Annotated in this window: 46 protein-coding genes (2 of these 46 running past the window's edge); 13 read left to right on the top strand and 33 right to left on the bottom strand. The window is 57.9% G+C overall.

Going from position 1 to position 57,671, the window contains the following annotated elements; genetic code table 11:
* Both EU556_RS26865 and EU556_RS21290 read right to left on the bottom strand, forming a co-directional pair.
* A protein-coding gene (locus tag EU556_RS26865; RefSeq protein WP_394346128.1) for an ArnT family glycosyltransferase crosses the window boundary here: on the bottom strand, positions 1–318 show its start. It extends 1,248 nt beyond the left edge of the window; the window shows 318 of its 1,566 coding nt (coding positions 1–318); the start codon lies at positions 316–318; the stop codon falls past the left edge of the window.
* Between the two features lie 200 nt (positions 319–518).
* Positions 519–1,403 carry a glycerophosphodiester phosphodiesterase gene (locus EU556_RS21290; protein ID WP_210116344.1) on the bottom strand — a complete coding sequence of 295 codons (885 nt, stop codon included), beginning with the start codon at positions 1,401–1,403 and terminating at the stop codon, positions 519–521.
* A gap of 236 nt (positions 1,404–1,639) precedes the next feature.
* Between EU556_RS21290 and EU556_RS21285 the strand changes: the two genes are divergently transcribed.
* Positions 1,640–2,617 carry a GDP-mannose 4,6-dehydratase gene (locus EU556_RS21285; protein WP_135436168.1) on the top strand — a complete coding sequence of 326 codons (978 nt, stop codon included), beginning with the start codon at positions 1,640–1,642 and terminating at the stop codon, positions 2,615–2,617.
* 19 nt (positions 2,618–2,636) lie between these two features.
* Here the strand turns inward: EU556_RS21285 and EU556_RS21280 are convergent, their stop codons facing one another.
* From EU556_RS21280 to EU556_RS21270, 3 genes are all read right to left on the bottom strand, one after another.
* The gene (locus tag EU556_RS21280; protein WP_210116343.1) at positions 2,637–4,670 is read right to left on the bottom strand and encodes a PAS domain S-box protein; all 2,034 of its coding nucleotides are present in this window, start codon (positions 4,668–4,670) and stop codon (positions 2,637–2,639) included.
* Positions 4,671–4,883: 213 nt separating this feature from the next.
* A complete protein-coding gene (locus EU556_RS21275; RefSeq protein ID WP_135436166.1) occupies positions 4,884–5,534 on the bottom strand; it encodes a lipid-A-disaccharide synthase N-terminal domain-containing protein in 651 nt (216 codons plus the stop codon).
* A gap of 17 nt (positions 5,535–5,551) precedes the next feature.
* Positions 5,552–6,310, bottom strand: coding sequence for a glycosyltransferase (locus EU556_RS21270; RefSeq protein WP_135436165.1), 759 nt, complete (start codon positions 6,308–6,310; stop codon positions 5,552–5,554).
* Between the two features lie 112 nt (positions 6,311–6,422).
* Between EU556_RS21270 and EU556_RS21265 the strand changes: the two genes are divergently transcribed.
* Entirely contained in the window at positions 6,423–7,055 is a 633-nt protein-coding gene (locus EU556_RS21265; RefSeq protein ID WP_135436164.1) for a hypothetical protein, read from the top strand.
* Between the two features lie 97 nt (positions 7,056–7,152).
* On the opposite strand, the gene hisIE is transcribed toward EU556_RS21265, so the two are convergent.
* From hisIE to hisG, 8 genes are all read right to left on the bottom strand, one after another.
* Complete coding sequence (gene hisIE, locus EU556_RS21260; RefSeq protein WP_135436163.1) at positions 7,153–7,791, bottom strand: bifunctional phosphoribosyl-AMP cyclohydrolase/phosphoribosyl-ATP diphosphatase HisIE; 639 nt, start codon at positions 7,789–7,791, stop codon at positions 7,153–7,155.
* A 116-nt stretch (positions 7,792–7,907) separates the two neighbouring features.
* Complete coding sequence (hisF, locus tag EU556_RS21255; RefSeq protein ID WP_135436162.1) at positions 7,908–8,666, bottom strand: imidazole glycerol phosphate synthase subunit HisF; 759 nt, start codon at positions 8,664–8,666, stop codon at positions 7,908–7,910.
* An 18-nt stretch (positions 8,667–8,684) separates the two neighbouring features.
* Positions 8,685–9,401: a 1-(5-phosphoribosyl)-5-[(5-phosphoribosylamino)methylideneamino]imidazole-4-carboxamide isomerase gene (hisA, locus tag EU556_RS21250; protein WP_135436161.1), complete on the bottom strand. Its 717-nt coding sequence runs from the start codon at positions 9,399–9,401 to the stop codon at positions 8,685–8,687.
* Positions 9,402–9,504: 103 nt separating this feature from the next.
* Positions 9,505–10,095: an imidazole glycerol phosphate synthase subunit HisH gene (gene hisH / locus EU556_RS21245; RefSeq protein ID WP_135436160.1), complete on the bottom strand. Its 591-nt coding sequence runs from the start codon at positions 10,093–10,095 to the stop codon at positions 9,505–9,507.
* A gap of 192 nt (positions 10,096–10,287) precedes the next feature.
* Entirely contained in the window at positions 10,288–11,400 is a 1,113-nt protein-coding gene (gene hisB, locus EU556_RS21240) for a bifunctional histidinol-phosphatase/imidazoleglycerol-phosphate dehydratase HisB (protein ID WP_135436159.1), read from the bottom strand.
* 114 nt (positions 11,401–11,514) lie between these two features.
* Positions 11,515–12,570 (bottom strand): histidinol-phosphate transaminase, encoded by a 1,056-nt coding sequence (gene hisC, locus EU556_RS21235; RefSeq protein WP_135436158.1) that lies wholly within the window; start codon positions 12,568–12,570, stop codon positions 11,515–11,517.
* 125 nt (positions 12,571–12,695) lie between these two features.
* A complete protein-coding gene (gene hisD / locus EU556_RS21230; RefSeq protein WP_135436157.1) occupies positions 12,696–13,994 on the bottom strand; it encodes a histidinol dehydrogenase in 1,299 nt (432 codons plus the stop codon).
* A gap of 155 nt (positions 13,995–14,149) precedes the next feature.
* Positions 14,150–15,001, bottom strand: coding sequence for an ATP phosphoribosyltransferase (gene hisG / locus EU556_RS21225; protein WP_135436156.1), 852 nt, complete (start codon positions 14,999–15,001; stop codon positions 14,150–14,152).
* Between the two features lie 526 nt (positions 15,002–15,527).
* Here hisG and EU556_RS21220 point away from each other — a divergent pair.
* The 4 genes from EU556_RS21220 (at position 15,528) to EU556_RS21205 (ending at position 18,496) form a co-directional block, all read left to right on the top strand.
* Entirely contained in the window at positions 15,528–16,472 is a 945-nt protein-coding gene (locus tag EU556_RS21220) for a DUF2911 domain-containing protein (protein WP_167855667.1), read from the top strand.
* A gap of 146 nt (positions 16,473–16,618) precedes the next feature.
* The gene (locus tag EU556_RS21215) at positions 16,619–17,185 is read left to right on the top strand and encodes a Crp/Fnr family transcriptional regulator (RefSeq protein ID WP_135436154.1); all 567 of its coding nucleotides are present in this window, start codon (positions 16,619–16,621) and stop codon (positions 17,183–17,185) included.
* Positions 17,186–17,253: 68 nt separating this feature from the next.
* On the top strand, positions 17,254–18,042 hold the full coding sequence (locus EU556_RS21210; RefSeq protein ID WP_135436153.1) for a sterol desaturase family protein: 789 nt from the start codon (positions 17,254–17,256) through the stop codon (positions 18,040–18,042).
* On the top strand, positions 18,035–18,496 hold the full coding sequence (locus EU556_RS21205; protein ID WP_135436152.1) for a hypothetical protein: 462 nt from the start codon (positions 18,035–18,037) through the stop codon (positions 18,494–18,496). Before EU556_RS21210 ends, EU556_RS21205 begins: the two co-directional genes overlap by 8 nt.
* A 13-nt stretch (positions 18,497–18,509) precedes the next feature.
* Here the strand turns inward: EU556_RS21205 and EU556_RS21200 are convergent, their stop codons facing one another.
* The 6 genes from EU556_RS21200 to mnmA form a co-directional block, all read right to left on the bottom strand.
* Positions 18,510–21,056, bottom strand: a complete 2,547-nt coding sequence (locus tag EU556_RS21200; RefSeq protein ID WP_245327822.1) for a TonB-dependent receptor — start codon at positions 21,054–21,056, stop codon at positions 18,510–18,512.
* Positions 21,057–21,061: 5 nt separating this feature from the next.
* On the bottom strand, positions 21,062–21,763 hold the full coding sequence (gene rpe / locus EU556_RS21195) for a ribulose-phosphate 3-epimerase (protein WP_394346126.1): 702 nt from the start codon (positions 21,761–21,763) through the stop codon (positions 21,062–21,064).
* Positions 21,764–22,003: 240 nt separating this feature from the next.
* A complete protein-coding gene (locus EU556_RS21190) occupies positions 22,004–22,327 on the bottom strand; it encodes a hypothetical protein (RefSeq protein WP_210116342.1) in 324 nt (107 codons plus the stop codon).
* A gap of 177 nt (positions 22,328–22,504) precedes the next feature.
* On the bottom strand, positions 22,505–24,145 hold the full coding sequence (locus tag EU556_RS21185) for a S8 family serine peptidase (RefSeq protein ID WP_210116341.1): 1,641 nt from the start codon (positions 24,143–24,145) through the stop codon (positions 22,505–22,507).
* A 290-nt stretch (positions 24,146–24,435) separates the two neighbouring features.
* Positions 24,436–25,209, bottom strand: a complete 774-nt coding sequence (locus EU556_RS21180; RefSeq protein WP_135436149.1) for a hypothetical protein — start codon at positions 25,207–25,209, stop codon at positions 24,436–24,438.
* A 154-nt stretch (positions 25,210–25,363) separates the two neighbouring features.
* Positions 25,364–26,509: a tRNA 2-thiouridine(34) synthase MnmA gene (mnmA, locus tag EU556_RS21175; protein ID WP_135436148.1), complete on the bottom strand. Its 1,146-nt coding sequence runs from the start codon at positions 26,507–26,509 to the stop codon at positions 25,364–25,366.
* Positions 26,510–26,742: 233 nt separating this feature from the next.
* Between mnmA and trpF the strand changes: the two genes are divergently transcribed.
* A complete protein-coding gene (gene trpF / locus EU556_RS21170) occupies positions 26,743–27,366 on the top strand; it encodes a phosphoribosylanthranilate isomerase (protein ID WP_135436147.1) in 624 nt (207 codons plus the stop codon).
* A 4-nt stretch (positions 27,367–27,370) separates the two neighbouring features.
* Here trpF and EU556_RS21165 read toward each other — a convergent pair whose 3' ends face one another.
* A complete protein-coding gene (locus EU556_RS21165; protein WP_135436146.1) occupies positions 27,371–28,210 on the bottom strand; it encodes a maleylpyruvate isomerase N-terminal domain-containing protein in 840 nt (279 codons plus the stop codon).
* Positions 28,211–28,412: 202 nt separating this feature from the next.
* Between EU556_RS21165 and EU556_RS21160 the strand changes: the two genes are divergently transcribed.
* The gene (locus EU556_RS21160; RefSeq protein WP_135436145.1) at positions 28,413–28,706 is read left to right on the top strand and encodes a hypothetical protein; all 294 of its coding nucleotides are present in this window, start codon (positions 28,413–28,415) and stop codon (positions 28,704–28,706) included.
* 90 nt (positions 28,707–28,796) lie between these two features.
* Here EU556_RS21160 and trmB read toward each other — a convergent pair whose 3' ends face one another.
* The 8 genes from trmB to EU556_RS21120 all read right to left on the bottom strand — a co-directional run bounded on the left by trmB (position 28,797) and on the right by EU556_RS21120 (position 39,775).
* Complete coding sequence (gene trmB, locus EU556_RS21155) at positions 28,797–29,459, bottom strand: tRNA (guanosine(46)-N7)-methyltransferase TrmB (protein WP_135436144.1); 663 nt, start codon at positions 29,457–29,459, stop codon at positions 28,797–28,799.
* A 126-nt stretch (positions 29,460–29,585) separates the two neighbouring features.
* On the bottom strand, positions 29,586–30,887 hold the full coding sequence (locus tag EU556_RS21150) for a bifunctional folylpolyglutamate synthase/dihydrofolate synthase (protein ID WP_135436143.1): 1,302 nt from the start codon (positions 30,885–30,887) through the stop codon (positions 29,586–29,588).
* 166 nt (positions 30,888–31,053) lie between these two features.
* Positions 31,054–31,941, bottom strand: coding sequence for a TonB family protein (locus EU556_RS21145; protein ID WP_135436142.1), 888 nt, complete (start codon positions 31,939–31,941; stop codon positions 31,054–31,056).
* A 196-nt stretch (positions 31,942–32,137) separates the two neighbouring features.
* Entirely contained in the window at positions 32,138–32,605 is a 468-nt protein-coding gene (locus tag EU556_RS21140) for an ExbD/TolR family protein (protein WP_245327821.1), read from the bottom strand.
* A gap of 28 nt (positions 32,606–32,633) precedes the next feature.
* Entirely contained in the window at positions 32,634–33,365 is a 732-nt protein-coding gene (locus EU556_RS21135; protein WP_135436141.1) for a MotA/TolQ/ExbB proton channel family protein, read from the bottom strand.
* A gap of 1 nt (position 33,366) precedes the next feature.
* Entirely contained in the window at positions 33,367–34,551 is a 1,185-nt protein-coding gene (locus EU556_RS21130) for an HU domain-containing protein (protein ID WP_135436140.1), read from the bottom strand.
* A 181-nt stretch (positions 34,552–34,732) separates the two neighbouring features.
* A complete protein-coding gene (locus EU556_RS21125) occupies positions 34,733–36,445 on the bottom strand; it encodes a TonB-dependent receptor (protein ID WP_135436139.1) in 1,713 nt (570 codons plus the stop codon).
* A 99-nt stretch (positions 36,446–36,544) separates the two neighbouring features.
* Entirely contained in the window at positions 36,545–39,775 is a 3,231-nt protein-coding gene (locus tag EU556_RS21120) for a tetratricopeptide repeat protein (RefSeq protein WP_245327820.1), read from the bottom strand.
* Positions 39,776–39,931: 156 nt separating this feature from the next.
* On the opposite strand from EU556_RS21120, the gene EU556_RS21115 reads away from it, so the two are divergent.
* The 4 genes from EU556_RS21115 to EU556_RS21100 all read left to right on the top strand — a co-directional run bounded on the left by EU556_RS21115 (position 39,932) and on the right by EU556_RS21100 (position 46,968).
* Positions 39,932–40,813, top strand: a complete 882-nt coding sequence (locus tag EU556_RS21115; protein WP_210116340.1) for a hypothetical protein — start codon at positions 39,932–39,934, stop codon at positions 40,811–40,813.
* 738 nt (positions 40,814–41,551) lie between these two features.
* A complete protein-coding gene (locus tag EU556_RS21110) occupies positions 41,552–44,593 on the top strand; it encodes a SusC/RagA family TonB-linked outer membrane protein (RefSeq protein WP_135436137.1) in 3,042 nt (1,013 codons plus the stop codon).
* Positions 44,594–44,620: 27 nt separating this feature from the next.
* On the top strand, positions 44,621–46,198 hold the full coding sequence (locus EU556_RS21105) for a RagB/SusD family nutrient uptake outer membrane protein (protein WP_135436136.1): 1,578 nt from the start codon (positions 44,621–44,623) through the stop codon (positions 46,196–46,198).
* Between the two features lie 218 nt (positions 46,199–46,416).
* Positions 46,417–46,968 (top strand): 2OG-Fe(II) oxygenase, encoded by a 552-nt coding sequence (locus EU556_RS21100; RefSeq protein WP_135436135.1) that lies wholly within the window; start codon positions 46,417–46,419, stop codon positions 46,966–46,968.
* A gap of 76 nt (positions 46,969–47,044) precedes the next feature.
* On the opposite strand, the gene EU556_RS26780 is transcribed toward EU556_RS21100, so the two are convergent.
* Both EU556_RS26780 and EU556_RS21090 read right to left on the bottom strand, forming a co-directional pair.
* Positions 47,045–49,171 (bottom strand): BNR-4 repeat-containing protein, encoded by a 2,127-nt coding sequence (locus tag EU556_RS26780; RefSeq protein WP_210116339.1) that lies wholly within the window; start codon positions 49,169–49,171, stop codon positions 47,045–47,047.
* Positions 49,172–49,267: 96 nt separating this feature from the next.
* Positions 49,268–52,420: a glycoside hydrolase family 2 TIM barrel-domain containing protein gene (locus EU556_RS21090; protein ID WP_135436134.1), complete on the bottom strand. Its 3,153-nt coding sequence runs from the start codon at positions 52,418–52,420 to the stop codon at positions 49,268–49,270.
* A gap of 263 nt (positions 52,421–52,683) precedes the next feature.
* Here EU556_RS21090 and EU556_RS21085 point away from each other — a divergent pair, with 263 nt between their 5' ends.
* Positions 52,684–52,977: an L-rhamnose mutarotase gene (locus EU556_RS21085; protein ID WP_317128726.1), complete on the top strand. Its 294-nt coding sequence runs from the start codon at positions 52,684–52,686 to the stop codon at positions 52,975–52,977.
* A gap of 4 nt (positions 52,978–52,981) precedes the next feature.
* Here the strand turns inward: EU556_RS21085 and EU556_RS21080 are convergent, their stop codons facing one another.
* The 3 genes from EU556_RS21080 to EU556_RS21070 form a co-directional block, all read right to left on the bottom strand.
* A complete protein-coding gene (locus EU556_RS21080; protein WP_135436132.1) occupies positions 52,982–54,133 on the bottom strand; it encodes a glycoside hydrolase family 88/105 protein in 1,152 nt (383 codons plus the stop codon).
* Between the two features lie 25 nt (positions 54,134–54,158).
* Positions 54,159–56,336 (bottom strand): family 43 glycosylhydrolase, encoded by a 2,178-nt coding sequence (locus tag EU556_RS21075; RefSeq protein ID WP_135436131.1) that lies wholly within the window; start codon positions 56,334–56,336, stop codon positions 54,159–54,161.
* Between the two features lie 225 nt (positions 56,337–56,561).
* Positions 56,562–57,671, bottom strand: partial view of a DUF2264 domain-containing protein gene (locus tag EU556_RS21070; protein ID WP_135436130.1) — the 3' portion only. It continues 1,020 nt past the right edge of the window; 1,110 of the gene's 2,130 nt are visible here — the last part of the coding sequence; its start codon lies off the right edge, out of view — the gene reads right to left on this strand; its stop codon occupies positions 56,562–56,564.

Here is a 57,671-nt window from a genome sequence, read left to right as displayed (position 1 = left end):
GAAGATGTCCCACTGCCCTTCTCGGCCGGTAGTAATCACAAGCAAGCTGCTGGCCAATACCAACGCCCCCAACCACGCCGTACGTCCTGAGTCTTCGGCGTCCCCGGGCAAGTGACGGGTAAGCTCCCGGGCCAGACCCCAGAAGAAGAGTACAAGCAGCGTAGCAGCAAACGCCGCCGGTAAACGCAGTAAGGCCAGGTTCTCCGTTGGCCCCACAAGTTTTTGCAGGGCCGCTACCGCCCAGGTAGGAAAGGGTGGCTTGGCCAGCCGCAGCTCTCCATTCATGGTCGGAATAAGCCAGGAGCCCCCAGCAACCATTTCACGGGCGGCCACAAAATTCCGCGCTTCCATCAGACTGACCTCTGGAGCCCCACCGTGCACGAAAAAACTAGTGATACAAACCGCTACGACGGATGCCCACCTCCCCCAAGCCCGTAGCCGGAGAGGTGGGGTATTATCTTGATGCATATACAGAAGGAAAGAGTGTGTGCCTGCTAGTTAAACCCCAAAACGCAGACTTAATGTTGGGCAGGCCGAACCAACGACACTGATGGCGCACCCGAGGTACCCCCGTGGCGGAGCTGGTGACGCAGCCGCCGAACGTTGTCTACCTCATACGCGTCGGGGTGGGCGGCTACCACGCGCTTCAGGGCAGCACCTGAGCGGCCCCCAAAGACCACTACCTCGCGGCCCATCGCATGAAGGCGGGCCACCCGCTCGGGACTTATATCATCTTTGTGCAGGACTACTGCCTGCACATCGGTGGTAGCCAGGCTAGCCATCCCCTGCTCAAACTCATCGGTGAACTCCAACCCTAATGGGACAGAGGGCTGGAGTTGGCGTAGGTAAGCCAGGGTAGCCGGACGATTTGTAAGAATAAGTACCCGCTCCAGGGGCACCTGGTACTGGCCTAGCAAGGCCACTAATTGGCGAGCTAATGTGCGGCTGCGGGCGGTATCATTGGCCGAACATGCATCGTCCTCGTGCAAATCAAGGTGCAGCAAGGGAAAAGTGGGGCGCTTGGCAAGCTGAGCCAGCAAGGTTTCAAAGGTGCTGATTTGTTCATGTTGAAACCAATCGTAGGGCCAGCCGCCACGATAGCGCAACCGCTGCAACTCTGCCGCCGACGTTTGACTGACACACCCCTGCCCGTTAGTCATAGAGGTCAAGGTATGGTCGTGATACAACACGGGGACCCCATCCTGAGAAAGCCGAATATCCACTTCCACGCCCGCGGCCTGGTGGCGCAGAGCCCGATTGATGCTGCGCAGACTACTCGGCGGCAACGGGTTAAACGGCATAAAGGGTGTAAAGAACCCCGAACCCGCGTGGCCTAGCACCAGTGGCTGAGGCCACGGTCGAACCGGCTCAGGCGCAGGAGGCCCTTCAGTACCAACAGGCATACCTAGGGCGGTTGTACAAACGAGGCCTAGGCCACTCAAAAACCCAGGCAGCAGCCCGCGGCTGCCCATTCGGAATAAAATAGAATGCATAGGCAAGTGACCGAACACCATGAAAGGAAAAAAGACTGAAGTGTTCGGCAGGAATTATATACGCGAAAAACTGCTGGCTGGGCAATTCCGTTACCTTTGCGCCCCGCGGTTTTACCGCGGAGTTAACTTTCTTCCCGCTTCTGCGCATGGCATCCATTCTGGTTACCGGCTGCGCGGGCTTTATTGGCTCGCACCTCGCCGAGCGGCTGCTCCAGGATGGGCACCGCGTTGTAGGCCTCGATAACTTTGATCCGTTCTACGACCGGACTCTCAAGCAAACCAACCTAGGCCAGTGCCTGATGCATCCGCGCTTCAGCTTTCACGAGGCAGACCTTCGCCACGGCCTCGATGCGCTGGTAGATGCCCTGCCCGCCGACCCTATTGACGTAGTAGTACACCTGGCAGCCAAGGCAGGCGTGGGCCCCTCCGTGCGGGAGCCTGTAGCCTATCTGGAAAACAACGTCATCGGGACCACCCATTTGCTGGAGTGGATGCGCCTGCGCGATATCAAGAAATTGTTCTTTGCTTCTTCCTCCTCCGTGTACGGCAATACCAAGGAGCAGCCTTTTCGGGAGGAACAGAACCTGCTCGCGGCCTGCATCTCGCCCTACGCCGCATCTAAGCTGGCTGGGGAGCAGCTCACCTACACGTACCACCATCTCTACGGGATGGATGTGCTGAATGCCCGCTTTTTCACCGTGTATGGCCCCCGCCAGCGCCCCGACTTGGCCATTCATAAGTTTGTGCGCCTGTTGCGGGCAGAAAAGCCTATTCCAGTATTTGGCGATGGTACTACGGCCCGTGACTACACTTTCGTGCTAGATACCGTAGATGGCATTGCTCGCGGGGTAGACTATCTGCTAGGCCACAACGGGGTGTATGAAACCATCAACCTAGGGAATAACCGTCCCGTTGCGTTGCTCGAGCTGATTACAGCCGTGGGTGAAGCCGTAGGCCACGCTGCGCAGCTGGAGTTCCAGCCCATGCAGGCCGGCGATGTCGATATTACTTACGCCGATATCAGCAAGGCCCAGCACTTGCTGGGCTACGCTCCGAAGACCCCACTAGCCGATGGCTTACGACAGTTTGTGGAGTGGATAGATGCCCAGGACCCACTGGCGTAACTCCTCTCTTAAAGCTTCCCTAAGACTTACCCCCTACCGATAAAGCAGATGCCCCGAGCCAGACCCGAAAGGTAGCCCCCGCGCCTTCCTGGCTATCGACCTCGATGTGCCCGCCGTTAGCCTGCACGATGCGGTTGACGAGGTATAACCCTACCCCAGAGCCCGACGTGTGCTGGTGCAGACGACGGAAAAGCTGAAACAGCTGTTCACCGTACTTCTGCGCGTCGAAGCCCAGGCCATTGTCCTCCACTACGAGCACAGGCTGACCGGAGTCAACCCACATGGAGAGATGAATACGGGATGGGCGCCGGGGGTCGGCATATTTGAGGGAGTTGCCTAACAAGTTGAGCAGAACGGTGCGCAAGTTGGCACGAGGAAACAAAATGGTGGACTGAGCCGCAAAGTCAGTTGTGATGCGGGCCCGGGCTGCCCGGGTCTGCGGCTCCAGGAGGCTGAGCACTTCTTCGGTTACCTCCGCCAGCGAGACGGTTTCGGACAGGGCCTCGCCGGCGCGCTGCGCTTGCCCCAGCGCTGCCAGTTCATCAATGGTAGTGCCAAGCTGTTGCAACGATTGCTGAATTAACGGCACCAACAGCCGTTCTTCCTCCGGATCGGTGAACTGAATACTGCGGTAAAGCTCGTCGAACAAGCCGCGCAGATTGTTAATGGGCTGCTTCAGATCGTGGGAAGCCGCGTACACGAAGTTGTCCAGGTCTTGGTTGGTGCGCGTGAGTCGCGCATTTGCGCGCTGGTGCTGTTGTTCCGACTGCCGAAGGGCCTCTTCCGCCCGCTTCGCCTCCGTTATATCGAGCACAAACTTTACACATTCTGTATCGCTCAGGCGTTTGCCCGCCGATAAACCCCACCAGCGTGAGCCATCTGGGCGCTGGTACTGCTTTTCCAAGGGCGTACTTGTCCCGACGGTGCGCAGTTGCTGCAGCGCCTGGTGGGAGGCGGGAATAAATTCCGGTGCCGTCAGGGTGTCGAGGTGCACGTGGCCACTGGCCAGGTCAGCGTGCGCAAAGCCGCTCATGCGCTCAAAAGCCGCATTGCTGTCATGAACGCGGCCCTCCGGGTCAAAGAAAAGAATGCCTACCGTATCAATGGATAGGGCTTTGCGCAGCCGTTCTTCACTCCGGCTCAAGGCTTCTTCAACCTGCTTGCGGTCATGAATATCCATGGAAGAGCCGAACCAACGGGTAATCTGCCCGCTTACAGGGTCGTGAAAGGGCTCAGCGCGCACCAGAAACCAGCGGTAAGTACCATCGGCCGCACGAATGCGGTGCTCAACCTCAAACACGTTACCGGTTTGCCGGGCCTGCTCAAACGCCTGCATGGTGCGGTGGCCATCAGCCGGATGAACGAACCCGCTGGCCACCGCGGCAGCCGTGCTGGCCTCATAGGCCACGCCGGTGTAGCGGCTCCACTGCCGGTTGAAAAACTCGGTCCGGCCCTCCCCGTCCGTAATCCAAACGATTTGGGGCACGGCATCGGCCATTACCCGGAACCGCTCCTCACTCTCGCGCAGGGCCGATTCCGTGCGGGCACGCACTACCGCGTCCCAGGTTCGATCGGCCGTTTTCTCCAACAGCGTCAACTCCTGGTCGGTCCACGCATGCGCTTCGGGGTAGTGCATAAACAGCACCGCAATCAGCTGCCCGTTCTTGCGCAGCGGCACGTTGACGGTGGCCCCGAGTTGCAGCACCGCATGGGCGTGTTTCTCCTCGGCGGTAAGGGTCGGATCGTTGGCGATATCGGGGCGAACCACCGTTCGACCTTCCTTAAACGCTCGCAGTAGCTCCGGCCCGTAGTCATTGTAGTGGTAGCGGCCCTCAATGCTCGGCACGCCCTCCTGGGTATAATTCCGAGTGACAACGATGTGCGCATCATCGCCCTCGTCTACAGCGTAACCTACGCGGCTGGCGCCCAAGTACTGGCCTAGCGCACACGCGGCTCGGTACTGAATATCTAACGGGTCAGACAGTGAACGAAGTAGGTCGCTGAGTCGGAGCAGAAACCCCTGTTGCTGCTCACTTTGGCGAAGGGTTTCCACAGTGTGCCGATGTTGTGAGGAAGCCGCGGACATGGGAAGGGATTGTGCACCGTAAATATACGCTCGGCGCAGATGAGGAGTGGTGGGCTACTGCGCATACGGAAGGATCACAGCTACAGCCTATCCACGGACGAGTTTCCACCAATGTCCGCCTGCTTCCCTGGTGCCAAGCCTGCATGTTACGGGTAGCAAACAGGTGGTTGCGCGCAAACCCTAGGCCAGGGGAACTTGTGCTTGTTGGGCTTGCTCACGGCGCAAGAGCACAATGTTGCGGGTATACACCACAATACCGGGCACGTTACCCAGAATCAGTACCTCGTCGTGGCGCAGCAAGGCGTAGATCAGCACCAGGAAGGAGCCTACCAGGCTCACCACCCAAAAGCCCAGCGGCAGCACCGATTCGCCCTTGCGCTCGGAATACAACCACTGGTACACGAACCGGAGCAGGAATACCGTCTGGCCAACCGCACCCAACGCCAGCCAGCCCCCTGGAATGGGCGTGTGCAGCATGCGCTGAAAGCTGAAGTTGGGCGTGCCCACGAAGAACAATACCAGCGTGGCCAGCGGAAAAACGTAGGCCCCGGCCCTGAACACCCCGTTGAGTTTACGCCACTCGCCCAGCAACTGCAGGTTACGGATGTAGATGCCGTAGCTGATGAGTTGGGCGCCCAGAATAACCGGGTCGTGGCGCAGAATGCCGTAGATAATCATCAGGAAGGATGATATCAGACTGATCTGCCAGAACAAGGCCGGCACCAACACCTGCTTGGCCCGCTCGCTCTTAATCCATTGCAGAATAATGCGGCTGCTGAACAGCCCCTGCGACAACAACCCAATGATGCGGGCAACGAGTTCGGTACTCATAGTACAGGTGGCCTAGGCTAGGCTGAGGCAGCCGCTGAGCGCTGCTCCTCCCCGATTTCGTAGTTCTTCCAGCGGCTCCGGATCCAGCGGAACCCGAAGGTATCCACCAGAGGCTTCCAGGCGCGGTTCCAGAGGTTGTACTTGGCCGTACCGGCGAAGCGCGGGAAATGCTGCACGGGCATCTGGTGCACCTTGCCGCCTTGAAGCTGCACCAGCGCCCCCAGGAAGCGGTGCATGCCGTGGAAAAGCGGAATCCGGCGGGCGTACTCAATCTTCATAATCTTGAGCGGGCAGCCCGTGTCCTGAATGCCGTCGTTGATGAGGGTGCGCCGCACGCCGTTGGCAATCTTGGAGGAGAGCTTCTTCACAAACGTATCCTGGCGCTTGGCCCGGATGCCGTTCACCATATCAAACTGCGGGAAGAACTCAAAGAACTTCAGGAAGTCCAGCGGCGAGGTCTGAATGTCGGAGTCGATGTAGCCCAGCAGCGTGGTGCGGCAGTGGTCAATGCCGGCTTTGATTGCCGTGCTCAGGCCCCGGTTTTGGCTCAGGCTAATGAATTCGTAACGCGAATCCTGGCGGCAGATGTCGCGCAGAATAGGCAAAGAGCCGTCAGTGGAGCCATCGTTCACGAACAGAACAGTGGTTTTAACCGGCGTCTGATCCAGAAACTTATTCATCTCCACTGCAAACTGCTGCAGGCTTTCTTCTTCATTATACACTGGCACCAGCACCGTAAGGCTTTGCTGGGCTAGATAGGAGGCGTTGAGGGGCATAAAGGCGAGGCAAGCGTTTAGCTGCGCAAGGTAGGCTAAGATTAGAAAACGATTAGAGAATGATCCGCGCGACCTATCTTACTGCCAATTATCAGAATGAGTTTGTGTCCCTATGAAATTATCTTATTTCGTGGCTGTCGGCTTGTGTTTACCAGCCTTTAGCCTTGCTCAAACCCAAACAACACCTAACCTAACACCGCCCCCTGCCCAAGTAGTAAAAGCCGGTGTGCGCGTGTTCAATCAACCCGATGTGGTGGCTGGGTATGAAAGGCAGATAACGCCCCGTTTCAGCCTGCTGGGTGGCCTAGGCTACTTCCGCCAACGGTACTCCACGTCCGGCCTCTGGTTTACAAATGCTGCTGGCCAGAGCCAGCCGGAAATGCTGCAGGGCCTTTCTCATTCCTACCACGCCGACCTCCAACTCCGCTATTATTTCCGGGCCCGGGTGCCCCGGCCCGCTCTCACGGGCTGGTACACTATGTTCGCGCTCCAAGGCACCTACCGGCGTACCGAGGAACGATACGTGGCTTCCCCAACCGTGCCCGTTGGTACCCGTCGCCGCTATCAAACTACCGGTCTGCAGCCTCAACTGTATCTGGGCCGACAATGGGGCATAGGCCGCCGTATAGTGCTCGACACATTCGTAGGCGCCTGCGTCTACCGGCGTGAATCCGTGAACCAGCCGAATGCCAAAGCAGCGTATCTGGACGCCGGAGGTGGCCTAGCACTTGGCTGGCGATTGTAAGCGAAACTGCCTGAACACAGCGACGGCGTTCAAGATGTCCTGAACGCCGTCGCTGTGTTGTAACGTCGGCTGAGCCGACTCGCTTGGCAAGACGCGTTTAATCCCGCCGCACTCCCGCCGAAATGGTGGTGTGACGCTGACGCAGCACCTCCACTATGTCTTCCAGCGTCAGGCCCGACGCCGTGAGCAGTACCAACAAATGGTAAAGCAAATCGGCAGCTTCTCCTTTTAGCCCGTCAAGGTTGCCCCCTACGGCATCAATGACGGTTTCTACAGCCTCCTCTCCCACTTTCTGGGCGATTTTGGGCATGCCTTTCTTGAACAGCGAAACCGTGTACGACTTCGGGTCCTCGTCGGGGAATTGCTGGCGGCGCTGCACCAGGCGCTCCAGCTCCGCAATAAAGCCCACCGGCGCTGTTGGGTAGGCCACCTGCTCGGCCTGCTCAAAGCAGCTGGTGGTACCGCGGTGGCAGGTAGGCCCGTCCGGAATAGCCCGAATCAGCAGGGCATCCTGGTCGCAGTCGGGGTGCTGGCTGACCACGGTGAGGTAGTTGCCGCTGGTTTCACCCTTGGTCCAGAGGCGCTGCTTGGAGCGGGAAAAGAACGTAACGCGACCCGTTTCAGTGGTTACGCGCTGGGCTTCCTCGTTCTGGTAGCCCAGCATCAGCACCTGCCCGGTCTGGGCATCCTGCACGATGACGGGAATGAGCCCGTCGGGCATTTTGGCGAAATCCATTTGTTTTAAGTGATGAAGTGACTAAGGAATGAGGTGAAGGGGTGAGGAAGTAAGGAGATGATGAGGTCGTTCTTTACTTCCTCACCTTATTACCTCATCACCTCATCACTCAAAAATTACAGCCGGACCGGGATGCCGTCCTGGCGCAGATGTTCTTTCAGCTCCCGGATGCCGATTTCGCCGAAGTGGAAAATACTAGCGGCCAGACCGGCGTCGGCGTGGGCTTGCTGGAAAACGTTGGTGAAATCTTGCTTGGAGCCGGCTCCACCCGAGGCCACTACCGGAATAGTAATGGCTCGGCTCACGGCGCCGGTGATATCCAGGGCAAAGCCATCCTTGGTGCCGTCGTTGCTCATAGAGGTCAGCAGGATTTCGCCGGCGCCGCGGTCGGCGGCCTCCCGGCACCACTCCACGGCGTCGCGGCCAGTGTTATTGGTGCCGGCGCGGGTGTAGATCTGCCAGCCGTCGGCGTCGTTGTAGCGCGCATCGGCGGCCACCACAATGCACTGACTCCCGAACCGGGCCGCCAGCTCATCAATCAGCTCCGGCCGCGCCAGCGCGGCCGAGTTAATGCTCACTTTGTCGGCCCCGTTGAGCAGCAGTGCCTCCACATCGGTAACAGTACCAATACCGCCGCCCACGGTAAACGGAATATCCAGCTCCCGGGCCACATCGCGCACCAGCGCTACCAGCGTAGCCCGTTTCTGGTTGGTAGCCGTGATATCCAGGAACACCAGTTCGTCAGCACCTTCCCGGGCGTAGCGTGATGCCAGCGCCACCGGGTCGCCGGCGTCGCGCAGCCCCTCAAACCGGACGCCCTTCACGGTGCGGCCATCCTTTACGTCGAGGCAGGGGATAATTCTTTTGGTTAGCATGGGGTGTGAGGTCTGCGGTTACAACCAGCCTTTCAGCTCGTCGAGGGTGATGGTGCCTTCATAAATGGCCTTGCCGATGATGGCACCGTGCATGCCAATTTCGGCCAACGCTTCCACGTCGGCTATCGTTGTGACGCCGCCGCTGGCAATGAGGCGGGCCGCCGGCAAGGCCTGCCGCAGCTCCCGATACGTGTCCAGGGCCGGGCCCTGCAGCTTACCATCCTTGCTTACATCGGTGCAGATAAAGGTGGTGGCTCCGGCCGTGAGGTACTGGCCTAGAAACTCCTGCAGGGTATGCTCACTCTGCTCTGCCCAGGCATTGATAGAAATATGGTTGTCACGGAAATCAGCGCCCACAATTATCCTGTCGGCCCCAAACGTCTGCAGCCAGTTATTCACCGTTTTCGGCTCCCGCACGGCAATGCTGCCCGCCGTAATCTGGGTAGCCCCGGCATCAAAGGCCTGCCGCAGGGCCTCGTCGCTCTGGAGGCCACCGCCGTAGTCAACCACCAGGCTGGTGTGGCGAGCAATGCGCTCCAGCACGGGCAGGTTCACGGGGCGCTTAGCGCGGGCCCCATCTAGGTCAACTAGGTGCAGGCGTTTAACGCCGTGCTGTTCAAAGCGCTGCGCCACGGCTAGCGGGTCGGAGTCGTAGGTAGTCTGCTGGGCGAAGTCGCCCTCAGTGAGGCGCACGCACTGGCCGTTAATCAGGTCAATGGCGGGGATTATTTCCATGTGGATTGAGCGATGAAGAAATGAGGTAATGAAGAGATGAAGAGCATGGGAGACTAAGCTTCGAGCTTCCTTTCTTCATCACTTCATCACCTCATTACCGGTATTACAGGTTCAGAAAGTTTTCCAGGATGCGGGTGCCCACCGTGCTGCTCTTCTCGGTGTGGAACTGCACAGCGTAAAAGTTCTTGCGCTGCACGGCCGCGCTGAAGGGCGTGGGGTATTGCCCTTGGGCAATGGTATACTGGCCTACGGGAGCATAGTAACTGTGCACGAAGTACACGTAGTCTTCTTCCTGGAGGCCGGTAAATAACGGAGAGCGAAGTTTACTCAAGGTGTTCCAACCCATGTGCGGAACTTTGTACTCCGCCGAAGCCGGAAAACGTACCACGTCAAACGGCAGGATACCGAGCAGATCAGTACCGCCACCTTCTTCACTGTGCCGACCCAGCAGCTGCATACCCAAGCATATACCCAAGAAGGGTTGCGTCAGCGTGGGCAGTAGGGTGTCGAGGCCTTGCGCCTGGAGTTCCCGCATGGCTGAGGCAGCTTCTCCCTCACCCGGAAAAAGCACCTTATCGGCTCGGCGTATTACATCATGGTCGGCCGTTAATGTTGCCTGCACGCCGAGGCGCTCCAACGCAAAAATCACCGACTGCACATTGCCGCCCTTGTAATCAATTACAGCTATTTCCATTTGAGAAATAATAGAAGAATTTCTTGTTTATACACATGTTATAACATTTGGACAAAAGCTCATTCCGTCATTCTTCCTATCTATTGCCAGCTAAATCAAGCTTGAAAGCTTTTCGTGACATCAGCATACCTTTAGGAGGTATATTGGAAAGCAGGTCAGACCTTTATCCATCTGTTTAAACAAATGGATAAACTATAAAATACCCTTCGTGCTGGGTATCTCCATCTTGCCGGCATCGCGCACCAGCGCCATCTTGATAGACTTAGCTACGGCCTTGAAAATTGCCTCAATCTTATGATGCTCATTCTGGCCTTCGGCTTTTATGTTGAGGTTGCAACGGGCCGCATCAGAGAAGCTCTTGAAGAAATGGTAGAACATTTCCGTCGGCATATCCCCTATTTTTTCGCGCTTGAACTCCGCCTCCCACACAATCCAGGGGCGGCCCGAAAAGTCGATGGCGGCTTGGGCTAACACGTCATCCATGGGGAGCAAGAACCCGTAGCGCGCCAGGCCACGTTTGTCGCCGAGGGCTTGGGTGAAGGCTTCGCCGAGAGCAATGGCTGTGTCTTCGATGGTGTGGTGCTCGTCGATGTGCAGGTCACCCTGCACCGAGATTTTCATGTCGACGCCAGAGTGCTTGCTCAGCTGGTCCAGCATATGGTCGAAGAAGCCTAGGCCGGTGTGCATGCTCGGCCGACCGTTGCCATCAAGGTTCAGCTCAATGCTGATTTTAGTTTCGTTCGTGTCGCGTTGTACTACTGCGGTGCGCGCGGGCAAGCGCAGGAACTGGTATATTTTTTCCCAGCTCATTGTAGTCAACGCGGCGCGCTCGTCGTCCTCCCCTTCCGGCTTTAATAAAATAGACTGGCAGCCCAAATTTTGTGCTAGCTCCACATCTGTCAGTCGGTCGCCGATAACGAAGGAATGCTGCAGGTCGTAGCCAGCTTCTTCGCCCAGGTACTGCTGCAGCATGCCGATGCCGGGCTTGCGCGTGGGCAGGTTCTCGTGGGGGAAGCTCCGGTCGATGTGCTCGCGCACGAACTCCACTCCTTCCGAGCGCAGAATGTCAAGCATCATGGTGTGGGCTGGCCAGAAGGTATCCTCTGGGAAGCTGTCGGTGCCAAGGCCATCCTGGTTGCTTACCAGCACCAGCTCGTAATCCAGCTCACGCGCAATGCGGGCTAGACCCGTAATGGCGCCGGGCACAAACTGAAATTTCTCGCGGCTGAGTGAGTCAACTTGAAAATCCGTGGGCGGCTCAACCAGAATGGTACCGTCGCGGTCAATAAAGAGAACTTTTTTCATGAGTATTGTTGGCGCGAAGCGGAAGCTCCGCGAGTCGTCAATAAAGTACGCTCCTATATATAAGGAGTGGCTTACGAAATAACGTTTGGTACTCCGTAGGCCCCTCCCAAAAAATTACGCCTCCTTAAATTCTTGCAGCGCTTGCAGTAGTTCTTCGTTTTCCTGGGGCGTGCCCACTGTCAGACGAAGCGTGCCGGCGCAGCCGGGCTGGGTGGTACGGTTTCGCACAATGATGCCGCGGCCCACCAGGTAATCGTAGACGGCGGTGGCATCGGGCCGGAAGCGCGTCAGCAGGAAGTTGGCATCCGAAGGGAATACTTCTTCCACGATGCTCAGCGACGGGAGCCGCTCGGCCAGCCAGTCTCGGCCGACGAGGAGTTGCTCACGCATTTGCTCGAAGCGGGGCGCATCCTGCAGGGCCGCCAGGGCGTGCTGCTGCGTGGCTTCCGATATATTATAAGGAGGCTTGATTTTGTTGAGGTAGCCGATAATCTCAGGCGAGGCGAAGGCCATGCCCAGGCGGAGGCCCGCCAAGCCCCAGGCTTTGGAGAAGGTTTGCATCACCACCAGGTTGGGAAACTCCGCCAAGCGCGTCGTCCAGCTGGGCGCGGCCGCGAAATCAGCGTAGGCCTCATCCACTACTACCAGCCCGCGGAAGCCGCGCAAAATTTGCTCAATGGCTTCGGCGTGCAGCAGGTTGCCGGTGGGGTTGTTGGGCGAGCAGAGGAATACGATTTTCGCGTCGGAGGCATTAATCTGCGCAATAGCTTCCGGGGCAATCTGGAAGTCGGGCGTCAGCGGCTGACGCTCCAAGCGCACGTCGTTCAGATTGGCCGCCACCTCATACATGCCGTAGGTGGGCGGCAGAATAAGGATGCTATCCTGACCGGGAATGCACACCAGGCGCACCAGCAGGTCAATGGCTTCGTCGGAGCCGTTGCCGAGGAAAATCTCGTTTTCGGCTACGCCCTTCAGCTTGGCCAGCTCCACCTTCACGGCGCGCTGCAGCGGGTCAGGGTAGCGGTTGAACCGCTCGGGGCCGGCGCTGCCCAGGCTGTTTTCGTTGGCATCGAGCATCACATGCGCCTCGCCCTGAAATTCGTCGCGGGCCGAAGAATAAGGTTTCATTGCCCGAATATTGGGGCGAACGAGGCTGGGTAGGTCAAACATGAATCACGGATTTAGACGGATTTATCGGATGGCACGGATTGCTATTGGTGCCACTCCCGTACTGGCCTAGGCCAGTGAAAATATGGTTCGAGCGAAATGCGTTCAACACAACACCTAGTGAGGTTCTACTCCAGCGTGCGGGCTACGGCTTCCAGGCGCAGGGTCACGGCGCGGGCGTGGGCGCTCAGGCCTTCGGCTTCGGCCATGGTTTCTACTACTGGCCCCACGTTGAGCAAGCCTTCGGCGGTGATACGCTGGTACGTGATTTTCTTCAAGAAAGAATCAAGCGAGACCCCGCTGTAGTTCCGGGCGTAGCCGTTGGTGGGCAGCGTGTGGTTAGTGCCAGAGGCGTAGTCGCCGGCCGCTTCGGGGGTGTAGTGGCCTAGGAATACAGAGCCGGCGCTGGTAACGCCTTCGGCTAATTGCTCGGGGTTGCGCACGGCCAGAATCAGGTGCTCAGGAGCATATTGATTCGAGAAGTAGAGCATGTCTTCGGGGGTGCGCAGCAGAATGGCTCGGCTTTCGGTCAGGGCCTGGGTGGCAACGGCCGCCCGCGGCAGAGAGGCCAGCTGACGCTCAATTTCAGCTTGGGTCTGCTCAATTACGGCCATCGAATCGGATACCAGAATTACCTGGGAGTCGGGTCCGTGCTCGGCCTGACTGAGTAAGTCGGCCGCTACGAAAGCGGGATTAGCCGTTTCATCCGCAATAACGAGCACTTCCGAGGGGCCGGCCGGCATGTCGATGGCTACGCCGTGGCGGGTTGCCAATTGCTTGGCCGCAGTCACGTAGCGGTTACCGGGGCCGAAGATTTTATCTACAGCCGGAACTGAGTCGGTTCCGCCGGTGAGAGCGGCAATGGCCTGGGCCCCGCCCGCTTTAATAATGGTGCTAATGCCAAGCAGCTGAGCCGTGAACAGAATAACCGCATTTACGGAGCCGTCTTTCTGAGGGGGCGTGGTGAGTACCACTTCCGGGCACGCGGCCAACCGAGCCGGCACGCCTAGCATTAACAAAGTGCTGAACAAGGGCGCGGTACCGCCCGGAATGTAGAGGCCTACCCGCTGCACCGGCACCGAGCGGCGCCAGCACGTTACCCCCGGCATCGTCTCGACGGGCTTTTCCTCAGTGCGCTGGGTGGCGTGAAACTTCCAGATATTGGCGTGCGCCTGCCGGATGGCAGTTTGCAATTCGGCCGGTACCTGGGCTACGGCGGCCGTAATCTCCTCGGGCGTTACGCGCAGATCCTGCAGTTGCACACCATCAAACTGCTGGGCGTAGTCGCGCAGAGCTGCGTCGCCGCGCTGGCGAACATCCTGAAAGATGGCCTGCACGCGCTGCTCTATCTCCTGCGCCTCCTGGGCCGCGGCGCGCTGCTGCAGGGCGGCCCACTGCGTCTGACTGGGATATTGAAAAACTTGCATCCGTTGCTTTGGGGTCTTAGGATCTTGGTTTGATAGGGTCTTGGGTAGCGTTCTTACACGCCGCGTTGCTTTGAGAATTAGGCCTTGCTTTGTGGTGGATTACTGACACAACTTAACCCAATAGCCAAGACCCCAATTCACTAAGCTCATACACCCTATGAAATCATTTTCTCAATGGGGAGCACCAGAATGCCCTCGGCACCCACGGCCTTCAGCTGGCCCGTGATGTGCCAGAAGTCGTCTTCGTTCACCACCGACTGCACCGACACCCAGCCTTCCTCGGCCAGCGGCGTGACCGTCGGCGACTTAATACCCGGCAGCAAGGCCTTCACGGCATCGAGCGAAGCCGTGGGCGCGTTCAGCAGAATATACTTGTTGCGGCGGGCGCGGCGCACAGCCTGCATCCGGAACTGCAGCTGCTCCAAAATCTCCCGCTTTTCAGCCGACAAGTTTTGGTTGGCAATCAATACTGCTTCGGAGCGGAATACGGTTTCTACTTCACGTAGGCCGTTGCCTAACAAGGTAGAGCCGCTGCTTACAATGTCGCAGATAGCCTCGGCCAGCCCGATGCTGGGGGCAATTTCTACCGAGCCGCTAATAGTGTGCAGGTTGGCTTTCACGCCACGCTCGGCCAGGTAGGCGCCCAAAATCTGGGGGTATGAGGTAGCAATATTCTTGCCCTGCAGGTCCAGCACCGAGTCGTAGCCGGCGGCGCGGGGTACGGCCAGGCTCAGCCGACACTTGCTGAAGCCCAGCGGCTCCAACTCCAGCGCGGGCATGCCGGCTTCCACCAGCACATTTTGACCTACGATGCCTAAATCAGCCACGCCATCCTGCACGTAGCCCGGAATATCATCGTCGCGCAGGTACAGAATTTCGAGGGGGAAGTTGGTGGCTTCGGTTTTGAGCTTGTAGGAGCTGGTTTGGAAGCTGATGCCGCATTCACGAATCAGGTTGAGGGAATCTTCGCTCAATCGGCCCGATTTCTGGATGGCAAGACGAATCATATGGGTAAGGAGGAAATGAGGGAGGCTACGTGGCCAAACGGCGTAAGCTCGAGGCACGACCGTTAAGTCAAGAAAATTTCGGAAGAACTACGAGGGAGACCCCAGCGTTGCACAGCGGCCATACTCGGCCGGGGCCACCACTTTTCGGGGGCCGGGGAACCTAGTGCGGTTCGCCCAACGGGGTCAATATGATGCGTATATTCCTCTAGAAAGAGGAATGATGCCCGTGCACATGATGATGCACCGCGCGCAGCCCGGCCAGGGTGCCCAGCGTGGGGGCAGCCATGTGGCAAAGTGAGCAAATGTGTTGCGCGTTGAAGGACATAAAAGGCTGAATAGCGAGGCAAATGTACGCGCCGGACGGTAGGATGAAAACTTTTCAAGCAAAAACTTACATCAAAGACCTTCCTTTGCGTTATCAATGACTTTCTAACTGAAATCTGGCACCATTGTTTCGGGCAGTACAATCCATGGTATTGCTCTAAACTGCCGGATGGCAGCCTGCTCACTTCTTATTGCTTTGCACATGTTGAAAGACCGGTTATTGGCTCGCGTGGGTCTAGGTATCAGTCTTATGCTAATCGGTACCAGCGGAGCGCTGGCCCAAACGGTTTCAGAACCGACGCCCGCTTCTATAACGCCCAGCACCAATGCGCCGGAGAATGCTCAGCCCGTGCTCCTGCCCCTGCCCCAGGCGAGTCCGCACGCTCTGGTTTCCCAAAATATTGGCCTGACGGAGGTGGTGGTAGATTACCATGCCCCCAACGTGCGTAACCGCACCGTATGGGGTGGCCTAGTGCCCTACGAGCAGGTGTGGCGCGCGGGTGCCAACGAAAACACCATCATTCGTTTTTCCACGCCCGTAGTGCTACGGGGGCAGACGGTGGTAGCGGGTCAGTATTCTATCTATGTATTGCCCCACGCCGACCGGGAATGGGAGCTGATTCTGAACCGGGTTATCAACCACTGGGGCACGGAGGGCTACGATGCCAACGCCGATGTCATTCGCATTCCGGTGATGCCCGAAACAGCCCCCTTCCATGAAACCCTGCTCTATTGGTTTTCAGATGTGCAGCCCACCGGGGCTCACCTCAACCTGACCTGGGAGAAACGAACCATTGTGCTGCCCATTGAAACGGAGGTGCATAAACAGGTGCTCAGCAGCATTGAGCAGGTGCTCCAGCAAAAACCCAACGACTGGCAGCTGCTAGCCCAGGCCGCCGACTACCTAGTGCAAAACAACCTGCAACCGGAGCGCGCCCTCACCTATATAAATGAGTCGTTGAAGCTGCAGGATGTGGCTACCAACAACTGGATTAAGGCCCGCCTGCTGGCTCAGCAGCAAGACTTCGGCACGGCCATCGTGTACGCCCGTAAAGCCATCAAGCTGGTAGACAAAGATGAAACACTCAAGCCGCAGCTACCCAACATGCGCATCGCCCTCACCGAATGGCAGGCCAAAGCCTACTAGGCCACGGCTAGGCTAATAAGCAAGAAAAGCGTCACTTTCTGCGGAGAATGACGGTTTTTTTATTCAGTCGAAGGTGGCGGTGCCTTATGCTTGGCTGTCGTAGCTTCGAGGGCCAGACTGCTTCTGACTGGCCTAGCCGCCTTCCTATGGACAACTTATTAGCCGTTTGTGATGCCATTCATCCTCTCTCGGAGTCGTTGCGGACGGCCTTGCGGCAGCTTGCGCAACGAGAGGAACTAACCAAACAGCAGCATCTGCTGCAGGCGGGGCAAGTAGCCAACCGAATTTATTTTTTGGAAACGGGCGTGGTTAGGGGCTATTACCTGAAGGACGGCAAGGAAATGACCTCGTGGTTCACGAAGGAAGGCGACTTCGTAATTTCTATCCTGAGCTTCTTTTCCGGGCAGCCCTCCCACGAGTACATCCAAGCCCTAACGCCGTGCGTGGTCTGGACGCTAGGCCACTCGCATCTGCAGGAGCTCTACAGTCGTTTTCCGGAGTTCAACTTTATAGGACGTACGCTCACGGAAAAGTATTACGTGCTGAGTGAGCAGCGGGCCCTGCACCTGCGCATGTATTCCGCCGCCGAGCGCTACGACCAGCTGCAACAAGATTTTCCCGACATTTTCCAGCGCGTGCCCCTCAAGCTGATTGCTTCCCACCTGCGCCTGACGCCCGAAACCCTCAGCCGCCTACGGGCCCGTCGAACTTGATGTAGATCAAGCGCATTGAGTGGCATACCCAGCACTTTTGGACATGGTTTTACCCAACTCCTTGTCCTATGTTTTCTGCCTTACCTGGCCTAGTGCTGTGCGTTACCAGCTTATTTTCTTGGAGCCCGCCCCCGCTGCTCACGGTTATTTTTTGCGCTTTTCTGTTTTGCGTGGTGCTGGAACGGCTGCTGCCCGGCTGGAAGTTGCCCCGGGTGCCCACCTGGCCGGTGCGAGTGCTCACCATTAATCTGGCGCAGTTGCTAGTAGTGCTTGTCGCAGGAATTACTTGGGAACAGTGGTTTTCGGCTTATTCGGTTTTCCACCTTTCTGAGCACGTAGGACCCATGGTGGGCGGGCTACTGGCCTACGTGGTGGCCACCTTTGTATTTTACTGGTGGCACCGCTGGCGCCATACGCAAGACTTTCTCTGGCTGCACTTTCACCAAATTCACCACAGCCCCCAGCGCATTGAGGTCATTACCTCTTTCTACAAGCACCCCCTAGAAATGACCGTCAACTCCCTGCTGGGTGGCCTACTGGTTTATACGCTGCTAGGGCTGAGCCCGGCCGCGGGAGCAGTATACACACTGTGCACGGCGCTTGGTGAGTTTTTCTACCACACCAACGTCCGGACCCCGCAGTGGGTGGGCTATATTTTCCAGCGCCCCGAGATGCATCGGATTCACCACGAGTACCAAAAGCACAGCCACAACTACGGCGACCTAGTGGTGTGGGATTGGCTATTCGGCACCTACCACAACCCCAAGCAATTTCAGTCTACCTGCGGGTTCGACGCCGAAAAGGAGGAGCAACTGCTGCCCATGCTGCGCTTCAAAGACGTGCACCGCGATGCCTAACCTCCCTCACGCTAGGCCACTGGCAATTAGCCTGCTGCTGAGTAGCGCACTAATGGTAGCCAATATCCTGCTAGGCCACTACTATGGTCCCTCCGGAATTGTACTAACGCCCCTGGTGCTCATGGCTCTCACCGGCTGGCTGCTGCCCCGACACAGTCAGTACTCTCAGAATCTGCTACGGGTGGGGCTGCTGGCGCTGCTCATTTGCCTGCAAGATGCCGGCACCAAACTATTTGCGGGCGGCTCCCATGATGCGGAGGGTCAAGGCGTCATTCATGCCTTTCTGTTTATGGGGCTGCTGCCGGTCTTCGGTTATATAGTTTACATGCTGAGGCGCCAACGGGCTGAACCGCCAGGCAGCAGAATACTAGCCGGGTTGCTGTTTCCGGTAGCGGTAGGCCTCTATCTGTGGTTGTTTGCCAATCTAGGCTATAACTGTGACTACGGATGCTGACTTAAACCAAGGGCTAGAACCGCACAATGGCGCGCAGGTTCACTACCCGCCGTGAGAGAAAGTTGGGCACTGAGTAAGTCTGCCCGTTCAAATCCTGCAGGTAGTTATAGCCAGCTACGTTGTCGGCGTCGAGGATATTAAGAATCTCTAGGCCTAGCCACAGGCTTTCTAAGCGTATGGGTTTCCCTCCTTCCTGCGCTGGAGGAGTCGATCGGAGCGCCACCACTTTCGAAAAGCCCATGTCTACCCGCTTGTAGCTTCGAGTAAGCTTGTTGGTACCACGCAGATCTGGCAAGCCCGGCGGGCTGAATGGTAGGCCAGTACCAAACACCAAGTTCACGTAGCCTTTCACGGATGGTATGTTGGGCAAATTATCCTGAAAGAACACTCCCAAGTTCAAGCGCTGATCGGAGGGGCGTCGGATATAGCCTTTGGGTACGCGTCCGGTTACGGTATTACCATTGTACATATTTATGGAGTCGCCATCGATATTCTCGCGGGTAGTGAGTATGCCCAGGCTAAACCATGACTCAACTCCTTCCACAAACTCCCCACTAACCCGTGTATCAATTCCGGCGGCGTAAGCGCGGGCGTTATTCTTGGCAAAGTAGCGCAGGCGTACGTTGTCAAGGTCGTAGGGCACCACGTCGGTGAGGTACTTGTAGTAGGCCTCTCCGGTAAACGTAAAGGGCCGGTCCCACTTCCGGAAGCGTACCTCATTTCCAACGATGAAGTGCAACGAGCGCTGCGCACGTAGCTCTAGGTTTAGGTAGCCAGTTTGGTTTTGGGGTACACCAAGCTGAGCGCGCAGCTCGCGGTAGAATGGAGGTTGCACGTACACTCCCGCCGCCGCTTTCCAGGAAACATTACGCCGGCGAGGATTAATAAACGAATACTGAACTCGGGGACTGACGGTAAACTGCCCGTTCACCGTCCAGTAATTCAACCGGGCTCCGTACGTAAGCGTGCGCAACGAATCGAAAGTGACTGTGTGCTGCACGTAGCCCTGATAACGGGTGCTTTCCAGCCGCAGATCTGAGCGAAGACGCGTACGGCGAGCATCAGGCACATAGTTCGCCGAATCAACGAAACTGTACTCGTTGAGCGTATCGTCGATTTTCTCCCGCCCTGCTTTCGCTCCCCACCGAATGGTGTGCGCCTGCCCCGGCGACCAAGTGCCGCGGGTTTCTACAGTGGCCACCCAAGCCGTGAGATAATTACGAGAGTGGTCAAATCGAGACCCAAGGCTGCGCTCCCGACTGGTTTTATTGTAATCCTTTGAATCGGGGTCAGTATTTACGTCCCCAAGGGTATAGCCAGCTTCAACGTCACGGTACTCAAACTCGCGTGAGTACAACAGCCCTCCCAGCGCTTCCACCCGCAAATTAGGCCGGATGTTGTGGCGCAGATTCAGTCCTCCCTGATAGGTATCATACTGCATCCGCTCCAGCCCCTGATACCCAATCTTGAGCCGGGTATATTGGTTGGCAGAGGTGCTAAAGGTACTTTCTCCACTGTCCGGGCTGAAACGGTAGTTGTTATGGGCAAACGTGGTAAGCAGCCCAAGGGAGGTTCGCTCTGGGTTATCCTTGGGGCCTAGAGCAACAGTAATCAAGCTTTGCCCGTCGTAGAATGTAGGATTGTATATTCCTTGCTGTTGCTGCTGCGCACTCAGCACATTCCGGGCATTTTTGTACCGGATGCCTGCCAGATAGCTGATGCGCTTGTTGGGAGAAGCGGCCTCCACGTGGGCCGTACCCCCTACCAAGCTCGCCGACGCCGACGCCCCAAACCTAGTGGGCTGCTTGTACTCAATGTTCAGCACCGAGGACAGCTTGTCGCCAAATTTGGGCTGCCAGCCCCCGGTAGAGAATTCTACCCGATTCACCAGGTCTGGGTTAACAAAGCTGAGGCCTTCTTGCGCGGCCGCCGTTACCAGGAAGGGCCGGTATATCTCAAAGCCATTCACATACACGAGGTTCTCCTCATAGTTGCCGCCCCGCACGGAGTACGTGCTGGTAAGCTCGTTCGTGCTCGTTACACCCGGCAGCGTCTTAAGAATAGCATTGAAATCCCCAAAAGGTGAAGGAATGACCTTAGCCGAGCGCGGATCCAGTGTCATGATGCTGACCTGCTCGCGGGTATTAGCTGCGTCGGTGTTGCCGCGCACCGTTACGTTGCCCAGGGAGCGAGTATCCTCGCTGAGGGTCAGGCGCAGTTCCGGCTGCTCCGTGAGGGTAAGCGTAACGCGTTGGGTTTTGTAGCCTAGTCGGCGCACTACCAGCACGGGCGCTTTGCCACCACTCGGGCGTAGCACACTTAAACTAAAGTGTCCCTGCTCATCGGAAACGGTACCGCCAGGCTGGCCTTCCACTCCCACGCTCACCTGATCAAGGGGGGTACCTGCGGCATCTACCAGCGTGCCGGAAACTACTACCCGCTCAGTTTGCTGAGCTAGGGCAGCCGGTGCCGTAAGCACGCAACAAAGCATCGTACCAACCAGAGGCTGACCGAGCAAGTGTAGTCGCAGGGTGTGGCGGGAGAGGAAACGTTGCAGCATCCGTGTTATTCCTGGTCGCCGGACTCAAGTAGGGCCGTCAGCTGCTGGCGCATTTCGGCCAGCGTAGTCACGGGGTCAGCGGAGTTAAACACGAAGGAGCCCGCTACCAGCACGTCGGCCCCTGCCTCTACCAGTGCCCCGGCATTGTCGAGAGTTACGCCGCCATCTATTTCAATCAATGCCTGAGAGCCACTATCAACCAGCAACTCTTTCAGGGCGGCCACCTTGCGTAGGGTGTTCGGAATAAACGTCTGTCCCCCAAAGCCGGGGTTGACTGACATCACCAGCACCAGATCTAGGTCGGCCGCTATGTCTTCCAGCACCCACACTGGCGTATGCGGATTGAGGGCTACTCCCGCCCGGCAGCCTAGTTGTTTAATTTGTTGCACCACACGGTGCAGGTGGGTGCAGGCCTCGTAATGCACGGTGAGGTTGGTAGCGCCCGCGTCGCGGAAGGCCGTGAGGTAGTTCTGGGGCTCCTCAATCATCAGGTGCACGTCGATGGGCTGCTTGGCGTGACGGTGCACGGCCTGCAACACCGGAATTCCGAAAGAGATATTCGGCACGAAACGCCCATCCATCACGTCAAAATGCAGCCAATCGGCGGCGCTGTTAGCCAGGCGCTCAGTTTCGGATTGCAGATTGCCAAAATCAGCGGCCAGAAGTGATGGGGCCAGTAGCGGGGCCATGCGACGAGTAGAATTCATGCCACGAAGGTAGAAGATTAGCAGGAGTCAGATTATAGATGTAGCCGGATTATCTGCCAGCATGTAGAATAAGAAAAGCCGCCGGAGTGGCCTAGGACACCAGTGGCAATGATTCGGGCTAAACGTTGCAACGAGCAGTTGATTGTCTGTTGCTCAGTATTTCCTAAAAAATTGAACTGCTGCGCTAGGCCACTTCGGCGGCTTTAAGGTACTGACGCCTACATAACGGTTAGAACACCGCTATTTTTCAGCTTTTTCCCAGGCTCGCCAATCGAGCTTGCCATCTTCGGTTTTTCGCAAAAACACAGTTTGATCATCGTCCTGCCGTTTTCCGAAGGTGACATCGGCCCGGCAATCAATGCACTTCACAGAAGTATACTTGAATTTATCCTGGGCGACGCGGGCCGTCAGGTCGAGGTTATCCGAACCGCAGATACCGCACTTAGCTACATCAGGAAAGCTTAGGCGGTCATATTCAGCCACCACTTCGTGAAAATTTGGGCCCTGAACTGTGAAGTGAAACTGCCGGCGCCCAATGCGCTTGGAAACCATCATTTGTAACATGTTGGGAGAGGGTTGAGTGTAAAAAAGGCTGTTTAGCTGTAGATTTTAACATTTTAGGGCAAAAAATAATTGCCTTTTGGCTAATCAAATTTGCAAGATTCCAACCAGAATAGCAAATGAATCTATAGCCTGCTCTCAACCATCTCAACTACTTTACAAACAACTGTTTATATAGGCCTAAAGCTTAACAAACCGTACCGTACGCTGCTCTTTACCTGCCGTTACAGAACCGGTATAAACTCCCTTTGGCAAAGCAAGAGGCTGCAGCCGCACTTCCGCGGCAGATGTGGCGGGTAAGTGCTGCTCGTTTACCAGTCCGCCCCGAGCGTCATATATCCGAACTAACAAAGGCTTCCCGCGGAACGCTTCTGCTAGCTGCAGGAACAACTCGTTGTCCTTGCTTGGATTTGGATAGATGAATAACTCTTGGCGCGCGGTAGTCCGAGTAGCGGCTAAGGGGGCGCCCGGGTTTGCTAAGTTGTAGGCTCGTACAAAATTCGGAATGCCGTAGCCTACCTCATCGTTTGGCATTGTAGCCTGCGTACCTGAGCGCTCCAAGAAGCGCAGCACTTGCTGGGCCGTGAGCGTAGGGTTAGCCTGCCAGAAGCCCGCCGCCATGCCGGCAAGTACCGGGCAAGAGAAAGAGGTGCCGTTACCCCGGGCGGCCGTACCTGTGGGCGTGATAATGGCCGTTTGCTGGCCCATGGCCGACAGGTTAGGCTTGATGCGGCCGTCGGCAGTGGGCCCGAGGGAGCTAAAGGAAGCGCGCCGAAGCAGAGAGTCAACCGCTCCTACGGTGAGGATAGAGTCGGCATCGGCCGGGGCCGTAATGTGGCGCCACGTGCCATTCCCCTCATTGCCGGCACTATTAACTACCAGCATCCCCACGCGTGCCGCCACAGTTGCAGCCCGAGTCGAAAGCGCGGTTCGACCGTTTAAGTCCCCGTTGGTATAATCAATAGAGGGGTAGTCGAAGGTATTATAGCCTAGCGAGGAGCTGATAATATCTACCCCCACCGAGTCGGCGTATTCGGCCGCAATCAGCCAGTTCACCTCTTCCACTGGGTGCTCCGAAGTAACATCTTCCGTGACGTAGAGGTGGTAGGAAGCCTTTGGGGCCGTGCCAATGTACAGCCCCGGCTGGTTGCCGGCCATAGTAGAAAGGCAGTTCGTGCCGTGGTTGTTTCGCAGAAACACCTGCTGGTTTTTCTCCACGAAGTTGAACACGCTGCCTAGCCGGTTCTCGGTCCGCATGGCGGCAAAGGGAGTGGTGGTATTTACTCCCGGAAAGCCAGCATCAAACACGGCAATCTGCATCCCCTCACCCCGGAAGCCAGCATCGTGCATGTCAATGGCCCCAATCATTTTAGCCTGGGTGTAGGCCGTGCCGTACTCAGCGCGCGTACCGCTTGTGCGGGCAGCCTCCTGCTCGGCCCCATCCCGCTTGCGGGTACCTGGCAGGCCGCGGTTTACGGTTTTGATTGTCTGAACGCACGGCAGGGTCTGAAGCTGAGCCAGGGTAGCTGAATCGCAGGCTACTACGGCCGCATTAAACCACCGGGAAGTGTACCAGAGCTGGGCGCCGGGCACGGCCTTCACTTGCTGCACGTAAGCAGGGTTAACGGGCAGGTCGCGGGGCTGCACGGCAATGTTCTGCCGCTGCCGCCGCTGCACCGCCCGCGCCGATAAATACTGCAGAGGCTGGCTGGTACTATAGGGGGAATTGGCCTTGTCGCGGAAGTAAACCAGGTGCTTGCGCACAGTGCCGTTTGGGCCAGCAGATGCCGAAGGTGGGTCTTGGGGGCCTGAAGCTGCCACGGCAGGTAGCAGCGTACCAGACCACAAAGCTGTTGCAAGCAAAAGGTGGGGAAGACGCATTCAGATCGGGAAATAGCTTGCCGGAAGATACGAACTAACCCCCGCTTTGGACCTGTTTAAAGGCCTTTTCCCCTGAATTTCTCTCACTAGTAAATGCCTTACACGGTCATCTTTCGATGCTACCCTGCTCCTCTTTATGCGAGCAGCAGTACCACCATAAAACGTCACTAGCCCAGACAATCGTCTGGGCCAGTGCTGATGGGTTATCAGGTTACGTTACAGATCTATCGTTACTTGCTGCTTTCTACTAGAATTTCGCTGCGCGACTGGCCTAGGTAGATATAAGCGGGGTTAGGCACGCAGTTGCCGGTCTGGCAGTAGATATACCGTCGCCGCGCCCGGTACACTGGTCCTACTCCTTGGGCATACACATTGCGCAAAACGGTGTAGTAAAATTGGTTTACTCCCGTGATGGCATTTGATAAGTTGTTGAGCGTAGTGATAGTGGAGGGATATGAGTACGATTTGCCATTGCTCACAATCGTGAACGGCTGGCCTACCCGCAAATACGCTCGGTTTAGGTTGGCGGCGGAGTCAGGTTCCAATTCGTTATACGTGTTGAAAGCATTATTATACCACTCCTTGCCTTCCGCCACGGGAAATACCAGCTCTACCGTACGCACGTTATTGCGCATCACTATCACATTCCGCTGGCTCGTGGAAACCGTGAGAACAGAATCAACCTTCCAGGCATCGGCAGTAGTAGCCCGTCGGGAGCGAATGACTTGGTATACCAACCGGCCCGTGGCATCGGCCGTTTGCTCTGAGGCTACTTCTTCCTTAAATTGAAATCGGGTAACCCGCGGCACATTAGCATTAAACACTGAGTCTACCACGTCGTAAATTCGGTAAGAGCCGACTTCCAATGGATAGTATTCCTGGCTTTGATCAGGCACGGCCTCCGTCTCGTTTTTACAGCCAGCGGTGCCCAGTAGAATACATAATGACAACGCCTTGCCAGCCTGAATCAGTGGCCTAGCCCAGGAAGAATATTTCTGCATCATATAATTCGTTTTGCAGCTGAAAAATAGCACAAAAACAGTTGTCAGGCGCGACGCAACTCTTCCCGCTGCCAAAAATACGGCCCGGCAGCCTCTTTCAAGTAAGAGGTTACCGGGCCGTATTTTTGGGGCGTAAAGCAGGCCTAGGCCAGGTGGGCTACGCGTTCAGGGCTACTTCCGAAGGCTCGGGAACTTCGCCGATGGTGTGGCGCTCAATCCAGCCGCCGCCCAGCACGTCTTCGCCATCGTAAAACACGGCGGCCTGCCCTGGGGTTACGGCGTGCACAGCCTCTTCGAAGTACACGTAGATCTTGTCGCCCTTTTGCTCGAGGAAAGCGGGGGCGCCATCGTGGTTGTAACGGATTTTGGTGATGCTGGGCACCAAGCCGCGACCTTCCAAGGAGGCGTATTTGCCCATGTTGAGTTTGCCCACCACCGTGCGGGTACTAGCCAAGTCCTCAAAATTACCGAGTACCACACGGTTGGTTTCCGGGTCGATGGCGGTTACGTAGACGGGGAAGCCAAGTGCCACGCCCAGCCCCTTACGCTGCCCAATGGTGTAGAACGGGTAGCCTTCGTGCTTACCTACTACTGTGCCGTCGCGCAGTACAAACTCACCGCCAGCCACGCGCTCCTCCAGGCCCGGTACCCGGCGCCGCAGGAACCCGCGGTAGTCGTTGTCGGGGATAAAGCAGATTTCGTAGCTCTCGGGCTTGTTCACTAGTTCCGTGAAGCCCCGCTCACGGGCGAAATCATAAATAGCGGTTTTGCGCAACTGGCCTAGCGGAAACAGGGTACGGGCCAGGCTCTCTTGAGTCACTCCCCAGAGGGCATAGCTTTGGTCCTTGTTATCATCGAGGCCTTTGCTGATTACGTAACGGCCGTTTTCATGGCGCACCTGCGCGTAATGGCCCGTGGCAATAAAGTCGCAACCTAACTGGTCGGCGCGACGCAGCAGGGCATCCCACTTGATGTGGGTGTTGCAGAGCACGCACGGATTTGGCGTACGGCCGGCCAAGTATTCCTCGGTGAAGTTGGAAATAACAAAGTCGCCGAATTCGTCGCGAATGTCAATGATGTAGTGCGGAAAGCCCAAATCCACGGCAATCTGGCGGGCATCATTGATGCTATCGAGGGAGCAACAGCCGGTTTCCTTCTTGCTGCCGCCCGCCGAGGCGTAGTCCCAGGTTTTCATGGTCATCCCGACCACTTCGTACCCTTGCTCGTGGAGCATCACGGCTGCCACGGAGCTGTCGATGCCGCCGCTCATGGCAACCAGCACCCGTCCTTTCGTAGTATTCATAAGAGAATGAAAAGCGCCCGGAGCGTGAAAGGTTCCGGCCGTTGGTGCAAAGGTAGTGGGTATTGGGGAGTATGATTGGCTGCCCGCCGCGCGGCCTAGGCCACTTTCGGGAGAAAGTAGAAAGCAAACGAACCAGATAGGCTTATTTTACCCGAATATTGCACCTCCAAAACCCGGTCGGTGGCTTTCGCACTGATCCTTTTCTTGAACTTTCATTCTCGATATTTTCTGCCATGGCTCTCATCGTCCCCGTTATGGTGCGCGGCATTAACAACCTTTCTGATGCCCGTTACTGCGCCGGTATGGGCGCCGACAGCCTGACGTTCCGCCTCGACCCGGCCTGGCCCGACCATCTCTCGCCCGACGCCGTGAAAGAACTCGGCGGCTGGGTTTCGGGAGTTCAGCTGATTGGGGAGTTTGACACCTTGTCAGTGGATGAAATAAATGCCCTAGCCCAGGCCTGCGGCCTGCACGGCGTGCTGCTGCACCGGCGGCGCCCCGCCCACGAGCTGGCAGAATTAACTGTACCGGCCTACAAGCTCATCACTTGGATTCCGGATATGCTGCCGGAAGATGTGGAGCTGCGGTTCCGGGAGCAGCAGGCAACCTACGCGGGCTTTGTGCTGGCTCAAGCACCATCTCCGTTGCCGAGTGCTGCACAACTAACCCGCCTCACGGAGCAGGCCCGGCGCTACGCTATCTGGCTGGGCGAAGGCTACGCTCCTACCGACATCCGAAATTTTGTGGAAACGGTACGCCCCGCGGGTATTGTGCTGGAAGGCGGCCACGAAATCAAGCCCGGCCTCCGCGACTTTGAGGAGATGGAAGCTGTGTTTGAAGCGCTGGAAGACGAATAGTACGTTAGGCCATTATGGCCCGCACCGAGTACATGGGCTCGGCCCAGGCCGACTCTCCTACCACTTGAAGCTGTTGCCGGGCTTCCTGCTCAGGCAGGCTGTTTGTAAATAGGCGCCATGCCAATTCTGGGGCTATACCTACTTCGGTGGTAATAGCCCCGGTTGCTTGCTGGCCTAGCTCCCACACCTGCCCCACTCGCTGCAAATGCCACGTGTCGCCGGCGGGGCCGCTTACCGTTAGGGCTACGGTGGTGCCCTCCGGTGCCGAGAGGTGCCGGTACCGGTGCGGCAAGGCTCGCACGGAGGTGGCGAGAAAGGGATGGTACAGCTCCCGCGTAAGCAGAGGCTCCTCCTGCCCAACAGCCTGCCGAATCTGCTGCTGGTGGTGCCACTTCTCAGTGTAGTCGCGGGCAATGTGGAACCAGTTGGCCGATTGCTCTTCCCCGGCCCAAGCCACGGAAAACACGGCTGGCGCCTGGGGGTCAAGCGAGGCCATATACCGGCTGAAGGCCTCTCCACTCAACTCTAGCAGCCACGTTAGTACGGCCGGACTAAGGCGCTGGCCTGCGCTGACCCAACTGTTGTTGAGCTCGTTCAGAAACTGAACAACATCCTGGTAGGCCGGGCTAGCAGGGCCTGGCCCGGCGAAATGCCCATCTCGCAGCATAGACAAGGCCCGCAGGTTACCATCGAGCAGATGGAGCGCCACATCGCGCACGCGCCATTTAGGCGCTAGTGTAGGGGCTTCCCACTGCGCTGGGCTAAGCCCTTGTAAGAGGCGCAGTAAGTGCTCATCGAGCACAGGAAATAAATGAGTGGTAGATAAAGTGGGTAGCGCTTGCATACAATAGCCGTGGTGCTTTCGAGGCGTCAACTTAATTAAAGTTAGGTTTCAGCGGCTCATTATGGGGCTTATTTGTAGGTGCAACGCAACAGAGTGAGCCAACCGGCGTACGAAATAGAAGCAAGACAGGTGGTTACCTCCACGGTCTTGCCCTAGGTTGGCCCCTAGTTGGCCATTGTTCTTTCCTCCTAACCGTACCGCTATGTCAAAGCAATCTGGAAGCCGCAGTCAGCACGATCCTAAAGCAGGACCAAACGCTAACGATAAAATTAGCAATCAATCATCGGAGCAGGCGCAGCAGGCAGGCTCAACCGAAAAAGACCGCTCAGTGCGCAGCGGCCTCTCGGGTCAGGCCAGTCAGCCCCACGTGGCAGCCGGGAACGGCCCCGATAACTTCAAAGAGAAAATTGCCGGCAACATGGACAGTGGCACCGGCATGACGGCCCCTTCCGATAAAGGCGGCAAACGCTCAAACTCCAATAGCAACGAAGAATAAACCTTATTGTGCGCGGCATACGTGCCTGAAAACAAGCAGCGCCCGTGGTAGTCACCACGGGCGCTGCTTGTTTAGGCTCCAGAAACTGGCCTAGCTGAGCTGAAATTGCAGATACTTAATAGGCACGCCCTGGGCGCGGTACTTGCTCTCAAAATTTGTCTCGATGTCTTCGGCGTGGGGCAGCAGCTCGGGCGTGGCGTACAGATCCTTGGTGTAGGCCAGAATAGTGGTACCAGGCCGCTGCTGCACCGTTTCTAAAGAGTAATTGAAAAGGCCTTCATTGTCGGTTTTGAGGTGCACTAAACCGCCGGGGCGCAGCAACTGCTGGTACAGATCCAGGAAGCGCGGCGAAGTCAGGCGGCGCTTGATATCCCGGTCGCGGGGGCGTGGGTCGGGGAAGGTTATCCAGATTTCGTGTAGCTCGCTGGGAGCAAAATGCGTGAGCAGGTCGTGGGCCCGAGTGCGCACAAACCCCACATTGGACAGGCCTAGCGCCTCGGCGCGGCGGCTGCCCCGCCAAATTCGATCCCCCTTGATATCGAGGCCCAAGAAGTTGCGCTCGGGGTAGCGCTCTGCCAAGCCTACCGTATACTCGCCCTTGCCGCAGCCCACTTCCAGCGTGATGGGGTTCGGGTTCCGGAAAAACTCCTCGTGCCAGAGGCCGCCAAGTTTCTGGTAGTTGTCTTTGCCAGGCTCCACAATGTCATTGCGGCCGGCATTATCGGCAAAACGCTTTAGTTTAATTCGACTCACGAAAGGGTGAAGTGAGGTGATGAAATGGTAAAATGATGGGGCATAACTCCACCTGAAAGCCGAGCTTTTGATCTGCTACTTGATAAAGAAACTTACACCAACTAAGCAGTGCTACGCCTAACTGGCCTAGAGCTCTTCCAATTCGGCCACCACAAAGGTACTACCTCCAATGAAGACGACATCATCGGGAGCGGCGGCAGCGCGGGCAGCGGCCACGGCAGTAGCTACAGGGCCGTACACCTCTCCTTGCAGGCCTACTGCCGCAGCTCGCGCCGCCAGCTCCTCCCCTGGCAATGCCCGCGGTATAGTGGCCTGGCAGAAATAATAGGTAGCCTCGCGTGGCAACAGGCCTAGCATCTTCGACACATCTTTATCGTTGACGACGCCCAGTACAAAGTGCAGCCGCCGGTATGGCAGACGTGCTAGCTGCCCGGTCAAGAAGCGAATACCCGCTTCATTGTGGCCCGTATCGCAGACAACTAGCGGCCGGCGGCCCAGAATAGTCCAGCGCCCGCGGAAGCCCGTTAGCTGGCGCACCTCGCGTAGGCCAGTACGCACGGCTTCCTCCGGAATTACAAAGCCTAGCTGCCGTAGCTCCTCCAAGGTTGCCAGCACGCCGGCCAAATTCAGGCGCTGATAATCACCGGCCAGTGCCAGCTCCAAGTTGTCGAGGTAGTGGGCTCCATCGTGAGTTACCCGCAGCAGTTGCACTTCCTCATCGGGTGCGGCGGGCCGCACCGGCTCCATGTGGTAGTGCTGATCGGCGAAGCGTATGGGCGCTTGCTCAGCTGCCGCCTTATCCTTAAAAACGGCTTTCACTTCCGGTTGGGTCTGGCTGATGATGACGGGAACTCCCGGCTTGATGATGCCGGCTTTTTCACTGGCAATTTGGGGCAGCGTGTTTCCCAGCAAATTCTGGTGGTCGAAACTGATGTTGGTAATGAGCGACACCAAGGGCCGGATGATATTCGTGGAATCCAGCCGACCGCCAAGGCCTACCTCAATCACTGCCACATCTACTTGCTGCTCGGCGAAGTAGCAAAAGCATAGAGCCACGCACATTTCAAAAAATGAGGGCTGCACTTGCTCAAACTGCGGCCACCAGCGCGCCACCCACTCCACCAGATACTGCGGTTCTAGGTCCTGCCCGTTTACTTTAATTCGCTCGGTAAACTCGCGCAGGTGGGGCGAAGTGTAGAGGCCTACCTTATACCCCGCAGCCTGCAGCACAGCTGCTATTAAGTTAGAACTACTACCCTTGCCGTTGGTACCAGCCACGTGCACGCTGCGGAAAGTACGCTCGGGGTGGCCCGTCAGCTCGGCCAGCGCTTCGGTGTTGCCCAGCCCCGGCTTGTAGCCCGCCTCGCCTACCCGCTGAAACATGGGCAACTGCTGATAGAGAAAATCGAGAGTTTCGCGGTACGTCATAAGGGGTATTAATTATGAGCGGTCAGATGCAGTTGTGAGTTGTTACTTATCGGTTCTCAGAACAAACAAAGGACATCTCACTTCTGGCAACTGAAAAAGCCTGCAAAGCAAAGCCGCCGACCGGATAAATCCGACCGGCGGCTTAAAAAGCTTTTATGCTACGCGCTTATTGGACGGTAAAGCGGAAGGTGTAATACCCAGTAGCTCCGCCCTCAGCGGCGCTGGTTCGGCGGAACTCCACTCGTTCCAGCGCATCGCGGCAGGCGCGGTCCTGGGCCGGCGACACGTTGCCCGTCACCTTCGCCACCGACTCCACTTCGCCATCGGCGTTGATCTTGATGCGGTAGCGCACAAAACCTGAGTTGTTATCGAGAGCCGCTACGTTGGGTTTGCTTACCACCGCCCAGCCCGACATCTCTAGGCCACCCGAGCCAGGGCTTGTACCGCGGCCACCACTGCCCGGCTCGCCGGAGTAGGCCGTACCGGCGTACGTACCCCGTGGGTCACCTTTGTCGCCCACGGTGCCGGGGTTGTCGCCGTTGTTGTTGCCGGTGGGCGCGTTGCTGGTGCCGTTCACACCGTTGCCGCCACCGCTGTTGCTATTGGCGCGGGGAGTAAATACGGCCCGCTGATCTACTTTGGGGCGGGGCGGCTCAGGCTTCACCTCTTCTTTCACTGCGGGCGCAGGTTTGGTAACCGGCGGCACCGTTACGGGGCTTTCTTCAGCCTCGCTGGTTACCACGCGGGTTTGGGCTGGTGGCGTGGGGTCAGGCTGGGCTACTGGCCTAGGTGGCGTGGGGTCGGGCTGCGATGCAGGTGGGCGGCTGTCCTCCCGATTTTTGGACTCGTTGGCCGGCGCTTGGCTTTGAATGTCGCCGGAGCCTACTTCATCTACCCCGTAGTTGAGCTCTACCCCGTCTCCGCCTAGCGTCTCCAGGGGTGGATCGGGCCCTTTAAACACGGTGAAAATGAACAGCGCCGCAAGAGCGGCATGAATCAGCACCGTCCCGATTAAGGCCTCCCGACGATGCTCTTCCCGATATTCAGTTGCCATGGGTGAAGTAGTTGGCTCACACTGGCCTAGCGCGCAGTGGGAGAAAGTCAAGTATCAAGTGTGCAGCTGCGGTGCCCTAATGCAAATAAGCTGCCTGTTAATTACTACGCCCCGCTCCGAAAAACGGCAGACGGGGCGTAGCATATATAGTTAACGGAGAAGCCGGGCCTACTGGTTCAGCTGGCAGTGGCCTAGCTTACTTGCCGGAAGCCTGCTGGGCTTGGGTGGCCATCACCATCCGAATTTTAAGGCGGTTGCCAATTTCGAGGATGTCGACCAGCTTCTGCACATTCAGGGAGGCATCTACCCGTAACACGGCGGTCGGGCTTTCCAGTCCTTCTACGCGGCGGGCCAACTCAGCTTCGAGCTCGGTAGGCGAAGTTGGCTGCCGGTCGATGAAGTATTGCCCGGCGGCATCCACCGACACCGTGATGGGCTGCTTCATGGCTTGCTTACCCGAGCGGGCATTGGGCAGCATGAGCTTGATTACGTTCGGGTTCACCATCGTCGACACAATCAGGAAGAACAGCATCAGGAAGAACATGATGTCGTTCATCGAGCTGGTCTCGACGTGGGAAGAAAGCTTACGGCGCCGGCTGAGGTCCATGCGGTGAATGAATGAGTGAGCGAATGAGTGAGTAACCGTTGGTAAGTCGTGAAACACAGCTCACTCAGTTACTCATGCACTCGCTTTAATTGTCCTGCAGTATGTCCATGAACTCAATGGCCGAGTTCTCCATGCGGAAGACCATGCGCTCTACCATGATGCTGAGCCAGTGGTAGCCTACGTGAGCTACAATACCCACAATCAGACCCGCGGCGGAGGTTACCATTTTGGTGTACAGACCGCCTGAAATTTGAGCAATACCAAAGTCGCCGGTGGAGCTGATAGCGTAGAAGATCTTGATTACCCCGATGATGGTACCCACGAAACCAAGCATGGGCGCAATACCGGCCACAATACCTAGCACGTTGATGTTCTTTTCGAGGCGGGCAATTTCGATTTTGCCCACATTCTCCACGCTGGTTTCGATTTCCTTAAGCGGTAGGCCTATCCGGCGGATACCCTTCTCAATCATGCGGGCCAGCGGCGTAGGGTTCTGAGCGCACAGCATTTTCGCGCCCTGCAAGTCACCCTTCACCATCAGCCCCCGAATACCAGGCATAAAGGTATCTGAAACGGCGCCCGCTTTCCGGATGGTGAAATACCGCTCCAGAATGATGTACACTGACACGAACAGCAGCAGAAACAGCGGCACCATAATCCAGCCGCCGGCAAATACCAGATCGATGAGGGAAAGGCCGGTGGCAGCGTTGGCAGCCGTGTTGGCCGCAGTAGCAGCAGAGTCGGCAGCGGCGGGAGAAGCCGCGGGAACTGCTGCGGCCCCGGTGGGCGCTTGCAGCAGCAGGGTGAGAAGCGTCATGCTAGTAATTGAGGACCCAGAGTGTATTTCCTAAACGACGGCGCTGCGCCTGCGCTTCCCGGTCGGCTGAAGTACGGTCGGCGTAGTCAGCCACGGAAAGCTTGTACTGGCGGCTACCGGCCTGGGGCAGAATCACCCGTGCCGGGTGGCCTAGGCGCACCAGCGCTTGGCGGCCTTTCTCAGCGTTGGCCAAGGAAGTATAGCTACCCGCGATGATGTAGTAACGGCCCGTGCGGCTTTTAATTGTCGCGGTTTCGCTGCCCGCCGTTGCATTGGTAGCGGCTGCTTTTTCCCAGCCGGGTGCCTTAGCCTTCGGCTTAGCTGCTGCTTTAGCCGCCGGGGCCTTCTGACCGCCGGCTACCGTGGCTACTACAACGGGCTTTTTCACTACCGGTGCCGCTACCACTGCTGGCTTAGCAACCGGGGCCACTGCCGGAGCAGCTTTTTCCGGGGTGGCAGCTTCTACCGGAGTCTCCCGAATGGGCTGAGGCGTGGGCCGGGCTATTTCAGTAGCCAGCGCGGCTTGCTGCCGAGCCACTACTGGAGCTTGTACTTCCCTAGCTGAGGTGGTAAAAGAGGACTTGGAAATCTGCCAGCTCTCGGGCAAATACCCAAGCATGTCTAGGGTCATATAGTTAGCCGACAACGCCAGGCCAGCAATCAGAGCCATGGCGCCCACCCGGAAGGCGCGCGAAACACGCGAAGAGCGCGAGGCGGCCAGCAGCGGAGCGGGTGTGGGCCGCTCCCGCGCCATAATGGCATCGGTGGCGCGGATAGGCCTAGATACTAATTCAGGCAGGCCATAGCTGGCGCTGAGCAGGTTTTGGGTGCCCGTATACTCAAAATCAAGGCCCCGGCCAGCGGCCCGGCGGAACAACCCTACTCCGGGCAGCTCAGTGCGCTGGCCGGTTTCCAGTTCATCCTGCATCCGCAGCACCGCCTCGCGCACCATCTGCCGGGCTTGGGCCGTGCTAATGTCCAGCCGGCGGCTCAGCGCATCTACCAGCAGCCCGTCGTTGCGGGTCAGGGATTGGTTGAAGGCCACGCGCTTGGCGGGCGGCACCAACGTGTGGCGTACCGGATGAATCCGAGCCGGCTCATACTCCGCAATCAGGCCCCCAAAATCAGGAATGATAACGCAGTCATGGTCGCGGAGCAGGGTACGGATATGGTCGGAAAGCTGCATGCAGGAGACGTGCTAGTTTTTAAAAGTAATGAGCTGCCATTTCGGTTTTGGGCGGAATATGCAACGCAAAAGCGGCGAGCAACTGAGAGGTTACTCGCCGTATGCCTTGGCATACTCTGCCACCTAGCAGGCCTAGAAACCACCGCAAGAGTGGCCTAGCACCTGCCAAGAAATCAGCAGTTTAGAAATCATAGGTTACGCCCGCCAGTACGTTTATTCCCTTCACTGGATAGTTCAGGAAACGCTCGTTCTTGCGGCCCAACAGGTTATTGCCTAAAGCAAATATGGATAGATTTTCCATAATGCGGTAATCTGCGCGCAGGTTCAGGTCAATAACGGAGTCGGTGGGGCGCACCCGGGAGGTGTACGTAACCACCGGTGGCAAGGGTGGTACAGAAGCCGCTTCCTGCCGCTTGTAGCCCCGACCAAAGCTGGAGCTGTAGGTGTAAATCTCTGCCCCCAGGAGTAGCTTGTCGTACACGTTGTACGTCCCGAAAAGCGTGCCCTGGAAGGCCGGCCGGTGGAAGGCCTCCGGCAAAGAGTGCACTTTATAGCCGTTGTAGTCGGCCTTGAAGCCCACGCGGGTTTTCTCGGCGGCGTTGTAAATCACCTCGCCGTGTACATTCAGCAGCTGCGTCGACTTCTCATCGTACACCAGATCAAACTTCGTGGTGTCGCTCGGCGAGTTGGCATAGAAGTACAGGTTTTGGTCGTTGGAGAGCGTCACCCGGGCATTCACCTCCAGGGAACGAGCGGGCGCCGCCTGGAATCCGAAGTACAGGGTCGGCCCGCGGTGAGTATCGGCTACACGCTGATTAGGCGCCAACCACGGGTTTTCCGTGGTCAGGTCATACATCGTCACGCGCTGCAAGGCACCCCCTAGCCCCGCGTATACCAGAAACTTGTCTTCCGTTACAGTGTAGCCCACCCGCACGGCCGGGTAAAAGTTAGCCTGCTTGGCCTTCCCGATGGTGTCGCCAGTGTAGCCTAGCGTAGCTCCCACAGAAAGGGCCAAGCGGTCGAGGGTAAGCTCATAGGCTGGTGTCACCTGCACCAGGGGGCGGCTGTAGCTCAGTGAATCCCGGAAGTTGATAAACGACACGTCCCCATCGAAACGAATGCGGCTGGTTTCGCTGAGCTTGTAGCCCGAGCGCAACGTGGCGTATATGTTACTTTCTTTGGCGTTGAAGCGGTCTTTCCAGTAGTTAAAGCCTACTCCAAGATCGTACTGGAAGGCAGCATCGGCAGCGCGGTTGCGAGCATACAGCTTCACGGCGGCGCGGGTGAATACCTGCTTGAGGCTGTCGGCACTGGGGGGCAAGTTAAACTCCCGGTCGTAGCCGTAGAAGTTGTACCGCTCCCGCCCGGCGCTAGCCGTGGCACCAAGTACCAACGGGCCGCCGTAGGTTTCGCCGTTCAGGCCCAGGCTGGTCTGGCTTTGGCTGGAGTTCTTACGATCAACAGGGCCTTTTGAGGAGGAAAGGTGACTGAAGTCGAGGCCGTAGCTGGCGCGGTCGTTACGGTTGTTGTGCAGGTAGGCTTTGCCGTATACGGTGCCATAGTTGCCTAGGCCAGCCTTAAGATAGTTGCCGGTGAGCGGTGCCAGATCTTCTTGCCGGATGGTGAGCACCCGCACCGAGGGGTTGAGCTTATCGGCGGGCAAGCGAAAATCGGGGTACGTGTAAGTCACCTTCTTTTCCACTTTCACCGGCCCGTCCAGCTTTACTTTTTCAAAGTTGCGAGTGGCTTCGGGCAGCTCATTTACCCGCTCCTTCACAATCTCAATTTCGGCGTCCTCAATCTTGCCGCCCGTTTTCTGGGCCCACACGGTAGCCGGAGCAGCTACGGTTAGCAAGGTGGCAGCGGCCAGCAATTTCGACGGTTGAAACGTCATAGTATCGGGGGTTTAGCTCATTGCAACTGAAGATTTACCCTCTGGCCTACAATCAGCTATTCTTTAATTATTTATCAACCAAAAACTTTACTACTAAGCCTACTCTTCCTCCCCAACCGGACCATCGGTGGTGTTGGTGTTAGAGTTGGTAGGTGCCGCATCGGCGGGCGCCAGCGAGCTGCGTACAGGAGCCTTCGTGGCACCTTTGCCCGTAGCAGGTTTGGTGGCCGGGGTAGTAGTTTTAGGCGGTGTATTTTTGCCCGGTTGAGCTTTGGTGCCACCTGCTGGCGCAGGAGCCGCATCAGCGGGCAACTCGGCCAAGCGCTGCTTAGCACCATCCACGATTTCCTTCACCGGAAATTTGTTGTCGATGATAGAATTCAGCGTGGCGCGAGCCTGGAAGATTTCGTTCTGGGCCTTGTACACGTCGGCAATCAGCAGGAAAGCCCGGCCCAGCCACAGGTCGTAGTTGGCGAAGTCAGAGTTGCTCTTGTAAGCAGCGTCCAAGGCTTCGGGGTATTTCTTCTGCTGAAACAGCGCCTCGGCTATTAGGTATTGAGCTTCGGCGCCGCTTTCATCTTTGGCGGTAGCGGCAGCTGTGGTCAGCTCCGTAATAGCCTGGTCGATGTTGCCGGCTTTGTAGCTGGCTTTGCCCAGGTAGAGCAGGGCCAGGTTGGTGGCATTAAGTGCCGCGCCGCCCTGGGCCTGTAGCTCCTGTGCCACCCGCCGGGTACCTTCTAGGTCACCGGCTTCGTAGTAGCTTTTCATCAGCCCAATGCCAGCATTGGCTACTTCGCGCTTGTTCTGCGACACTTCGCGTAGGCGGGCGTAGTACTTAGCGGCCTCCGGGTAGTTCTTGTTTTCGAATTCCAGCTCAGCAATCCGACCCACGGCGCGGTTCACGAACTCACTCTTGCCTTCTTCCACCACCGCTTTCAGGCGCGGCAAAGCGTCGGCTTTGCGGCCCGTGCGCAGGTAAGAATCGGCCAGGAAGAAGCGACCATCGGCGGCCAGCACGGTGCTGGGATACTGCTGCAGGTAGCTCTCTAGGCGCGGAATGGCCTGGGCATATTTCTCTGCCAGGTACAGCGACTTCGCCGCCTCAAACTCCACGCTTTCGGTGGCTTTATTATCGGGATTTTGCTGCTTGAACTGCGCCAACGCCTGATCAAACTCTTCCGTCCGGCCCAGGGCCGATAGGCTTTCCTGCAAGCTGTAAATGGCGCTGCTCGCCGATTTTGTACGCGGATACTGACTCAGCACCTGCCGGAAGTCGGCCACAGCTTTCTCATGCTGCTCTAGGTTCTGGTAGGCCACTCCCCGCTTCTGCAGGGCCGTGGGTATCAGGGGTGAGTTAGGGCGATTCTGAATCAGGCGCATGAACCCATCCACGGCCGCCTGAAACGAGCCCGCTTCGTAGTCGAGCTGGGCCTGCTGGTATACAGCGTCGTCGGCGTAGCGCGAGTTGGGCGAGGTTTTCAGCAGGGTGCTCAGGGTGCTGGCGGCAGCTTCACGCTTGCCCATGAGGCCTAGGGTCTGCCCCTTGCGGTAGTAGGCGTAATCCTTATCGGCGGCGTTGGCCTGAATTACCTTGTCGTACTGGTCGATGGCCTGCTGGTAGTTTTTAGCTACGTAGTAGGTGTCACCGAGGCGCAGGGTCACATCGTAATAGTTCGGGTCGGCGGGCTTGGCGGTAGGGTCCTGTAGCCAGGCCTGGAATTGCTGGCGGGCGCGGTCGTACTGCTTGGTATTATAATAGGCGTACCCCAGACCGTAGCGCGCCTTCTGGTCGAAGTCGGTCTCGGCGGCCGAGCCGGTGCGGGCCGTGCGGGCGGCGGCCGTGTAAGCCGTAATGGCCGGCTGGTACTGCTGGCCTACGCTGTAGATTTCACCTTTTAGTACCTGGGCTGCGGCACGTAAGGCATCGTCCTGAGGGTACTTCAGACTCTTATCGAGCACCGGCAGGGCATCCTGGTAGCGGTTGTCGTTGTAGAGCGTGGCGGCGTGCAGGTAGGCCACCCGCTGGTAGGTGGCGTTGAGCTTGGGGCTGCGCTCGTCCAGGTTGTCGAGGTAGTTAAGCGCCTGGGCGTAATCGGAGGAGTTCAGGAAGCTCTCACTCAGGATGTCGTCGGCGGCCGCTTGATTGTTAGAACGCGGGAAACGTTTGGGAAAGTCACGCAGGGCGGCAATTACTTCCTGGGTGTTGCCCAGCTCATAATTAACCTGCGCGTACTTCAGCGTCGCGTTTTCGGTGATGTTCTTGTCGAAGGTGAGCTTGCGGGCGGCATCAAAGGAGTTTAGCGCCAGCGGCTTTTGATTGGTTTGCAGGTAGCTCAGACCCAAGTGGTAAGCGGCGTTCTGGCCTAGCGAGTCGCGGCGGGCCGCTACGTTCTTCAGGCTATTGATAGCGCCTTTGAAATCACCCTGCTTGAAGTTGGCGTACCCGATTTTGTACTGCACTTCGGGCTCAATCTTCTTGCGGCTGGCGGCGTACTGATCAAAGTAAGTAGCGGCTTGCTTGAAATCCTGCTTCTGATAATAGGCATCGCCCAGCAGTAATTGAATTTCGTCGGCGCTTTGGGGCGGGGGCGTTTGCTGGAGCGCCTGCGAGGCGTAGCTGATCAGCCCATCGTAGTCGCCTTCCTTATAATAGATCTGCGACATGATGGCGGGCACCACGGGCCGGTAGGCATCGTTCTGCTCGGCCACGGCCAAGTCTTTGCGGGCCCCGGCGTAGTCGCCAGCGCGGTAGGCCAGGTAGCCGGCGTAGTAGCTGCTGGCGTAGCGGTACTGGTGGCTGCCGGCCTTGTTGCGGTCGAACTGCAACTTGGCCTTGTCGTACTCCTTCTGCGCGAAGTAGCTGTAGCCCAGCTTGAACTCGGCTTCGGCGCGCTGGTCATCGGTGAGGTTGTCGGGGCCCACCTGCTGCAGGTAGCTGATGGCCTTCACGTAGTCCTTCTTGTCGAAGTAGAACTTACCGAGTTGGAAGTAGGCCTCGGCAGCTTTGGGATGAGCCGGGTTGGCGCTGGCAAACGCCAGAATGCGGTCTTCCGAATCGGGATGAAACAGGTAGAGGCCCGACACCGCGTAGTAGTATTCGGCATCGGTGGTGCGGCCGGCGGCCAGCTCGCCGGTGCGGCGCTGCGTTACGTCGAGGTAGCGTTGGAAAGCCTGCTGAGCGGCGCCGTACTTGCCGCGGTCAAAGAGTTCGAGGCCTTCCTGGAAGTGGCGTTCATCGTTGGTGAACACCTGCGTTTGCTGGGCCGCAGCCGCGAGTGGGGCAGCGGCGCTGAGGGAGGCGGCCAGCGCCAGGCGGGGGAATAGTTTCATCAGAAAGCGTTACGCAGAGAAAGGCCGGAGCCGCCAGCGGCCCCGGAATCAGCCAAAAGTAGCGAAAAGTTCGGCCGAGGTTGCCCCAAAGTGGCCTTTTTGCGGCTTTTAACGCGAAGGATAGGACTTTGGTGTAGAAAACCGAAGAATAGTGCCGTGCTTGAGTACGTATTCGCCCTATCTGTTATGCGCCACTGCTATGTATTCTTTCTGATCAGCCTGGGCCTGTTGAATTTGGCTAGCTGTTCTTCGCCCACGGCCTCCGCACCTGCTTATCCGCAGAACCCAGCAGTTTCTGATGCGCTAGGCCACCCACGTGATACCACCACGTTTTATTTCCCAGCCGCCGACTCACTGCATGATAAATATCTACCCAAAAGCCAATGGCCTGAAACGCGCCTGAACACAGACATTAGGTTTGCGAACTGCGCATATGAGTTAGTTCGAAACTCCTATATCCTGACTTATTTCCAGGCTCCTGTCCTTTCGAACTATTATTTAGGCCAGTCTATTTATCGATTCCTTTGGCTAAGATCCTTTGACCGGCCTGTTCTGTTAACACTTTATAAGGGTAATACTGGCCTAGCAATACGCACTCAGATTCTAGACAAATACCCAAATTTTGAAGATCGTAGGCCTGAGCATCCTGACAGTTTACTACCTTCTACGTCTGCCTATCGAAAAGCGTACACCCAGAAGATCTATAGACAGTTCCTGCATGACCCAAAATATCAAGCTTGGGTTGCCGAAGGGAAGCGTCGGGCTAGGCAGATTACTAAAGAGGAAACTATGGTGGCAGTTACATCAGAGCAGTGGCAACATTTCCAGTCATTATTAAAGACGGGCAAATTCAACCTGTTGCAATCCTGCCAGCCAGATCCTGGCACTTTAGATGGTGCTACTTGGCTACTAGAAGCTCACCAAGCTGGCGGCTACCACATGGTGTCCCGCCACAGCCCCACTAAAACAGATGATTTCCGCAAAACCTGCGAGTATTTGCTCGACTTGAGTTCTGTCCGCAACGAGGAGCGATATTGAATACATCTTCATTGTTGCGGTCTTTCTTCTGCACTCTGCTTATGTACTACCGATAGTATAGTGCCGCAAAACTCTCTGACTGTAGACCACCTACAGCCTAATAGGACGTAACTCTCAACAAAGGGCAAGTACTTCGGCTCCAAGAGTGCTTATTATCGGTTTATGTTCTTCCAAGCCATATTTAAGGCTGAAGTTGAGCCCTGGGTTTGTCTTGTGGTCTAGGAAGTAGCAAGGACTGAATTCTCGGCGTTAAGCATGGTCGTTCACGAGCTGCTTCGCTCCTGTTAGTAGTCCATTTTCATCCCGGCTGCAGGCAGCGACTTTGGCTTGTAAGCCTTAGAAATAACGCTAGCCAAGCCAGCCCACCCATACAGGGTTGACGGCTGAAGCTGCTGGTTTCAAGCCAAGCCGCAGAAGAAGAACCCTTTTGCAAGTTATTATATACCAATTCATTACATAATTAACGTGGTTGTATTACCGCGTTAGCGGGAAGGGGTGCGCTTGATTTAACCCCCTTTTTTGACTGAAATGTGCTGCCTCCCCGGCTGAGCACCCCGCTACATTTAACCAGCTGATAGCTAACCCCATTTCAGGCAGAAATGACACCCTCCTGGCCTAGCAGTACTGGCCTAGGGTGGGTCAGCAGCGATTCCCCACTAGCTGCTGCCTGAGCTTACCTGTCCCACAATCAATCTCCCACTCATTCCGCCTCTGGCCGGAATGGCAACCTCCCACCTTATGAAAAGAGAATGGCTACTCTTATGTGGAACGCTAATATCCGCGCAGGCTGCTGCCGGCAGCTCCGCTAGCCCGCCCCTTGTGGTAAGCCCAGCCGGGGCGCCCGCCTCCGCTCCTGCCCACAAACCCACCCTGGTGGCCCCCGACGTTACGCTGACCGGACGCGTTACCGACGACAAGGGTGAGGGTCTGCCCGGCGTTTCCGTAGTAGTGAAAGGCACCTCCGTGGGTACCAGCACCGACGATCAGGGCCGCTTTACGCTGCTCGTGCCCGAGGCCAACGCCAATGGTACGCTGGTATTCTCCTTTATTGGTTACACCTCCCAGGAAACCCCCATTAATGGCCGCACTTCCGTTAGTGTGCAGCTTAAGTCGGATGCGCAGGCCCTGACCGAAGTGGTAGTAGTGGGCTACGGCACCCAGAAGCGTTCCGACGTAACCGGCTCCGTGGTATCGGTACCGCAAGACCGTTTGGAGAAGATACCAGTGGCTAACGTGGCTCAGGCCCTGCAGGGCGCCGTGGCGGGCGTTACCATCACGGGCGGCTCTAACCTGCCCGGCAGCCGCCCGCAGATTCAGATTCGCGGCGTGCGCTCGATTACGGCCAATACCGACCCATACCTGATTGTGGATGGGCTGCCCTTCCCCGGCAACCTCAATGACATTAACCCCAACGACATTGGCTCAATTGAGATATTGAAGGATGCCTCTTCTACCGCCATTTACGGTACCCGGGGCTCTAACGGGGTTATTCTGATTACCACCAAGCGCGGCAAAACCGGCAAGCCCCAGATTCGCTACAACGGCTACGCGGGTATTGAGTACCTCTATACTCGCTTGCACCCACTCGATGGCCCCGCGTACTCGGCCAAGTACCAAGAGTTTGCTCGTCAGCGCGGTATCAATGTAACGCCCGTGCCCAACCTGGGCGAGCAAGCCAATTATGAGGCCGGCCGCACCGTGAACTGGCTGGATGAGGTGTCGCAACGGGGCGTCATTCAGGACCATAACCTGTCGATTTCGGGTGGTACTGCGGATGTGAAGTACTTCGTTTCGGGCGACTACTTCAAGCAGCGGGGCGTGCTCAAGGGCTACAACTTTGAGCGCGTGAGCCTGCGCACCAACATCGATGCCAACCTCACGCCCTGGCTAACCATTGGCACGTCGTCCTTCTTCTCGCACAACAACGACGATGGCGGCCGCGTGGACCTAGGCCTAGCGCAGGTGGCCAGCCCCTACGGCACCATCTACAACCCCGACGGCACCTACATGGTATTCCCGCAGCCGCCGGAGCAGCTCATCAAAAACCCACTGTTGGGCCTGACCACCACCCGCGAGAGCAGGGTGAATCAGCTCACGGGCACGGGCTATGCCGAGGTGGCCCCTACCTTCCTGAAAGGCTTGAAATACCGCCTCAACGCCACGTACTCCTACCGGCCTTACCGCTACGCTTACTACGAGGGGCGGGAATTTGGCAACCTGCGGGGCCTAGCTCAGCTAACCAACGATGAGCGTCATAACTACACCATCGAAAACCTGCTGATTTTCAACAAGGACATCGAGAAGCACCACTTCGACTTCACGGCCCTCTACAGCTCCCAGCAGAACACCTACTTTACCACCACCGAAACTGGCACGGGCTTCATCAATGACCGGATTGGGTTCAATAGCATTGGCTCGGGCTCCAACACCCCCACGCTAAGTTCCTACAGTGAGCGGCGGGCCCTGGTTTCGCAGATGGCGCGTCTCAACTACTCCTACGACAGCCGTTACCTGTTTACAGTTACGGCCCGGCGCGACGGTTCTTCCGTGTTTGGGGCCGACGCCGACAAGTACGCTACCTTTCCCTCGGTGGCAGTGGGTTGGAACGTGGCCAACGAAGGCTTCCTGCGGGATAATAATCTCGTGAACCAGCTTAAGCTGCGCTTCTCCTATGGCACTACGGGCAACGAGGGCATTAACCCCTACCAGACGATTACCGGCAACGCCCTGTTGCAATACGCTTACGGCGGGGTTACGTCGGTAGGCCTGCGGGCCAACAGCATTGGCAACACCAACCTGAAGTGGGAACAAACCACCAGTTCCAACTACGCCGTTGATTTTGGCTTCCTAAGCAACCGCCTGACGGGCTCGGTAGAATACTTCGATGCCAAGACCAAAAACCTACTGCTGGCCCGTCAGATTCCGATTGTGACTGGCTACAACACCATTCTCGACAACATTGGGCGGGTGCAGAACCGGGGCGTGGAACTGACGGTGACCTCGGAGAACGTTCGGCTAGCGGATTTCACCTGGAAATCGGACTTCAACTTCTCGGCCATTCGCAACAAAGTGCTGGAGCTCTACGGCAACGGCACCGACGACATTGCCAACCGCCGCTTTATTGGCAAGCCCCTGGGCGCCATTTACGATTACCGCATGGTGGGCGTCTGGCAGCAAGGCGAAGACGCCAGCAGCCTCGACCCCGGCGCTAAGCCCGGCGACCTGAAGTTTGCTGACCTCAACGGCGACGGTAAAATCACGAGCCTCGACCGCGAGTACCTGGGTACTACCCTACCCAAGTACACGGCTGGTCTGACCAACACCTTTAGCTACAAAGGCCTGAGCCTGCGCGTGTTTATTCAGACGGTGCAAGGGGTACTGAAAAATAACCCCACGCTCAACTTCGTGGACCTGGGCGGCCGCCTGAATACGCCCCGCGAAGTGGGCTACTGGACTCCCGAAAATCAGCGCCAAGACCGGCCCGGCCTCAACTACTACAACCCTCGCGGCTACGGCTACCCCAGTAAGGCCAGCTTCACCCGCCTCAAGGATGTAACCCTGAGCTACACCGTGCCCACGGCCCTGACGGAGCGCCTGAAGCTGGGCGGAATCTCGGCCTACGTGAGCGGACGCAACCTCTACACCTGGACGAAGTGGATTGGGTACGACCCCGAGCAGAACTACACCCTCGGCAACGGCACCGGCAACGTGGATGGTGGTACTCCCAACTTCCCCAACACGGCCACCTACGTGCTAGGCCTCAACATTACGCTGCAGTAATTCCCACCCGCACTTCCTGTTACTTCAATGAAACGAATCATACTTGCCAGCCTGGCCCTGCTGGGTACCTCTACGCTGCTCTCTTCCTGCGACAAGGAATTTCTGGATGAAAACCCAAAGTCGCTCTACACTCCGCAAACCGTACTGACCGACTCGCTGGGCTTTGAAGCCGCTATGGGTGGCCTACAGGCCGTGGTGCGCGAGCAGTACACCCGCTCCGACGAGCAGGGCCTGCTCAGCATTATGCAGCTCGGTACCGACGTGGCCATTCCTGGTCAGGTGCAGGGCGTAGAGGTGCCCTACTACAACTACACCCAGCTCAACTCCCAAGACCAGGGCAGCGCCGTGTTCTGGAGCTGGGCATACCGCACAATCAACAACGCCAACCAGATTATTGCCGGGGCAGCAAATGCTCCCAGCACGGTGCGCCAGGGCTATAAAAACCGCATCAGCGCCGAGGCTCGCTTCTTCCGGGCCTACGCCTACAACTTTCTGACGACGCTCTGGGGCGATGTGCCCCTGATTGAGCAGGCCGTGACGTCGCCCCGCACCGACTTCACCCGCACGCCAGTTGCCCAGGTAAATGACTTCATTATAAACGACCTGAAAACGGCAATTCCCAGCCTGTTCCTAGCCAACAAGGCCGCTTCGGGCCGCATCACGCAGGGAGCCGCCCAACAATTGCTGGGTGAAGTGTACCTGCGTACTAATCAGGCCGCCCTGGCCGAGCAAACCCTGCAAGCTCTCATCAGCGGCGGGCAGTACAAACTCATTACGGCTCGCTACGGCGTGCGGGCCAGCCAACCCGGCGACTATTTCTCCGACATGTTTATAATCGGAAATCAGCGCCGCAACCAGGGCAACACCGAGCTGATTTGGGGCATTGAGCAGCAACTGCTGGTGCCGGGCGCCAGCACCAGTGCCCAGCAGCGCCGGGTGTGGGTGCCGGCCTACTACAATGTGAAGGGCATGGCCCTGGCCGACTCGCTGGGTGGCCGTGGCCTGGGCCGCCTGCGCCTGAGCAACTGGGTAGACTACCGCCTCTACTCGGCTCAGGACATGCGCAACTCCAAGTACAACCTCAAGCGCAACTTCTATTACAACGACCCCAGCCAGACGGCCCTGTATGGCAAGCGCGTGACGGGCCTCAAAGGCTCCGATACCATCTTCTACATCACGCCCTACACTACCAAATGGAACCAGTTTGACCCGGCCGACACCTTCGGGTTTGGTACCATCAAAGATTTGCCAATGATGCGCCTAGGCGAAACGTACCTGCTGCTGGCCGAGGCGCTGTTCCGCCAAGGCAAGCTTGCGGAGGCAGCTACCGCCATCAACGTGCTGCGCACCCGGGCTAAAGCCGCCCAGGTTACCGCCTCCGACATCACGCTTAACTTTATCCTGGATGAGCGGGCCCGGGAGCTGATTGGAGAGGAACAGCGCCGCATTACGCTGGTGCGCACCGGCACCTTGGTAGAAAGGACCCAGCGCCTGAATGGGGCCTCCGTAACGGGCCTAACCGCCAAGAACCTGCTGCTCCCCATTCCGCAGTCTACCATCGACCTGAACATTGGGGCCACGCTAGGCCAGAACCCTGGCTACTAAGCTATAAGTGCAGTAAACACCTTACACTAACCACTATCAAAACGACTGTCGTTCCTTGCTTAGCGAGGGATGACAGTCGTTTTTGGGTTTTATTACAGCCTAGTTGAACGCGCACCACTAACTACGGAACGCCTGCTTGTAAGCACCCAACTGACAGCAAGTAAGAACAGTATCGGAACTATAGTATCTTGCTCAACCATCAGATATACAGCAGCTATTTGAAATTTAACAAGCTAACCGACACCATTTTTACCGTTGAGGATTTTCTGACTCGGAAAGAGTGCCTCGACTACATTGTGCAGAGTGAAGGCATCGGCTACGAGCTGGCCAAGGTGAATACGGCCAGCGGCGCCAAGGTGATGACCGGCGTGCGCAACAACAACCGCGCTTTCCATAACAGCGAGGAGCTGGCGGCATCCTTATGGGACCGGGTACAGCCTTTTGTGCCCGCCCAGCTCGGTAATAGCACCGCCATTGGTTTGAACGAGCTGTTCCGGTTCTACCGCTATCAGCGCGGGCACCAGTTCAAAGGCCACTTTGATGAAAGCTACGTCCGCAACGCCACCGAGGCCAGCTACTTCACCTTCATGGTGTACCTGAACGATAATTTTCAAGGCGGCGACACTACATTTCGGCAACTGCGGATTCAGCCCAAGCAGGGTATGGCGCTCATCTTCCTGCACAGCCTCTATCACGAGGGCAGTGAGGTAATCCAGGGCGTGAAATACGTGCTCCGCACCGACATCATGTACCGCACTGCTGTTGACTAGCGCTTTATTATAACGTGGGCCTCCCCTAGTCTACTCTCTCCAAGAGGTTGTCGGTCATGAGCGTGTTTGTACTGGCCTAGCGCTGATATACCCGCACGTAGTCTACCTCAAAGCGGTTGGGGAACACGGTACCGGTCAGAGGCCCTCCATTTTCGCCGCCCATGGCCAGGTTTAGCAATATGTAGTGGGGCTGCAGCATGGGATTAATGCCGGTGCCGTCTTGGTTTACGGTTTGAGTAAGCGGAGTTTCATTGAGCAGCTGATCATCCAGGTAGAGCCGAATAGCTTCGGCATCCCAGTCCATGCGCCACACGTGAAACTTATTGGCCCAGTCGGGGTCGTTGAATACGGCAATGGGCTTGGTTTCGCTATCCCACTTGGGGGTATTGGGTTGGGCCGTGCCCGAGGCTACGTTGGCCAGCACTTTGCCTTGGTAAAACTCCATAATATCAATTTCGCCGCCGCTAGGCCACTGCCCGGCCACGCCCAGCGTCCAGAAGGCGGGCCACAAGCCGGAGCTGGTATTTATGCGACCTCGCATCTCAAAACGCCCAAACTGCCACGCGTGCAAGTCGCGGGTGTTGAGGCTGGCCGAAGTATACTCAATGGTGGGGCGTGTGTTTTGCCAGTGCGGGCTGCCCGCCTCGTAAGTAGGATTGGGCCGCTGCTCGCGCCTCGCCTCTAGCACCAACAGGCCATTTTCACATCGGGCATTATCGGGCTGGTACCATTGCAGCTCATGGTTGCGCACGAACCCCGTTTCATACTGCCAGTTCTGAGGGTCGGGACGGCCATCAATGTTAAATTCATCGGCCCACACTAGCTTCCACTCCGCCTCTGGTTTGGCCTTTGCTTGTGGCCTAGCGCCGGGTACTGTTGCCGCTGCGGGTTTGGGGCTAGTACCGGGCTTCCACTCCAGAATGTACACGGGCTGAGCGGACAGCGGTTCCAGCCGCTCCCCGTCGCCCTGCCCAGTGCGCTGCACAAACAGGTGTAGTTGTGCGTGCTGCTGCCACTGCTCGGTATCATAGCTCGGCTCCCAGTTGCCCACCGATGAGCTAGTGAGGTCTGTCACAGTCCAATCGCCCGTTCTGAGGTCTGCACACTGCGCTACGGATACCCTATCCTGCCGTTCTACGTCGCGGAATAGCATGTACGCTGCCGTCTTGCCTGCCTGAGTCTTAACCAGCAACTGAGGCCTCGAAATTGGGATTTTCTTGGTGCCGGCCCCACTCAGGCTGAAGGGAGTTATGCGTTGAGATATTTGGGCGGTTTTCCATTCCTTCCCAGCGAGGTAAATCAGCTGATACTGGGGTACCTGGGTGCCGGCCGGGCGCCAGTACGTGGCTATGTAAGGCGTGCCCGCCGCATCGGTGGTGATGGACGTTTGGTTGATCAGCTCGCTGTTCTGCGGAATGCGGGCCGCGTACTCGGCGGTGGCTTCGGTGATGGGTAGCTGGTACGGTGCGCCAGTGCTTTTCTGCCAGGTCTTGCCACCATCCAGGGAGCGGGCGTAGGCTATATCGTGGTTGGAGGCCACATCCGGCGACTCGCGCCACACCCAGGAAACGTGGATGGTGCCTTTCCCATCAATGCAGGCTTGCCAGTAGGCGTTGCGCTTGCCTTCCCCATCAATCAGCACGCTGTGCAGGCGCGACCAGGTTTGGGTAGCGGGCGAGTAGCGGTTTAGCACCAGGTTGCCGTTGCCAGAGCTGCCGTCGCGGTACACGAACAGCAGGTCGCCGTTAGGGAAGCGGTGAAACTCGGGGTACGTGACGTTCTGCTCCTGTTGCCCGGTCATAGGCAGCAATTCTGTTAGCGCTAGGCCACCCGGTTTGGTACTGCGGCAGTAGCGCAGAGGGTTGCCATGGTGGTCGAAAGACAGATGTAAGTACCCGCGCCCATCTACCATCAGGCTGATAACATTATGCGCGTCCTGCACCTTGCCTTTATACTTCGTCCGCTGCACCTGCCAGGCTCCGGCCGGCAAGCGGCGCTTGGCCAGTAGCACGTACCCCAACGAGTCGTAGTAGGCTGTGTACTGCTCGCGCTTGTGCGTCACGACGGAATTCTTGCGGAATACGGCGCCGTTCACGTTGTTGCGGGCCCAACCCAGCCCCACGGGTGTTTGCGCAGCGCTGGGGTGAGCAAGCAGGCACGCGGTGCTGAGTAACAGGCCTAGCAACCAAGAAAGGGGGTTCATAAGATAGTAGTCAGGTTCAGAGGCTTTGCACCAAGGTAAACGCACAAAAGGCCCCGCTGGACCAGGGGGCAGCGGGGCCTTAGACAAGAGCGGCAGTTAGGGCTGGGGTTGCTTGTCCTGGATCAGCCGCAGGGTGTAGCTGTAACTGTACTTCTTATCGAGGAGGCGATACTGGTCGTGCGGTAGGGCGCCCCAGCTGTTATCGCCGCCCACACCCCGCTGCTTATGGTCTATCTGCAGCGTCACGGTTCCGCGCATTTTCACGTCGGTGGGGTGCTGCTGCTTTTTGGTCAGGCCGGGGTCGAGGTCTTCGGTGCGGAAAGGCAAGGCGCTGAAGCAAATAGGCTGCTGCAGGCCTTCCACTCGCAGGCCTAGGCCAGTCTCATCGCGGAGGGTGAGCCAGCGCACGTCGGTGTGGTAGCCGTGCTCCTGAGGCCGGATGTAGTTGCTGGTCCAGTGGTTTGCTACGGAGTCTTGGTAAGTGCCCAGCAGGGCGGCTGTGTTGCGGTCGGCGTAGTTTTCAAAGGGGCCGCGGCCGTAGTAGGACACTTGGTTGAAGCGCTGCGGCAGCTCTATTCGCATGCCGAAGCGGGGTATTTCGGGCAGGTCTCGGCCCGTCAGGTCAATGGCGGCTGTTACCCGCACGACTCCGTCGTTGCCAATCAAGTACTCAACGGAGTAAGGCGCATTGATGGCCGTGAGCTGATAATCAACCCTGATGGGCAAACCCGCCGCCGACTTCTCGCCCACCGTTACGCGCTGTACCTGCCGGGCGGCGTGGGCAGTGCGCCAAGCGCCCAGGTTCTGGGGCATACCGCTGCCAAAGTCATTATCCGTGGGGGCGCGCCAAAAGTAGGGCTCCGGGAAGCTCTCCAACACGCGCTGGTCGCGGAGGCGGTAGCTGGTCAGGCGGCCCTGTTTGGTATTGAACTCTCCGCGCACCTCGCCAGCCGCGAAGGTCAGCTTATCGCCCTCCTGCTGTACTTCCAGGGTGCCACTAGGGGCTGGGGATGAGGCAAAATACGCCGTGGGGGCCGTCAGGACAAACTGTTCGCGGGCTACCTCGTGGCCGGCGGGCAGCAGCGGCGCGGCCGCTTTGGTCAGGGCAAACACGTTGAGCACGTATTCGGCGCCGGCTTCGGGTTTGAGTGCGGGCAAGGGTAGCTTCACTTCCTTTTGCTGGCCCGCTTCCACCTTACCCACGGCAAACGTGCCCGACTTGGCGGGCTGCCCGTTGCGCAGCAGTTCCCACCGGAAGCTGTACCCATCGAGGTTGCGGAAGGAGAAGCCGTTGAGAACCGTAATTTGGCCCTGGGCAGGCCTAGCGGACTTGAACCGGATGTCTTGGTACACCTTTTTTACTTCGTAGAGGCCCGGGTGCGGGGTACGGTCGGCGGCCACTAGGCCGTTGGCGCAGAAGTTTTCGTCGTTTTGCAGGTAGTAGCCGCCCAAGTCGCCGCCGTAGGCGAAGAAGGGCCGCCCGTCGGTTGTCTGGGTCTGCAGGCCCTGGTCAACCCAGTCCCAGATAAATCCACCCTGCATATGGGGCTTGCTACGGATCAGGTCCCAGTACTCCTGGAAGTTGCCGGAGCTGTTGCCCATGGCGTGGGAGTACTCGCACATGATGTAGGGGCGGGTTTTGTCGGTGGCGTTGGCGTAACGCTCCATCGACTTCATGCCGGGGTACATGGGACACACAATGTCGGTGTCCGTGTCTTCGCCGGCCTGCTCAAACTGCACGGGGCGGCTGGGGTCGCGCTGCTTCAGCCACTTGTAGGCCTCATGAAAGACGGGGCCGTTGCCGCACTCATTGCCCATGCTCCAGATAATGACGGAGGGGTGGTTTTTGTCGCGCTCCAGCAGGCGCTCAATGCGGTCGAGGTGGGCGGCGGCCCACTCGGGGCGGTAGGCCGGGTGCTGCTGCTTGTCAAACCAGCCCTGCAGCTCGGCCCCGTAGCCGTGGGTTTCGATGTTGGCCTCATCTACTAGATAAAAGCCTAGCTCGTCGCAGAGCTTGTACCACCGCTCATCGTTGGGGTAATGGCTGGTGCGCACGGCGTTGATGTTGAAGCGCTTCATTTGCTCCAGGTCGCGGCGCATGCCGGCGTCGGTTACCACCCGGCCGGTGGTGGGCTCCAGCTCGTGGCGGTTCACGCCGTGCACCTCAATGGGGCGGCCATTTACCAAGAGCTGGGCATTCTTGATTTCCACCTTCCGAAAGCCCAACCGGGTACCCGTCATTGCCAGCGTCTTGCCCTCAGCATCCTGCAGCGTGAGGCGGCACTGGTAAAGGGCGGGCGTTTCGGCGGTCCAGCGGCTCACGTTGCTGATGCGGCCATTGAGCTTTACGGTTTGCGTGCCCGCTGCGCTGGCCGCCGGCACGGGCTGTTGCTCTCGCAGCACAACTTTACCCTTGGCGTCCAGCACTTCCACTAACAGCCGAGCGGCGGGGGCCGCGGCAAAAGCCCGCACAGTAACATCGGCGGCAAACTGGCCGTGCCGGTAGCTGGGGTCGAGGTCGGCGTGAGTGAAGAAGTCCCAGATGGTTTGCTGGGGCAGGCTGGTCAAGTACACGTCGCGGTCGAGGCCGGAGAGGCGCCAGAAGTCCTGGTCTTCAAGGTAAGAGCCATCGTGCCAGCGAAAGACCTGCACGGCCAGTTGGTTGTCGCCCGGTTGCAGGTACTTAGTGATATCAAACTCGGCTGGCGACTTGGCCACCTTGCTCATACCTACCCGCTGCCCATTTACATACATCACCGCGTAGCCCGAGATGGAGCCGAAGTGCAGCAGCACCTCCCGGCCGGCCCAGCCCGCCGGAACCGTAAACGACCGGCGGTACGTCCCCACCGGATTGTCGCGGCCATCAATAAAGGGCTGGTTTTTAGGAAATGGGTAGGTGATGTTAGTGTAAATGGGCGTACCGAACCCCTGCACCTCCCAGTTAGAGGGCACGGCAATGGTTTTCCAAGTGGCATCCTTAAACCCAGCCTGGAAGAAGTCCGTCGGGCGCTCGGCCGGGCGCGGGGCGTAGTGGAACTTCCAGGTGCCGTTGAGCGAGTGGTAATAAGGTGAGCGGGAGTACTCATCCGTCGCTACGTCGGCTGGCTTATTATACAGCATGAAGGAGGCGCGAGCCTTTTCCTTGTGCTCGTCAATAGCCTGGGGGTTTTCCCATTCGTTGGGAGAGGTTTGAGCACGGGCGGCACTGCTAAACAGCAGGGCCATAAACACACAACGAGCAGTTCGCATAGCAGGCAGCAAGCAGAGGCGGGAGCATAAGCAGCGCCTCTGGGGTGATTGTCAGTAAAACAGGATGGCAATATCGCCCTGGCCCAATGCGGCCGTCGGGGTCAATTTGGGATAGTGCCGGGGTCAAATTCGCCAGGGGCTGGCCTAACCCACGCTAGGACACTGCCCCCGCTCACCTATTGCTTATCATTACGCTAAGCGGACCTAACCTACCGGGTTTTACTATTAATCTATCCTTTCTCATGGAAGAAATTGCGTTTCTAATGCGCCTTAGACCCGGTGCTACAGCAGAGTATGAGCGCCGCCACGCAGCCATTTGGCCGGAGCTAGCGGAGGCATTGCAGGCGGCTGGTATTTACGACTACTCCATCTATCTGGAGCCGTCCAGCGGCTGGTTGTTCGGCGTGCAAAAGCGCCGCCTAGGCCACTCCGCCGAGCAACTCCCTACCCTGCCCATCATGCGCCGCTGGTGGGAGTACATGGCCGATCTGATGGAAACCAACCCCGATGCCTCCCCCGTAATGCAGCCCCTGCAGCGGGTGTTCAACCTGGCCTAGCGGGCTAGGGCTTCTGTAAGTAGTGCACCATCTCGCTGGCGGCCAGCAGAAACGCCCCTACCCCAAAGTTGGCGGTGGAGTTTTTGTCGACTACCTGCCCGGGTATGGCTTTCTCCCCGATTGGCTGCACGTAGCCGATGGTACCATCGGGTTGCAGGGCCGTGGTGGTGAGATACTGCCAGGCCTTCTGCACGGTGGGTAGATACTCCTGCTTGCTCAGTACGCCGTTGTTGATGCCCCAGAGCAGCCCGTAGGTGTAAAAGGCGGTGCCGCTGGTTTCGGGACCGGGAGCATGTTCAGGGTCGAGCAGGCTGCGAATCCAGTAGCCCTCCGGTTGTTGGGCCTGCTTGATGGCGGCGGCCAGGCCGCGGTACTTAGCCAGGTACTCGGGTCGGTGGGCATCGGTGGCTGGCAAATCCTGGAGCACCCGGGCCAGGCCGGCCAGCACCCAACCGTCGCCGCGGGCCCAGAAGTCCTTTTTCCCGTTCACCGACTTATGCTGAGGGTACACGTACTTGGCGTCGCGATAGTACAGGCCCGTTTCGGGGTCGTACATGATGGAGTTGGCGTAGGTGAAGTACTCGTGCAGCTTGCTTAGGTACTGGGGGTTGCCGGTTACCCGGTAGAGCTTGGTCATCACGGGCATCACCATGTATAGGCCATCGGCCCACCACCAGTAGTCATTCTGGGGGGTGCTCATCTCATATTCCATTACCTCGCGGGCCCGAGCAATGCGCTGGGGTTCAGGCTTGAGGTTGTAGAGGTCCACATAGGTCTGAAAGCACACCTGCCAGTCACCAAACAGCACGTAGTCGGGCGTTTCGCCATACTTGTACTTCCAGGTGGCGCGGTCGTCGGACTGGGCCCCTTTCCAGTTGTTGTGAGTGGCCCAGTCTTCGGCGTACTGGCGGTACCGCTCATTTTTGGTTACGGCGTAAGCGGCCATGTTGCCGGTTTGATAGGCGGCTACGTCCCAGAAGGAGCGCACTTGGGGCGGATGCTCGGCTTGCCAGTGGTCGTTCACCTTCGTGATAAGCGCCAGCACTTCCTGTTTTTGCGGCTTACCGGCCCAGGCCGTCTTCTTTGCAGTAGTGCAGCCCGAGTTAAGCCCAAGCAGGACCAGCACCGCACTAAATAAAGTGGAGAGTTTTCTCATAACATGACCAGCCGACCTGTGCGGTTTAGTTTGCTTGCGGAAGTTTAACCGGCTCAATACCGGCGTGGGTGGGCTGTACCGGCTTTATACTGCCATCGGGGTTGAATTCCAGCTTATCCAGGCACACTTCGCGGTGGAAGCCCGCTGCCTTGCCCATGCCAATGCCCTGGGGGTAAGTGAACCGGTGATATACCAGGTACCACTCGTCGCGGCCGGGCACCTGTATGGTGGAGTTATGGCCCGTACCGTAGATGCCCGCGGCTTCGTCTTTGCTGATGACCAGATTGTGAGCTGGTACCGTGATGGGGCCTAGCGGTGAGGAGGCGGTGCCGTAGCGCACCCGGTAGTCCGGGTCGCGGGTATCGTTTTCGCTCCACATAAAATAGTAGGTCCCGTTGCGGAAAAACACGTGGGCGCCCTCCCGGAACGTGGCATCGGGCGTGAGCACCCGCGTGGTGCCGGGCTTCAGCGACACCAAATCATCGTTTAGCTCGGCCCCGGCCATGTAGCCGTTGCCCCAGTACAAGTAGTTCTTGCCGGTTTGGGGGTCCTGGAATACGGCCGGGTCAATCTGCTGGCCCCCTTTCACCCCTTCCGGCAGCTTATCGAGCAGGGGCTGGCCGGAGTCCTTGAATGGGCCGGTCGGTTGGTCAGACAAGGACACGCCAATTTTAGCCCCGGCGCAGAAGTAGTAAGCGTAGCGAAAACCTGCGCCCGTTTTCTGCTCCAGAATGCACGGCGCCCAAGCGCTTTTCTGCGACCATGTAACCTGCTTCGGCAGATCGAGGATAACGCCCTCGTCTTGCCAGTTTACCAGATCGGGAGAGGAAAAAGCTTTGAAGTAGGTGCCCGACCAACCCGTAAATCCGTCGCTGGTGGGGTACAGGTAGAATTTGCCGGTTTTTTGGGAGTACAATATGGCGGGGTCGGCGTAGTAGCCTTTCAAAGCCGGGTTGTGCGTTTCGGTAGCCGACACGGAGAACGGGCGCTGCCGCCCCGCAGGTCCTAGTGTATACACAACGGGGCCCCGTGTGAAATCCTGCGGCCCTCGGGGCTTCTCATCCAGCCCAAAAGCTGTCAGTTGCGGGTCGAAGGCCTGGCGGTTGGTGCCCGGCTTCAGCAGGTAGGCCACCTTACCGGCGGCACTGTCTACCAAGGTGTTTTGCTGTCGAATGGCGCGGTTCTGGGCCATGCCAAGCACGTCGGCGGGGTTTAGCCACTGAGCCGCAAGGCGGGCCGCCTCCCTCCCGCTGATTGGTAACACGGTGCCGTGGCGCGGATGGAAGTTCATGCGCACCTCGTTGTCTACCACCGTGAAATGCTCCATGTCGCGGGTGCGGGTGAACTGGTACTTGCCCTTGGTGTACACGTCGTACATCAGGATGTAGTCGTCGGAGTTATGAAGCTTGAAGGTTCCTGCCCCCTCCACGGGGTCGGTGGTTTGCTGCACGTATTTGTCGCGCAGCACGTAGTCGCCCGTCAGCCGGTCTGAAACGGCTACCTTGATGCCGTTGCCCTGGCCCTCAGTTTTAAAAAACAGGTAATACTTACCACCCTTAGCCACAATGTCGCCGTCGATGCAGGAGCCATTGGTGGGTGAGAAAAATAGCTGCTGCGGCTCCCCTTCCAGGTCGGTAAACTCCTTGTTGGCATAGGCATAGTAAATTTTATCGGGCTCCGAGCCGTACTGCAGGGAGAAGTATACCATATACTTGCCGGCTTTGGCATCGTAGATGGTTTGCGGGGCCCACACTCGTTTCAGGTTGTCTTGCCCCGCGTACCGCTTTTGAAAGTTGATGGCACTGGACTTCCAGTGCACCAGGTCGGTGGAGCGCAGCAGCACCATTCCCCGGTTGGAGCTCCACCCCTTCGCCGACACCATATCGGTGGCTACCATGTAGAAGGTTTTGCCATCGTGCCCGCGCAGAATGTGCGGGTCGCGCACCCCACCGGTTTCACTGATGCTGGCCGATGAAATAACCGGCCGATTACCATTCAGAGCGGTGTAGTGGTAACCGTCGGGACTGAGGGCAAACCGAATGGCCTCTTGCTTGATGTCATTGCCCGTAAAATACACGAACAGGTAGGCGCTGTTCTTACTTTTTGGCGCGGCCACAACCGCAGTCAGCCCTGCCAATAGGCCTAGCAGCAGAAATAGGCCCCGCATCAGGAGGCGGCCAGGAAGGGAGTATAGTTGAGCCATTGAAAGTTGGTAGTAGTTTGCTGGTTCGCTCCGAACGGGTGGCACCGCCCAGCCAGCCCGGCAGGTTCCCACTCCTGCCAGCTGGCTACCTCCTCAGAGGCCAGGCTGTAGCAAGCGAAGCTGGCGTGCTCATCTCCCCTATAAAGATGAGTACCGGCCGCTTGCAAGCCAGAGCAATGCCACCCGTGACGGGCAGCCCCGCGGTGCCGAATGCACCGCCGGGGGTTAGAAGGTGAGGCGCTGGGTTTTGCCGTTGGCCCAAGTCAGCACGGCGCTGTTGTCGGGAGCCGAGTAGGCCACCTTCCGGACCGGCAGCAGCTCGGCGTCTTTCCAGGGCTGCCCCGATTTCTTCCAGAGCATAAGCGTGGCGTAGATGCTTGGCTGGGTTTGCGGGGCTAGGGTTCCGGCCACGTTCAGGACGGTGCTGCGGGGCTTGACGGGGTGTAGGCCAGTCGCGTCCACGACTTCGGGTGCGGCCCAGCCGCTCAAGGGCACCAGGGCCAGTTGGTAGATGCCGTTGTCGATGAGCTGCACCGGCACGCCCTTCACCGTGCGCGTTTGCCGCCGAATGGTTCCCGTGAGGTTGGGCAAAGCGTAGTGGCCTAGGCGCATGGGGGCCCCTTCCGAGCCACTGCTTTTATCGACGCGCAGGATGCCGTTGGGCAGTGGCACGTCGGCCAGGCTCAGGCGGATGTTCTTATTCGATTCCAGCTCGGCCTCCCGGTAGTACACGCCATCCTCAAACTTTTTGAAGGTGAACAGGCGCAGCGGTTCCCACTGGTGGTCTTTGTTTCTGAACACGTAATTCATGGCCACCTCCCCGTTGGGGCCGTCGGCCTGCCAGGGGAAAGCACTGTTGTAGCTGAGGCGGTTGTAGTTCTCGTTGCCCCGGTACGGGTCGGTGATGCTGCGGTTGGCGGCCGTGCGAATCTCAGCCGCTCCCACATTCGGGTAATCTGTGACCAGAATGTTGGGGCCCGGTTCAAACTTGTTGAACACGGTGCCCGGTGCCAGCTCCTTCCCCCAGGGCCCCTCGTTTTCGGTGGCCGTCCAGAAGGGGCTGTCGGCGGGCACCAATAGGCCTAGGAACGCTTTGCTCATCCAGTACACGCTGCCCCGGCAACTGTAGGCCTGGATAGCTGGCTCGAAAGCGCCATAAAAGCCCAGGGTAGGCACGTTGTCCTGCAAGAAGTCGGGGTTCTGCAGAAACTGCAGGATGGCGCCCGAGGCAATACGCCGCATCCAGCCGAAGTTAGTTCCGGCCTCGGGCTGCAGGCCCATTAGCGGGAACGGCACCACTGCCCCAAAGCGGTATGTGATGCTGCGGCCCCACAT

Origin of the sequence: Hymenobacter fodinae (genome assembly GCF_004745825.1) — a bacterium.
Lineage (GTDB): Bacteria > Bacteroidota > Bacteroidia > Cytophagales > Hymenobacteraceae > Hymenobacter > Hymenobacter fodinae.
Note: the sequence above shows the minus strand (reverse complement) of the source record. Positions and strands in the feature narration are given on the sequence as shown.

Bases quoted from the DNA above. Each gene is read 5' to 3' on its own strand.
- EU556_RS21290 (WP_210116344.1), bottom strand. From the start codon at position 1,403: ATGCCTGTTGGTACTGAAGGGCCTCCTGCGCCTGAGCCGGTTCGACCG.
- EU556_RS21110 (WP_135436137.1), top strand. From the start codon at position 41,552: ATGAAAAGAGAATGGCTACTCTTATGTGGAACGCTAATATCCGCGCAG.
- EU556_RS21135 (WP_135436141.1), bottom strand. From the start codon at position 33,365: ATGACGCTTCTCACCCTGCTGCTGCAAGCGCCCACCGGGGCCGCAGCA.
- hisB (WP_135436159.1), bottom strand. From the start codon at position 11,400: ATGAAAAAAGTTCTCTTTATTGACCGCGACGGTACCATTCTGGTTGAG.
- EU556_RS21200 (WP_245327822.1), bottom strand. From the start codon at position 21,056: ATGCTGCAACGTTTCCTCTCCCGCCACACCCTGCGACTACACTTGCTC.
- EU556_RS21090 (WP_135436134.1), bottom strand. From the start codon at position 52,420: ATGCGAACTGCTCGTTGTGTGTTTATGGCCCTGCTGTTTAGCAGTGCC.
- EU556_RS21220 (WP_167855667.1), top strand. From the start codon at position 15,528: ATGTTGAAAGACCGGTTATTGGCTCGCGTGGGTCTAGGTATCAGTCTT.
- EU556_RS21215 (WP_135436154.1), top strand. From the start codon at position 16,619: ATGGACAACTTATTAGCCGTTTGTGATGCCATTCATCCTCTCTCGGAG.
- EU556_RS21085 (WP_317128726.1), top strand. From the start codon at position 52,684: ATGCGCCTTAGACCCGGTGCTACAGCAGAGTATGAGCGCCGCCACGCA.
- EU556_RS21145 (WP_135436142.1), bottom strand. From the start codon at position 31,941: ATGGCAACTGAATATCGGGAAGAGCATCGTCGGGAGGCCTTAATCGGG.
- EU556_RS21205 (WP_135436152.1), top strand. From the start codon at position 18,035: ATGCCTAACCTCCCTCACGCTAGGCCACTGGCAATTAGCCTGCTGCTG.
- EU556_RS21160 (WP_135436145.1), top strand. From the start codon at position 28,413: ATGTCAAAGCAATCTGGAAGCCGCAGTCAGCACGATCCTAAAGCAGGA.
- mnmA (WP_135436148.1), bottom strand. From the start codon at position 26,509: ATGAATACTACGAAAGGACGGGTGCTGGTTGCCATGAGCGGCGGCATC.
- EU556_RS21150 (WP_135436143.1), bottom strand. From the start codon at position 30,887: ATGACGTACCGCGAAACTCTCGATTTTCTCTATCAGCAGTTGCCCATG.
- EU556_RS26780 (WP_210116339.1), bottom strand. From the start codon at position 49,171: ATGAACCCCCTTTCTTGGTTGCTAGGCCTGTTACTCAGCACCGCGTGC.
- EU556_RS21075 (WP_135436131.1), bottom strand. From the start codon at position 56,336: ATGGCTCAACTATACTCCCTTCCTGGCCGCCTCCTGATGCGGGGCCTA.
- trpF (WP_135436147.1), top strand. From the start codon at position 26,743: ATGGCTCTCATCGTCCCCGTTATGGTGCGCGGCATTAACAACCTTTCT.
- hisA (WP_135436161.1), bottom strand. From the start codon at position 9,401: ATGGAAATAATCCCCGCCATTGACCTGATTAACGGCCAGTGCGTGCGC.
- EU556_RS21265 (WP_135436164.1), top strand. From the start codon at position 6,423: ATGAAATTATCTTATTTCGTGGCTGTCGGCTTGTGTTTACCAGCCTTT.
- EU556_RS21285 (WP_135436168.1), top strand. From the start codon at position 1,640: ATGGCATCCATTCTGGTTACCGGCTGCGCGGGCTTTATTGGCTCGCAC.
- EU556_RS21275 (WP_135436166.1), bottom strand. From the start codon at position 5,534: ATGAGTACCGAACTCGTTGCCCGCATCATTGGGTTGTTGTCGCAGGGG.
- hisF (WP_135436162.1), bottom strand. From the start codon at position 8,666: ATGCTAACCAAAAGAATTATCCCCTGCCTCGACGTAAAGGATGGCCGC.
- EU556_RS21120 (WP_245327820.1), bottom strand. From the start codon at position 39,775: ATGAAACTATTCCCCCGCCTGGCGCTGGCCGCCTCCCTCAGCGCCGCT.
- rpe (WP_394346126.1), bottom strand. From the start codon at position 21,763: ATGAATTCTACTCGTCGCATGGCCCCGCTACTGGCCCCATCACTTCTG.
- EU556_RS21080 (WP_135436132.1), bottom strand. From the start codon at position 54,133: ATGAGAAAACTCTCCACTTTATTTAGTGCGGTGCTGGTCCTGCTTGGG.
- EU556_RS21190 (WP_210116342.1), bottom strand. From the start codon at position 22,327: ATGTTACAAATGATGGTTTCCAAGCGCATTGGGCGCCGGCAGTTTCAC.
- EU556_RS21125 (WP_135436139.1), bottom strand. From the start codon at position 36,445: ATGACGTTTCAACCGTCGAAATTGCTGGCCGCTGCCACCTTGCTAACC.
- hisH (WP_135436160.1), bottom strand. From the start codon at position 10,095: ATGGAAATAGCTGTAATTGATTACAAGGGCGGCAATGTGCAGTCGGTG.
- EU556_RS21165 (WP_135436146.1), bottom strand. From the start codon at position 28,210: ATGCAAGCGCTACCCACTTTATCTACCACTCATTTATTTCCTGTGCTC.
- EU556_RS21180 (WP_135436149.1), bottom strand. From the start codon at position 25,209: ATGATGCAGAAATATTCTTCCTGGGCTAGGCCACTGATTCAGGCTGGC.
- EU556_RS21130 (WP_135436140.1), bottom strand. From the start codon at position 34,551: ATGCAGCTTTCCGACCATATCCGTACCCTGCTCCGCGACCATGACTGC.
- hisIE (WP_135436163.1), bottom strand. From the start codon at position 7,791: ATGGATTTCGCCAAAATGCCCGACGGGCTCATTCCCGTCATCGTGCAG.
- EU556_RS21105 (WP_135436136.1), top strand. From the start codon at position 44,621: ATGAAACGAATCATACTTGCCAGCCTGGCCCTGCTGGGTACCTCTACG.
- hisD (WP_135436157.1), bottom strand. From the start codon at position 13,994: ATGCAAGTTTTTCAATATCCCAGTCAGACGCAGTGGGCCGCCCTGCAG.
- hisG (WP_135436156.1), bottom strand. From the start codon at position 15,001: ATGATTCGTCTTGCCATCCAGAAATCGGGCCGATTGAGCGAAGATTCC.
- EU556_RS21270 (WP_135436165.1), bottom strand. From the start codon at position 6,310: ATGCCCCTCAACGCCTCCTATCTAGCCCAGCAAAGCCTTACGGTGCTG.
- hisC (WP_135436158.1), bottom strand. From the start codon at position 12,570: ATGTTTGACCTACCCAGCCTCGTTCGCCCCAATATTCGGGCAATGAAA.
- EU556_RS21210 (WP_135436153.1), top strand. From the start codon at position 17,254: ATGTTTTCTGCCTTACCTGGCCTAGTGCTGTGCGTTACCAGCTTATTT.